The organism is Miniphocaeibacter massiliensis (genome assembly GCF_900232905.1).
Lineage (GTDB): Bacteria > Bacillota > Clostridia > Tissierellales > Peptoniphilaceae > Miniphocaeibacter > Miniphocaeibacter massiliensis.
Genome location: NZ_OCTQ01000003.1, coordinates 115,343 through 173,013 on the forward strand (window position 1 = coordinate 115,343; position 57,671 = coordinate 173,013).

Annotated in this window: 55 protein-coding genes and 1 pseudogene (2 of these 56 running past the window's edge); 44 read left to right on the forward strand and 12 right to left on the reverse strand. The window is 28.3% G+C overall.

Features of this window, described 5'->3' with window-relative positions; all coding sequences use genetic code 11:
- On the reverse strand, nt 1–459 hold the 5' portion of the coding sequence (gene rlmH / locus CS899_RS06790; protein ID WP_100065431.1) for a 23S rRNA (pseudouridine(1915)-N(3))-methyltransferase RlmH. 18 nt of this gene lie to the left of the window's left edge; the window shows 459 of its 477 coding nt (coding positions 1–459); its start codon is at nt 457–459; its stop codon lies off the left edge, out of view.
- Nucleotides 460–1,260, reverse strand: coding sequence for an MBL fold metallo-hydrolase (locus tag CS899_RS06795; RefSeq protein WP_100065432.1), 801 nt, complete (start codon nt 1,258–1,260; stop codon nt 460–462). It lies immediately after the preceding gene.
- 177 nt (nt 1,261–1,437) lie between these two features.
- Between CS899_RS06795 and CS899_RS06800 the strand changes: the two genes are divergently transcribed.
- From CS899_RS06800 to CS899_RS06845, 10 genes are all read left to right on the forward strand, one after another.
- Complete coding sequence (locus CS899_RS06800) at nt 1,438–1,956, forward strand: CinA family protein (RefSeq protein ID WP_100065433.1); 519 nt, start codon at nt 1,438–1,440, stop codon at nt 1,954–1,956.
- Nucleotides 1,957–2,129: 173 nt separating this feature from the next.
- Complete coding sequence (locus CS899_RS06805) at nt 2,130–3,794, forward strand: peptide ABC transporter substrate-binding protein (RefSeq protein WP_100065434.1); 1,665 nt, start codon at nt 2,130–2,132, stop codon at nt 3,792–3,794.
- A gap of 105 nt (nt 3,795–3,899) precedes the next feature.
- Nucleotides 3,900–4,829, forward strand: a complete 930-nt coding sequence (locus CS899_RS06810; RefSeq protein WP_100065435.1) for an ABC transporter permease — start codon at nt 3,900–3,902, stop codon at nt 4,827–4,829.
- Nucleotides 4,829–5,761, forward strand: coding sequence for an ABC transporter permease (locus tag CS899_RS06815; RefSeq protein ID WP_100065436.1), 933 nt, complete (start codon nt 4,829–4,831; stop codon nt 5,759–5,761). Before CS899_RS06810 ends, CS899_RS06815 begins: the two co-directional genes overlap by 1 nt.
- Nucleotides 5,762–5,769: 8 nt before the next feature.
- Complete coding sequence (locus tag CS899_RS06820; RefSeq protein WP_100065437.1) at nt 5,770–6,768, forward strand: ABC transporter ATP-binding protein; 999 nt, start codon at nt 5,770–5,772, stop codon at nt 6,766–6,768.
- Nucleotides 6,768–7,736 (forward strand): ABC transporter ATP-binding protein, encoded by a 969-nt coding sequence (locus CS899_RS06825; protein ID WP_100065438.1) that lies wholly within the window; start codon nt 6,768–6,770, stop codon nt 7,734–7,736. Before CS899_RS06820 ends, CS899_RS06825 begins: the two co-directional genes overlap by 1 nt.
- A gap of 129 nt (nt 7,737–7,865) precedes the next feature.
- On the forward strand, nt 7,866–8,540 hold the full coding sequence (locus tag CS899_RS06830; protein WP_100065439.1) for a response regulator transcription factor: 675 nt from the start codon (nt 7,866–7,868) through the stop codon (nt 8,538–8,540).
- Nucleotides 8,541–8,544: 4 nt separating this feature from the next.
- Complete coding sequence (locus CS899_RS06835) at nt 8,545–9,507, forward strand: sensor histidine kinase (protein WP_100065440.1); 963 nt, start codon at nt 8,545–8,547, stop codon at nt 9,505–9,507.
- Nucleotides 9,508–9,611: 104 nt separating this feature from the next.
- Entirely contained in the window at nt 9,612–10,376 is a 765-nt protein-coding gene (locus CS899_RS06840; protein ID WP_100065441.1) for an ABC transporter ATP-binding protein, read from the forward strand.
- The gene (locus CS899_RS06845; protein ID WP_100065442.1) at nt 10,373–12,433 is read left to right on the forward strand and encodes an FtsX-like permease family protein; all 2,061 of its coding nucleotides are present in this window, start codon (nt 10,373–10,375) and stop codon (nt 12,431–12,433) included. The genes CS899_RS06840 and CS899_RS06845 overlap by 4 nt, the downstream gene beginning before the upstream one ends.
- Nucleotides 12,434–12,456: 23 nt before the next feature.
- Here CS899_RS06845 and CS899_RS06850 read toward each other — a convergent pair whose 3' ends face one another.
- Nucleotides 12,457–13,899: a hypothetical protein gene (locus CS899_RS06850; protein WP_100065443.1), complete on the reverse strand. Its 1,443-nt coding sequence runs from the start codon at nt 13,897–13,899 to the stop codon at nt 12,457–12,459.
- A 231-nt stretch (nt 13,900–14,130) separates the two neighbouring features.
- Here CS899_RS06850 and CS899_RS06855 point away from each other — a divergent pair, with 231 nt between their 5' ends.
- From CS899_RS06855 to CS899_RS06880, 6 genes are all read left to right on the forward strand, one after another.
- A complete protein-coding gene (locus CS899_RS06855) occupies nt 14,131–14,640 on the forward strand; it encodes an NADH-quinone oxidoreductase subunit NuoE family protein (RefSeq protein WP_100065444.1) in 510 nt (169 codons plus the stop codon).
- A 9-nt stretch (nt 14,641–14,649) separates the two neighbouring features.
- Nucleotides 14,650–15,930, forward strand: coding sequence for a complex I 51 kDa subunit family protein (locus CS899_RS06860; protein ID WP_100065445.1), 1,281 nt, complete (start codon nt 14,650–14,652; stop codon nt 15,928–15,930).
- A gap of 10 nt (nt 15,931–15,940) precedes the next feature.
- Nucleotides 15,941–17,683 carry an NADH-dependent [FeFe] hydrogenase, group A6 gene (locus CS899_RS06865; protein WP_100065446.1) on the forward strand — a complete coding sequence of 581 codons (1,743 nt, stop codon included), beginning with the start codon at nt 15,941–15,943 and terminating at the stop codon, nt 17,681–17,683.
- Nucleotides 17,684–17,825: 142 nt separating this feature from the next.
- The gene (locus CS899_RS06870; RefSeq protein WP_100065447.1) at nt 17,826–18,599 is read left to right on the forward strand and encodes a tyrosine-protein phosphatase; all 774 of its coding nucleotides are present in this window, start codon (nt 17,826–17,828) and stop codon (nt 18,597–18,599) included.
- A 104-nt stretch (nt 18,600–18,703) separates the two neighbouring features.
- Entirely contained in the window at nt 18,704–18,904 is a 201-nt protein-coding gene (locus CS899_RS06875) for a helix-turn-helix transcriptional regulator (RefSeq protein WP_100065448.1), read from the forward strand.
- A complete protein-coding gene (locus CS899_RS06880; protein ID WP_100065449.1) occupies nt 18,904–19,383 on the forward strand; it encodes a hypothetical protein in 480 nt (159 codons plus the stop codon). Before CS899_RS06875 ends, CS899_RS06880 begins: the two co-directional genes overlap by 1 nt.
- A 6-nt stretch (nt 19,384–19,389) precedes the next feature.
- Here CS899_RS06880 and CS899_RS06885 read toward each other — a convergent pair whose 3' ends face one another.
- Nucleotides 19,390–19,737 (reverse strand): C-GCAxxG-C-C family protein, encoded by a 348-nt coding sequence (locus CS899_RS06885; protein ID WP_100065450.1) that lies wholly within the window; start codon nt 19,735–19,737, stop codon nt 19,390–19,392.
- 279 nt (nt 19,738–20,016) lie between these two features.
- On the opposite strand from CS899_RS06885, the gene CS899_RS06890 reads away from it, so the two are divergent.
- The 5 genes and pseudogenes from CS899_RS06890 to CS899_RS06905 all read left to right on the forward strand — a co-directional run bounded on the left by CS899_RS06890 (nt 20,017) and on the right by CS899_RS06905 (nt 21,773).
- Nucleotides 20,017–20,217 (forward strand): hypothetical protein, encoded by a 201-nt coding sequence (locus tag CS899_RS06890; protein WP_100065451.1) that lies wholly within the window; start codon nt 20,017–20,019, stop codon nt 20,215–20,217.
- A pseudogene (locus CS899_RS11150) lies at nt 20,210–20,266 on the forward strand (hypothetical protein); the annotation flags it as partial. The gene CS899_RS06890 and the pseudogene CS899_RS11150, both read left to right, overlap by 8 nt.
- A 120-nt stretch (nt 20,267–20,386) precedes the next feature.
- Nucleotides 20,387–20,902: a hypothetical protein gene (locus CS899_RS06895; protein WP_100065452.1), complete on the forward strand. Its 516-nt coding sequence runs from the start codon at nt 20,387–20,389 to the stop codon at nt 20,900–20,902.
- Complete coding sequence (locus CS899_RS06900; RefSeq protein ID WP_100065453.1) at nt 20,902–21,174, forward strand: hypothetical protein; 273 nt, start codon at nt 20,902–20,904, stop codon at nt 21,172–21,174. Before CS899_RS06895 ends, CS899_RS06900 begins: the two co-directional genes overlap by 1 nt.
- Before the next feature lie 89 nt (nt 21,175–21,263).
- Nucleotides 21,264–21,773: a D-glycero-alpha-D-manno-heptose-1,7-bisphosphate 7-phosphatase gene (locus CS899_RS06905; RefSeq protein ID WP_100065454.1), complete on the forward strand. Its 510-nt coding sequence runs from the start codon at nt 21,264–21,266 to the stop codon at nt 21,771–21,773.
- Between the two features lie 11 nt (nt 21,774–21,784).
- Here the strand turns inward: CS899_RS06905 and CS899_RS06910 are convergent, their stop codons facing one another.
- Nucleotides 21,785–23,068: an L-cysteine desulfidase family protein gene (locus CS899_RS06910; protein ID WP_100065455.1), complete on the reverse strand. Its 1,284-nt coding sequence runs from the start codon at nt 23,066–23,068 to the stop codon at nt 21,785–21,787.
- Between the two features lie 103 nt (nt 23,069–23,171).
- Here CS899_RS06910 and CS899_RS06915 point away from each other — a divergent pair, with 103 nt between their 5' ends.
- Nucleotides 23,172–23,804, forward strand: coding sequence for a GntR family transcriptional regulator (locus CS899_RS06915; protein WP_164995881.1), 633 nt, complete (start codon nt 23,172–23,174; stop codon nt 23,802–23,804).
- Nucleotides 23,805–23,823: 19 nt separating this feature from the next.
- Nucleotides 23,824–24,258 carry a VOC family protein gene (locus tag CS899_RS06920; protein ID WP_100065457.1) on the forward strand — a complete coding sequence of 145 codons (435 nt, stop codon included), beginning with the start codon at nt 23,824–23,826 and terminating at the stop codon, nt 24,256–24,258.
- Between the two features lie 50 nt (nt 24,259–24,308).
- On the opposite strand, the gene CS899_RS06925 is transcribed toward CS899_RS06920, so the two are convergent.
- Nucleotides 24,309–25,667 carry a CCA tRNA nucleotidyltransferase gene (locus CS899_RS06925; RefSeq protein ID WP_100065458.1) on the reverse strand — a complete coding sequence of 453 codons (1,359 nt, stop codon included), beginning with the start codon at nt 25,665–25,667 and terminating at the stop codon, nt 24,309–24,311.
- A 170-nt stretch (nt 25,668–25,837) separates the two neighbouring features.
- On the opposite strand from CS899_RS06925, the gene arcA reads away from it, so the two are divergent.
- Both arcA and argF read left to right on the forward strand, forming a co-directional pair.
- Nucleotides 25,838–27,052, forward strand: coding sequence for an arginine deiminase (gene arcA, locus CS899_RS06930; RefSeq protein ID WP_100065459.1), 1,215 nt, complete (start codon nt 25,838–25,840; stop codon nt 27,050–27,052).
- Nucleotides 27,053–27,062: 10 nt separating this feature from the next.
- Nucleotides 27,063–28,058 (forward strand): ornithine carbamoyltransferase, encoded by a 996-nt coding sequence (gene argF, locus CS899_RS06935; RefSeq protein WP_100065460.1) that lies wholly within the window; start codon nt 27,063–27,065, stop codon nt 28,056–28,058.
- A 23-nt stretch (nt 28,059–28,081) separates the two neighbouring features.
- Here the strand turns inward: argF and CS899_RS06940 are convergent, their stop codons facing one another.
- The 3 genes from CS899_RS06940 to CS899_RS06950 form a co-directional block, all read right to left on the reverse strand.
- A complete protein-coding gene (locus CS899_RS06940) occupies nt 28,082–28,789 on the reverse strand; it encodes a hypothetical protein (protein ID WP_100065461.1) in 708 nt (235 codons plus the stop codon).
- A complete protein-coding gene (locus tag CS899_RS06945) occupies nt 28,789–29,124 on the reverse strand; it encodes a PadR family transcriptional regulator (RefSeq protein WP_100065462.1) in 336 nt (111 codons plus the stop codon). The genes CS899_RS06940 and CS899_RS06945 overlap by 1 nt, the downstream gene beginning before the upstream one ends.
- 125 nt (nt 29,125–29,249) lie before the next feature.
- Nucleotides 29,250–30,485, reverse strand: a complete 1,236-nt coding sequence (locus CS899_RS06950) for an aminopeptidase (protein ID WP_100065463.1) — start codon at nt 30,483–30,485, stop codon at nt 29,250–29,252.
- Between the two features lie 198 nt (nt 30,486–30,683).
- Between CS899_RS06950 and CS899_RS06955 the strand changes: the two genes are divergently transcribed.
- The 6 genes from CS899_RS06955 to CS899_RS06980 all read left to right on the forward strand — a co-directional run bounded on the left by CS899_RS06955 (nt 30,684) and on the right by CS899_RS06980 (nt 38,386).
- The gene (locus tag CS899_RS06955; protein WP_100065464.1) at nt 30,684–30,968 is read left to right on the forward strand and encodes an NAD(P)H-dependent oxidoreductase subunit E; all 285 of its coding nucleotides are present in this window, start codon (nt 30,684–30,686) and stop codon (nt 30,966–30,968) included.
- A 6-nt stretch (nt 30,969–30,974) separates the two neighbouring features.
- Nucleotides 30,975–32,498: a 4Fe-4S dicluster domain-containing protein gene (locus CS899_RS06960; RefSeq protein WP_100065465.1), complete on the forward strand. Its 1,524-nt coding sequence runs from the start codon at nt 30,975–30,977 to the stop codon at nt 32,496–32,498.
- A gap of 1 nt (nt 32,499) precedes the next feature.
- Complete coding sequence (gene proC / locus CS899_RS06965) at nt 32,500–33,324, forward strand: pyrroline-5-carboxylate reductase (protein WP_100065466.1); 825 nt, start codon at nt 32,500–32,502, stop codon at nt 33,322–33,324.
- A gap of 230 nt (nt 33,325–33,554) precedes the next feature.
- Nucleotides 33,555–35,894: a lectin-like domain-containing protein gene (locus tag CS899_RS06970; protein ID WP_100065467.1), complete on the forward strand. Its 2,340-nt coding sequence runs from the start codon at nt 33,555–33,557 to the stop codon at nt 35,892–35,894.
- Nucleotides 35,895–35,904: 10 nt separating this feature from the next.
- The gene (locus CS899_RS06975) at nt 35,905–37,482 is read left to right on the forward strand and encodes a SpaH/EbpB family LPXTG-anchored major pilin (protein ID WP_100065468.1); all 1,578 of its coding nucleotides are present in this window, start codon (nt 35,905–35,907) and stop codon (nt 37,480–37,482) included.
- A gap of 70 nt (nt 37,483–37,552) precedes the next feature.
- On the forward strand, nt 37,553–38,386 hold the full coding sequence (locus CS899_RS06980) for a class C sortase (protein ID WP_100065469.1): 834 nt from the start codon (nt 37,553–37,555) through the stop codon (nt 38,384–38,386).
- 73 nt (nt 38,387–38,459) lie between these two features.
- On the opposite strand, the gene CS899_RS06985 is transcribed toward CS899_RS06980, so the two are convergent.
- A complete protein-coding gene (locus CS899_RS06985; protein ID WP_100065470.1) occupies nt 38,460–39,032 on the reverse strand; it encodes an ECF transporter S component in 573 nt (190 codons plus the stop codon).
- Nucleotides 39,033–39,156: 124 nt separating this feature from the next.
- Between CS899_RS06985 and murA the strand changes: the two genes are divergently transcribed.
- The 4 genes from murA to CS899_RS07005 are packed head-to-tail and all read left to right on the forward strand — an operon-like array spanning nt 39,157 to nt 44,898.
- The gene (gene murA, locus CS899_RS06990) at nt 39,157–40,422 is read left to right on the forward strand and encodes a UDP-N-acetylglucosamine 1-carboxyvinyltransferase (RefSeq protein WP_100065471.1); all 1,266 of its coding nucleotides are present in this window, start codon (nt 39,157–39,159) and stop codon (nt 40,420–40,422) included.
- Nucleotides 40,423–40,467: 45 nt separating this feature from the next.
- Nucleotides 40,468–42,696, forward strand: coding sequence for an SF1B family DNA helicase RecD2 (gene recD2, locus CS899_RS06995; RefSeq protein ID WP_242491886.1), 2,229 nt, complete (start codon nt 40,468–40,470; stop codon nt 42,694–42,696).
- Nucleotides 42,686–43,357: a ComF family protein gene (locus CS899_RS07000; protein WP_100065473.1), complete on the forward strand. Its 672-nt coding sequence runs from the start codon at nt 42,686–42,688 to the stop codon at nt 43,355–43,357. Before recD2 ends, CS899_RS07000 begins: the two co-directional genes overlap by 11 nt.
- Nucleotides 43,358–43,416: 59 nt before the next feature.
- The gene (locus CS899_RS07005) at nt 43,417–44,898 is read left to right on the forward strand and encodes a S1C family serine protease (RefSeq protein WP_242491887.1); all 1,482 of its coding nucleotides are present in this window, start codon (nt 43,417–43,419) and stop codon (nt 44,896–44,898) included.
- Nucleotides 44,899–44,927: 29 nt separating this feature from the next.
- On the opposite strand, the gene CS899_RS07010 is transcribed toward CS899_RS07005, so the two are convergent.
- Nucleotides 44,928–47,834, reverse strand: a complete 2,907-nt coding sequence (locus CS899_RS07010; protein ID WP_100065474.1) for an insulinase family protein — start codon at nt 47,832–47,834, stop codon at nt 44,928–44,930.
- Between the two features lie 9 nt (nt 47,835–47,843).
- Nucleotides 47,844–48,428, reverse strand: coding sequence for a hypothetical protein (locus CS899_RS07015; protein WP_100065475.1), 585 nt, complete (start codon nt 48,426–48,428; stop codon nt 47,844–47,846).
- 132 nt (nt 48,429–48,560) lie between these two features.
- On the opposite strand from CS899_RS07015, the gene CS899_RS07020 reads away from it, so the two are divergent.
- The 9 genes from CS899_RS07020 to CS899_RS07060 form a co-directional block, all read left to right on the forward strand.
- Nucleotides 48,561–49,319 (forward strand): exodeoxyribonuclease III, encoded by a 759-nt coding sequence (locus tag CS899_RS07020; RefSeq protein ID WP_100065476.1) that lies wholly within the window; start codon nt 48,561–48,563, stop codon nt 49,317–49,319.
- Between the two features lie 131 nt (nt 49,320–49,450).
- Nucleotides 49,451–50,401, forward strand: a complete 951-nt coding sequence (gene moaA / locus CS899_RS07025) for a GTP 3',8-cyclase MoaA (protein WP_100065477.1) — start codon at nt 49,451–49,453, stop codon at nt 50,399–50,401.
- Nucleotides 50,402–51,310: a cyclic pyranopterin monophosphate synthase MoaC gene (moaC, locus tag CS899_RS11115; protein WP_100065478.1), complete on the forward strand. Its 909-nt coding sequence runs from the start codon at nt 50,402–50,404 to the stop codon at nt 51,308–51,310.
- A gap of 160 nt (nt 51,311–51,470) precedes the next feature.
- Nucleotides 51,471–52,796, forward strand: a complete 1,326-nt coding sequence (locus CS899_RS07035; RefSeq protein WP_100065479.1) for a cytosine permease — start codon at nt 51,471–51,473, stop codon at nt 52,794–52,796.
- Nucleotides 52,753–53,799: a 2,5-dihydroxypyridine 5,6-dioxygenase NicX family protein gene (locus CS899_RS07040; RefSeq protein ID WP_100065480.1), complete on the forward strand. Its 1,047-nt coding sequence runs from the start codon at nt 52,753–52,755 to the stop codon at nt 53,797–53,799. The genes CS899_RS07035 and CS899_RS07040 overlap by 44 nt, the downstream gene beginning before the upstream one ends.
- Nucleotide 53,800: 1 nt before the next feature.
- Nucleotides 53,801–54,415, forward strand: a complete 615-nt coding sequence (locus tag CS899_RS07045; protein ID WP_100065481.1) for a substrate-binding periplasmic protein — start codon at nt 53,801–53,803, stop codon at nt 54,413–54,415.
- Between the two features lie 134 nt (nt 54,416–54,549).
- Nucleotides 54,550–56,142 (forward strand): PucR family transcriptional regulator, encoded by a 1,593-nt coding sequence (locus CS899_RS07050; protein WP_100065482.1) that lies wholly within the window; start codon nt 54,550–54,552, stop codon nt 56,140–56,142.
- Nucleotides 56,143–56,339: 197 nt separating this feature from the next.
- Nucleotides 56,340–57,656: an SPFH domain-containing protein gene (locus CS899_RS07055; protein ID WP_100065483.1), complete on the forward strand. Its 1,317-nt coding sequence runs from the start codon at nt 56,340–56,342 to the stop codon at nt 57,654–57,656.
- Nucleotide 57,657: 1 nt separating this feature from the next.
- Nucleotides 57,658–57,671 carry the 5' portion of a hypothetical protein gene (locus CS899_RS07060; protein WP_100065484.1) on the forward strand. It continues 685 nt past the right edge of the window, so 14 of the gene's 699 nt are visible here — the first part of the coding sequence; the start codon lies at nt 57,658–57,660; the stop codon falls past the right edge of the window.

Sequence of the window (57,671 nt, forward strand, 5' to 3'; positions counted from 1 at the left end):
GTTATTAATTATTTTAAATGTACGATAAATTTGTTCTAATAGTATTAACCTCATTAACTGATGAGGAAAAGTTAATTTAGAAAAAGATAATTTTAGATTAGATTTTTCTTTAATATTATCAGATAGTCCATGAGAAGATCCTATTATGAATGAAAAATCATTTGTACCAGATAGTTTTTCTTCTTCAAATACTTTTGAAAGCTGAATATTATCTAGTTGTTTACCTTTTATGTCTAAAGTAATAATGAAATCTTTGCTAGTTAGTTTTCCAAGTATATTCTTAGCTTCTTTATCCAATGCATATTGTATAGACTTGTTAGAATTATCTTTAGGAGAAATTTCGGGCAATTCTATTATATTAATATTTGAATACTTTGTTATTCTTTTAATATATTCATTTATACCTTCTTTTAAAAATTTTTCTTTAATATTTCCTATAGCTATTATATCTATATTCATTTATGGCTCCAATATTATTTGATTGCTTATATTGCTTCTATTTGCCAAAGATAAAAAGATATCTCTATTTGTGTCTAATCCTAAATTGGTAAGGTAGTTATTTACAGTATCATATGCCATTTGTTCAGTATTATTTTCTTGGCTTAAATGACCTAAAATTACATTTTCCTGATTTCCTGTAAGAACTTCACCTAAAGTAAAAGCACAATCTTCATTGGAAAGGTGCCCTTTTACAGATAATATACGTTTTTTTAAATTATAAGAATAACTACCATTTTTCAACATTTCAATATCGTGATTTGCTTCAATTAGATAAACATCTGATCCAGAAATTAAATTTTTCATTCGCTGGTTTATAATGCCTGTGTCAGTTAAAATAGATATTTTTTTATTATTTTTATTAATAATATAGCCACAGCTATTTGCACTATCATGATATGTGCTTATAGGATGTATATCTAAATCTCTTAATGTAAAATCTATATCATTTTTAAACACAATAATATTTTTTTCCTCTATTTTGCCTATCTTATTGAGCATAGCAAGCCAAGTTTCTTCATTTGCAAGTATTGGTATATTATATCTTCTACTTAATACTCCAGCACCTTTAATATGGTCTATATGTTCATGGGTAATCAAAATAGCATCTAAGGACTCAGGTAATACATTTGCTTTAAGTAATAAATTTTCTATTACTTTACCACTAAAGCCAGCGTCAACTAATATTTTTGTTTTATTACTTTCTATATATAAGGCATTGCCAGATGAACCACTGGCTAATGAACAAAATTTAAGACTCATAACACTCTCCATTTCACTAGTCTTTTATTATAACATAACTTTACTGAATCTTAACTAAATTAATCAGTTATTTAATTACATTTGGAAGTAATATATAATCTTAGGTATAAACAAAAAATGTTTCACGTGAAACACTTTTGTTTGTTTCACATGAAACATTAAAATAAAGGAGGCAGTATGTATAAATTTATAGAAAACATTGAAAGTTTAAATATTGATAAATCTGAATTTAATGAAATAGAGTATAGATTAGTAGAAAAATTGAGAAAAGAAAAGATAACATTAGCAACTGCTGAATCTATCACAGGAGGTTTGATAGCTAGTAAAATAGTAAATGTAGCAGGAGCTAGCGATATATATAGTGAAGGCTATATAACTTATAGTGATGAGGCAAAGAATAGAGTTTTAGGTATAGATAAGAATATAATAGAAGAGTTTTCTGCAGTAAGCAAAGAAGTATGTTGTGAAATGTTGAAAAATACAAAAAAAATTTCTAAATCAAATACTGTTATTGTTTCAACAGGATATGCAGGACCAGGAGAAAATGCAGGAGAAATTTTTATAGGTATAAATATATATGAAAGTTACTTTATAATAAAGCTAAAACTAAAAGGAGATAGAAATATTATTAGAGAAACAACAGCAAATATATCCTTATCATGTTTAAAGGAATTATTGAGCAAAACTAATAGTTAAAAAATAAACGAAAAAATGCATATAAAAAACACAGGAAAGTGTCAAATAATTAACATCAAATAGAACATTTTTATTTACTAATTTAACTCAATATAGTATAATGATATCATCATATGGAAATTAATGTTAAAAAATAGACGTTATTCCAAAAAATAAGAAGGAGGAGATATAAGATGAAGAGCAAAAAAATTAGTATTTTAGCAATAATGCTTGCTTTAATGCTGACTATTACTGCATGTGGAGGAAAAGGAACAGACTCAACAGGCAAAGATGGAAAAAAAGCTAACAAAACTACAGGAGAGCAAATTGTAAAAGTAAACAATAATAGTGAACCTGTATCATTGGATCCAGCACTAGGAGAAGGTACTCACCAATCATGGATATTACAACATACATTTGAAGGATTAATGGGTTATGATGAGAAGGGTGAAATCGTTCCTGCAGCAGCGGAAGATTTTCCTAAAATATCTGAAGATGGCTTAGTTTATACATTTAAACTTAAAGAAGGTTCTAAATGGTCTAATGGAGATCCATTAACAGCTAAAGATTTTGAATATTCTTGGAAAAGAGCGCTAGATCCTAAGTTAGCAGCTTATTATGCTTATCAATTCTACTACATAAAAGGTGGAAAAGCTTATAATGAAGGTAAAGGATCCGTTGAAGATGTTGGAGTAAAAGCAATTGACGATTTAACATTAGAGGTTACATTAGAGCATCCGACAACTTACTTTACTGAATTAACAGGATTTTATCCTTTCTATCCAGTAAACGAAAAAGTAGCATCAGGAAATGCTGACTGGGCAAATGGAAAAGACATTAATACTTACGTTTCAAATGGTCCTTTCAAAATGACAAAATGGGCTCATAACGATATAGTATCTGTTAGAAAAAATGAAAACTACAGAGATGCAGACAAAGTTAAAATCGATGGTATAGATTTTGACATTATGGAAGATAAAAATACAGAATGGCAAAACTATGATTCAGGTTTATATGATTTAATAGTTTCACCAACTCCAGATGTTATAAGTTCATTAAAAAGCGAAGGAAGTAAAGAACTTATTATAGGAGAAGATGTAGGTTTATACTATTATAATTTTAACAACAAGATAAAACCTTTTAACAATGTAAAAGTTAGAGAAGCTCTTTCAATGGCTATAGATAGAAAATCTATAGTTGACAATGTAGCACAAGGTGAACAAATTCCAGCAGAAGGATTTGTGCCTTTAGGATTAAAAGATGACAAAGGAAAAGAATATAGAGACGGAATGGATAATTTAATAGTTGAAGATGTTAAAGAAGCTAAAAAATTATTAGAAGAAGGTCTTAAAGAAGAAGGAATGACTGTAGCTGATTTTAACAAAGCTAAATTCTCTATACTTTACAATACAAATGAAGGTCATAAAAAAATAGCTGAAGCTATTCAAGGTATGTGGAAAGAAAATTTAGGAATAGACATAGCATTAAATAATAAAGAATTCCAAGTTAAATTAAATGATGAAAAAGAAGGAAATTTCAATGTGTCTAGAGCAGGTTGGATGGCAGATTTTGATGATCCTTTGACTTTCTTAGAACTATGGGAAACAAGTTCATCATTTAACGATGCAAAATATTCAAACAAAGAATATGATAGTCTTATTGCTTCTATAAAAACATCAGGAGATAAGGCAAAAAGAGTTGAAGATATGAGAGTAGCTGAAAAGATATTAGGAAAAGATTTACCAGTTATGCCTATATACTTCTATACTCAACCTCGTGTTCAAAAAACTAACCTTAAGGGAGTTTATAAAACACCATTAAATTACCCTACAATGACATATGCAGAATTTACTGAATAGTAAACCAGCATTTGTAATATAAAAAAAATGGGGAATATATATATTCCCCATTTTTTTTATTTCATAGTATAATATTTAGGTATGTAATTTTAAGAAGGGGATAATATGATAAAATTTGTTTTAAAAAGAATAGGTATGGGTGTAGCTACAATTTTTGTAGTAATAACCCTGACATTTTTTCTGATGCATCAAATTCCAGGGAATCCTTTTGCTAAAGAAGGTAAAATGCCACCTGAAATTTATGAAAATTTACAGGAAAAATATGGTCTAAATAAACCATTATCAGAGCAATATGTGGTATATTTAAAAAATCTTGCTCAAGGAGATTTTGGAGAGTCAATGGTTTCAAAAACAGAAACTGTTAATGAAATGATAGGAAGAGGATTACCAGTTTCTGGAAGATTGGGAATTCAAGCATTTGTCGTTGCAATGTTTTTTGGTGTAATACTTGGCTCTATAGCAGCTCTTTACCAAAACAAGTTTCCAGATTACATAATGATGATAATTGCATTAATAGGTATATCTGTACCGAGTTTTGTTATGGGTAGTGTATTCATTCAATTTATTGCTAAAAATTCGTCAATTTTTCCAACATCAGGCTGGGGTACATTTGCTGAAACGGTTTTACCTACAATAGCATTATCTTTAATGCCACTTGCTTCAACAGCTAGGCTTATGAGATCGTCTATGCTTGAAGTATTGGGACAAGATTATATTAAAACAGCAAAATCTAAAGGAATAAAGAAATTTGCAGTAATTATGAATCATGCTATTAGAAATGCAATACTTCCAATAGTTTCTCAAATGGGGACTACTTTATCAACTTTACTAACAGGTTCTTTCGTTATAGAGAAGTTATTTGGTATACCAGGAATAGGAAGCTTCTTTGTTACGTCTATATATAATAGGGACTACACATTAATAATGGGAACGACAGTTTTTTATGCAATATTACTGGTAGCAATGCTTGTAGTAGTTGATATTTTATATGTGGTTATTGATCCACGAATTAAATTAGCAGGAGGGGACAAATAATGGATAATAAAATATACCCTAGTGAACTGTTTGAACCTGCAATTAAAGACAGCAACAAAGACAGAATAAAGAGACCTACAATATCTTATTGGAAAGATGTTATAAGAAGATTTAGGAAAAACAAATTAGCTATGTTGGGCGTTATAATTTTAACAGTAATTTTGTTAATAGCAGTAATAGGACCAATTATAAGTAAATTTGATATGGAAAAAACCGTGTTAACTGGTAGGAATATAAGACCAGGCCAAAAGGGACATTTATTTGGAACAGACACTTTAGGTAGAGATTTGTTTACAAGAGTTTGTTTTGGAATAAAATATTCGCTTTTAATAGGTATTTTAGCCGCTGGATTTGATTTTATAATAGGTGTAGTTTACGGTGGAGTTGCTGGGATGGTAGGAGGAAAAGTAGATACAGTATTAATGCGTATTGCTGAAATTCTTTACTCTATTCCGTATTTATTAATTGTAATATTAATTTCAGTAACATTTGGTGGTAATGAAGGTGTTGGACTAGGTATTATTATAATAGCTATGTGTCTTACTGGTTGGATTCCTATGGCAATATTAGTAAGGGGACAGGTATTGCAGTTAAAGGAAAACGAGTATACATTAGCTTCAACTTCTATGGGAGCAGGATCTAGTTATATTTTGAAAAAGCATGTAATCCCAAATGCACTAGGACCAATAATAGTTAATGTAACATTAACTATACCGAGAGCAATATTCTCAGAAGCTACACTTAGTTTTATGGGACTTGGTGTTCAACAACCGAGTTTGGGAGTATTGGTAAGTGAAGGATTAGGTTTGATGGGAATTAATGTGTTCTATCAAATAGGTATTCCTGCAATTTTCATTTCACTGGTAATGTTTAGTTTTAATGTTATAGGTGATGGGCTAAGAGATGCTTTAGACCCTAGGTTAAGGAAGTAGGTAAGAAGATGGATAATATTTTAGAAGTAAAAGATTTAGCGGTATCTTTCCAAACTTTTTTTGGAGAAGTAGAAGCTGTTAGAAATATATCTTTTAATGTTGAGAGAGGAAAAACAATAGCAATAGTAGGAGAATCTGGATGTGGAAAATCTGTTACAGCTAATTCAATAATGCAGCTATTGCCAAAACCTCCAGCAGTATATAAAAATGGAGAAATCGTCTTTAATGGAGAAAATCTTTTAAATAAGTCAGAATCTGAAATGACTAAAATTAGAGGAAATAAAATATCTATGGTTTTTCAAGATCCTATGACATCTTTAAACCCTACAATGAAAGTTGGTAAGCAAATAGTTGAAGGTGTAAGAAAACATAGAAAAATTTCTAATTCAGAAGGAAAGAAATTGGCAATAGATATGTTAAAGTTGGTTTCTGTACCACAACCAGAAAAAAGGATAAACCAATATCCACATGAGTTTTCTGGTGGAATGAGACAGAGAGTTATGATAGCTATTGCAATGGCATCTAAACCAGAGCTATTGATAGCCGATGAACCAACAACAGCATTAGATGTTACAGTTCAAGCACAAATCTTAGATTTGATGAAAAAATTAAAAGATGAAATGAATACATCAATTATTATAATTACACACGATTTAGGTGTAGTAGCTGATATAGCAGATGAATTGGCAGTAATGTATGCAGGGCAAATAATAGAAAAGGGTAAATTAAATGAAATTTACTACAATACAAAGCACCCATATACTAAGAAACTTCTGGCTTCAGTTCCAAAAATAAATATGGATAGAAATGAAGAATTACATTCGATAGAAGGTTCGCCTCCAGATTTGTATATACCACCAAAAGGATGTTCATTCTATGATAGATGCGACAAAGCAATGAGAATATGTGAAGAGCATATGCCAGAATTTATAGATCATGGAAATGGACACTGTAGTGCTTGCTGGTTAAACCATCCTCAACGTGTAAGTAAAGGGGGGGTTGAATAATGAAAGAAAAACTAGTTGAAGTTAAAAATTTAAGTAAATATTTTAATGTTTCTGGCGGAAAACTAAAAGCAGTTGATAATATAAGCTTTGACATATATAAAGGAGAGACTTTTGGACTTGTAGGAGAGTCAGGTTGTGGAAAATCTACTGCTGGTAGAACAATGTTAAGACTTTATGAACCTACAACTGGAGAAGTTAATTTTGAGGGCAAGGATATTTGTAAGCTTTCATCTAAAGAAATGAAAGAAGTTAGAAAAAAAATGCAAATGATTTTCCAAGATCCTTATGCCTCTTTAGACCCTAGAATGACAGTAGAAGATATTGTTGGAGAGCCATTTGAAATATATGGATCTTTAAAAGGCGAGGAAAGATATAATAGAGTAATTGAACTCTTAGATATTGTAGGTCTAAGTGAGGAACACGCTCAAAGATTTCCACATGAGTTTTCGGGTGGACAAAGACAAAGGGTAGGTATAGCTAGAGCTTTAGCATTAAATCCAGAATTTATTATTTGTGATGAACCCATATCTGCACTAGATGTTTCCATACAAGCTCAAGTTGTAAATTTATTAAAAGAACTTCAAGAAGAGTTAGGACTTACTTTACTTTTTATAGCACATGATTTGTCAATGGTAAGGTATATATCAGATAGAGTTGGAGTTATGTATTTAGGAAATCTAGTAGAACTTACTGAAAGTGAAAAACTTTATGAAAAACCTCTACATCCTTATACAAAAGCATTGCTATCGGCTATTCCAGTAGCTGATCCAGACTTACAAAAATCTAGAAATAGAATAAAATTAGAAGGAGAAGTTCCGAGTCCAATCAATCCAAAACCAGGATGTAGATTTGTTGATAGATGTCAATATGCCACAGATATATGTAGAAATACAAATCCTGTATTAGAGGAAATAGAAGATGGACATTATGTTGCTTGCCTTAGAGTAAAAGAAATAAATAATTTATAAACTTATAAACAAACCTGTAATTTACAGGTTTGTTTTTTATATTAAATAATAAAAACTATAAAACTAATATTGTATTAAAAGTTGTTGTTAAAAATAGTTACAATTGCTATGATTATATAGAGGTATATTATGAATATTTTAATTATAGAAGATGACGAAATAACATTAAGGGAAACTAGAAAAAACTTAGAGAAATGGAATTATAATACTTTTGAGATTTCAGACTTTGGAAATATTGTTAAGGAAGTAAAAGAGATTAATCCTAATTTGATTTTATTAGATATTACCCTACCATATTTTGATGGGTTTTATTTTTGTGAGAAAATCAGAGAATTTACCAATGTCCCAATAATATTTGTGTCATCTAAAAATGAAAAGATGGATATGATTATGGCTATGAATTTAGGTGGAGATGACTACATAACAAAACCATTTGACATGGATTTACTTATTACAAAAATTAGAGCACTACTTAGAAGAACATATTCATTTAATGATGAGCTAGAAATTTTAAGCTTTAAAAATATAAACTTAGATATAAATAAAAGGGAATTAATATTTGAGAATAAATCAATAAACCTAACTCAAACAGAATTTATAATTTTAGAATTACTATTCCAAAAAATAGGCTCATATGTATCTAAGGATGAAATAATAACAAAATTATGGGATGAAGATGCTTTTGTAGACGATAATGTTATAGCAGTAAATATAAATAGAATTAGAAAGAAATTGAAAAGCAGTGGACTAGAGGATATTATTAAAACCAAGAAAGGTATAGGCTATGGCTTAGTAGAGGATTAAAATAGTGAATTTATCAAGAGAATTTTTAAAGACTAAAATTAGTGAAATTACTATTATATTGTCAATATTCTTGTTAAATGCTGTAATAATGTATTTAACAAATGTAAAATTCAAAGATTACTATTATGTAATAGCACTTTTCTTATTCTTTTATTGCATATATCTAGGATTTAGTTATTCAAATTATGTAAGAAAATATAAAGAGATTAAAAGCATTAACAGCAGTAATATAGATGAAATAAGAACAAAAAATCTTATAGAAAAAGAATACTTAGAAAAGATAAAAGAATTATATGATAAAAACGAGGAATTAAAAAATGAAAAAATAAAAGACTTTGAACAATTAGAAGAAGATTATTCAATATGGATACATCAAGCAAAAACACCAATAGCAGCTCTCTCATTAATAGTAGATAGTATAGAGTTAAAAGAAAAAGATGATATAAAACAAGAACTTTTTAAAATAAACCAATATACAGAGATGGCTTTGGCTAATATTAGATTACAAGATATTAATACAGATATAGAAATAAGAGAACATGATTTATATAATCTTGTAAGAAATACTGTAAAAAAATATGCATTATATTTTAACTATCAAGGTGATACTTTAGAGTTAAATAGATTTTGTAAAAAAATAGTAACTGATGAAAAATGGTTTAGTTATGTCTTAGATCAAATAATATCTAATGCTGTAAAATACACTAAAAATGGAAAGATTAAAATTTATACTACAAATGACTATTTAGTAATAGAAGACAGTGGTATAGGCATAAAGGAAGAAGATATTCCAAAATTATTTACAAGAGGATTTACAGGCTATACTGGTAGAGTAGATAAAAAAGCAACAGGCTTGGGACTGTATATGTCAAAAAAAATTCTATCAACATTAGGTTCTCATATTTATTTAGAATCAAGTAAAAATAAGGGAACTAAAGTTTATATAAAAATAACGGAGAACAGATAGTTCTCCTTTTTTATTACAAAATTGTTAGATTAGGTTCAATATTTGTTAGAGAGAACTAATATATTCCTATAAAAAAGGCTATATAATTAAGGTGGAGGTGCTAAATGAGCTTATTAACATTAAAAAATATATCAAGAATTTATTCATCAAAATTTTCATCAATAACAGTAGAGGCTATTAAAAGTATATCTTTTGACATAGAAAGAGGAGAGTTCGTAGCTATAATGGGAGAATCTGGTTCAGGAAAATCTACGCTTTTAAATATGATAGCAACACTTGATAGACCAACAACTGGAGAAATACTTATAACAAATAAAAACATATCCAATATTTCAGATTCAAGTATATCTAAATTCAGAAGAGAAAATATAGGATATATTTTTCAAGACTTTAATCTTTTGGATACTTTGACAGTTGAAGAAAATATTGAGCTTCCACTAGTTCTTTCAGATGTGAATATAAAAGAAATTAGTATTAGAAGCAAAAAAGTAATGAAAACTTTAGGGATTTTAGAATTAAGGGAGAAATATCCTTATCAAATATCTGGAGGAGAACAACAAAGGGTAGCCATAGCAAGAGCCATGATAATAAACCCTAAAATACTACTTGCAGACGAGCCGACAGGAGCACTTGACTCAAAGTCCTCATCTATGGTTTTAAACAGCCTAAAAGGGCTAAATGAGGCAGGACAAACGGTTATTATGGTAACACATAGCATAGTTGCAGCAAGTAAAGCAAACAGAGTACTTTTTATAAAAGATGGTATAATATTTAATCAATTATTTAGAGGAAGTAGGTCAAATGAGGAATTTTATGAATTAATTTCAGATACTTTAACAGTAATGAACGAAAAGGAAGAGCTAATATGAAATTAATATTTAAACTTGCCAAAGATAACTTAAAAAAAAATAAAGAAATTTACCTACCTTATGCAATATCTTTAACATTATCAGTAATTTTTTTCTTTGTAATAATAAATTTGTATTTTAATAAAGACTTAGATGTTGGTTATAAGTATGAAAATATAAAAGATGTATTGAGTTTTGTAGCTATAATTATTTTAGCTATCAGTTTGATATTTAACCTATATGCAAATAGTTTTTTAAACAAACAAAGAGCTAAAGATTATGGGATATATAAAGTTTTAGGACTTGAAAAAAAGCATATTAGGAAATTAATATTTTTTGAAAATTTTATATTGAATATTTCAAGTATTGTTGTAGGGCTTATATTCGCTTTAATTTTGGATAAGTTAAATTTCATGATTTTGGGAAAAGCACTTAATTTTGAAGAGACATTAAAATCTAAGATAGATATAAAAGCAATAGGATTAACATTAATAGCATTTTTATTAATAAGCTTTTTATCCTATATAGTTATTGGGTTTAAAAATATTAACAAGAACTCCCTAGAATTATTAAAAGGAAAAACTATAAAAAGAAGGAATCCAATAATAAATATAATATTTGGAATTTTGGGAATAATTTTAATTGCTGTAGGATATTTTATGGCAATGTCTGTTGGAGAAGAAAATGTAGAAGGTGCAAATACTTCTTTAAGGGCAGTAGTTTTTGTAATTGTAGGAACATATTTTTTATTTATAGGTTCAATTATTTTAATTGTAGATTTACTTAAAAAAAATAAAAAACTTTACAAAAAAAACAATAACTTTATAGCTATTTCGAATTTATCTTTTAGACTTAAAGAGAATGCTTTTGGACTTGCCACAATATGTATTTTGAGCTGTATGATAATAGTAACTTTATGTGCAAGTATTATTATGTATAAATCAACAGAAGGACTTGAAGAAGATTATGACATAAAATTTTTTACGAAAAACACAGAAGAATCTAAAAAAGTAAGCGAAAAATTTATCAGTATAGTAGAAGAAAATAATTTAAAGATAAAAGAAAAAAATGAATATGAATATATGCATACTGTTGGTAACTTTAAAAAAGAAAATATAAATATTTTAAAAAATGACAAAGGATATGAACCATATGTGTGTGCAATGAAAATAGGAGATTACAATAAATTATTTGGCTATGATAAAACAATTAATGAAAATGAGGTATTAATAAAGCTAAATAGTCTAGGTAATGAAAAGAATGCTATAAATAACATAGCAAAAAAAATATCTGTATTTGGAGAAGAATTTAATGTAAAGGAAATAATAGACGAGGCAGAAGATAATAGTAATTCTAGAGTAATTAGCAATGAATATACATTAATAATGCCTGAAAAACAATATGATAAATTGAAAGATACTTATGCTTACGAACTAAAAGAAATAGAATTAAATGGGGAGCTTATATATAAATACGAAGATAAAGAAGGAAAATTGCAAGATGAAAGTCCTATAGGGGGAGCAGAGATAAATATAGAATTTTTTCTAGACGGAGATAGGGGAGAAATTCACAATTTTTTTATAAATAATTTCCATGATGAAGAAGACTGGACAAAAATAGGATTTAAGGATATAAGCTTTGGTTTAAGTGATAAATATTGGTCAGAAGATACAGTAGGAGTATTCATTTTTGTAATCATAGGTGTATATTTAATAATAATATTTTTTATAAACTTTTTACTTGTAATATATTACAAGCAATTAGTAGAAGGTTATGAAGATGCTGAGCAATTCAAAAAACTTAGAAAAGTAGGGTTATCGGAAAAAGAAATAAAAAACACAGTAAACAAACAAGTTACTATATTTTTCTTTTTGCCAATGGTAATAGCAATAATTCATTTTATAGTGGCTACTAATATTATAAATGAATTTAGTCAGGGATTAACAACACGAAAAACTACACAAACTATAGAGTTAATAACAATATTAATTTATATAATAATATATTTTATTGCGTATTTACTGACTTCTAAAAAATACCAGTCTATAATTATATCCAGAAATGAAAATAAATATTAAAAAAAGAGCCTATTGGCTCTTTTTTATATTATAGTTATAAAATTTCCATATTCATACATAAATAAATCATAAAGCAGTATACAATCTTCATTGGCAAATTCACAATTTTCCTCAATTATTAAAGGTTTAATAGAATAAGAAAAATTACCATCAGAAGAAGCAATCTTCAATTTGATATCCTCTTTAGCACTAGTATAAAGAGGGTTAGTCATTTTTATTTCTTTAATGTCTTCTTCAGAAATAACCAAATCACCTATATAGATATTATGATCTACTTTAAATTCAGTTTCGATATATTTATTTTTAATAGCAAAAACGACCGCTAGTATTATTAAAATTATAGCAATTGCAAGATAACTAAAAAGTGCTATTATAAAAAATGTTTTGGCAAACTTGTATAGTAAAAACAATATAACTACTGCAATAACAGTTATAATTAAAAAACTAATTAAGGTGATATCTAAAAATTTGCTTCTTGGTTTTACTAAAAGCTTTATAGATTCTTCACTATAATATTTTCCATTGTTAAACATAGAGTCATAGAAAGACTTGTTTTTTAACTTATCTTTTAATTCTTTAAAACTCTCTTCATCAAAATTATATAATTTTACTAATACTATAGGATCTCTTGAATCATAAGGTATTAATTGTAAGTAATATTTTTCTCTAGTTTTCGAACCTAAACCTTTAATTTTATCTATAGATGTGTAAAATTTGAAGTTTTCATATTTTTCATTAAAAATAATTTTTCTGTTTCTTTTGACCATTAGAGTTTCGTCTTCAAATTTAAAACTATAATATTTTCTAACTTTAAAACTATAATAAAGTATAAAATAAACTATTACAGGAATAATACACAAACCAATTAAATAGAAAATATCTGGTAGTTCATATATGTTAGCTTTTTTTATTAAGAAAAATACAAAACCAAAAAATAAAGCAGTTATTATAATGAAACTATGGTATATTCTTGTATAAATTAAGTATTTGTCAGAATTAACAGAGTTATTTTTATACCTCTTTTTAAGCGATAAGTTAAATAACTGAGAAATTAAATTTATAGTTGAAAAAACTATAACTATCATAGCCATTACACTAAAAGTATTAAATCCCATTAAGTGAGAAAAATCTCTGTAAGGGAATAATTCACCTTTACTGTCAAAATTTAAGAAAAAGCTCTTGTTTTTATAGGTGTTATTCAATTCTAATTCAGCAAATTGAGAAGTATCTTTAGAGTCTTTTAATTCAACAACATATTTTTTATTAGTATCAAGTCTAGCAGGACTTCCATTTATATTTTCACCATCAATGGAAGTTATTTTTAAACCTCTAGAATAAAAGTCAGCATATTTGATAGCTTTGCTATCTAGTTTAAAAGATTCCTTTATATTAATATTAAACAATAAAAAGATAGCTAAACCTAAAATTAATATTGGAGAAATAATTTTATATCTTTTATTTTTCACTTTGTACCTCCATCTTCATACTTAATATTATACATAAATTAAATCAATAAACATATATGTTAAGAGAAATTTCTAGCACAAACAATAAAAAAACGATTTCCCTAAAAATATAACAATTATTTTGATTAAAAGATAGAACTAGATTTTTTAAATAACAAATACTATTATGAATTGATGAAAGTAAGTAAATAGTTTATAATAGGAATGAATAAAATATAAAGGGGAAAAGATATGAGTTACAAATTAATTTCTAAGCCTTTGGACAGCTATCAAATCCAAATGGTAAACGATATCATTGACAAAAATGGTAGTACAAAAAAAGATATATTAAATACGCTAATAGAGCTTCAAGATTCATTAGATGAAAAATATATCGGGGAAGAAGTAGCGACAATAGTATCTAATAAAATAGGTATTCCTTTAGTAGATCTATATGACATACTTACTTTTTACGACATGCTTAGTGTAGAGCCTAGAGCAAAGTATAAGGTAGAAGTTTGTACTTGTGCATCATGCTATTTAAATGAGAGTGATACATTAATAGACATGGTTGAGAAAAATTTAGGTGTTAAACTTGGGGAGCATACAGAAGATTGGTTGTTTGAGTTTGAAAAATGTTCATGTGTGGGGGCATGTGACATAGGACCAGTTATCAAAATTGGAAATGATATTTATGGAAACTTAGATGAAAAAGTAGTAGAGAGTATTTTTGCTGATTTAAGAGCTAAAAAAGATTTATAGGGGGATAGAATGAGTAAGACAATTAAATTAATTACAGGTACAGTTGATAAGTCATATAAGCATTCTGTTGAGGATTATAAATCAAATAGAGGCTTCAATGCACTACATAGAGCTATAAATATGGATAAAGAAGATATTATTCAAGAAGTTATAGACTCAAAATTACTTGGTAGGGGCGGAGCGGCGTTTCCTACAGGTTTAAAATGGAAGTATTTAAACAATATAGAAGGAGAACCTAAATATATCGTTTGTAATGCTGATGAAGGTGAACCTGGAACATTTAAAGACAGACTATTTATGAAAAGAGATCCTTTAATAGTAATAGAAGGAATGCTTATAGCAGGATATGTTTTTAATTCAAAAGAAGGTTATATATACATAAGAGGAGAATATAGGGGATTATTTGAAGGATTTAAACTTGCACTTAAAAATGCAAAACAAGCAGGTTATTTAGGTAAAAATATACTTGGGATAGAAGAGTTTGATTTTGATATAAAAATAATATCAGGAGCAGGAGCTTATGTTTGTGGAGAGAATTCAACGTTATTAAATTCTATAGAAGGCCAAGCTGGAAGACCAAGGGTTAAACCACCAAGACTTGCTGAAGTAGGACTATTTGGCCAACCGACATTGGTAAATAATGTTGAGACTTTTGCAAATATCCCAATTATTTTAGATAGAGGACCAGAATATTACAGATCTGTAGGAACTGAAGAAAGTGGTGGTTCACTTATTATTTGTATGTCAGGACACGCTAAAAACAAACATTACGCTGAAATTCCAGTTGGAACAAATTTAAAAGATATTATATATGATGAGGAATTAGCAGGAGGAACTTCAACAGGAAGACCAGTAAAATTTGTTCATATTGGTGGACAGTCAGGCCCACTAGCTTTCCCAGAACAATTTGATATTTCGTTTGATCATATAACATTGAAAAAAGAAGGACTTGCAATAGGAACAGGAGCAATAGTTATAGCTGATGATTCTGTTTGCTTGGTTGACTACTTAAAGAAAGTATTTGAGTTTTTTATTCATGAATCTTGTGGTAAATGTAATCCATGTAGAGAGGGAAACCAACAAATGTATGCTATTTTGGACAAGTTTAGCAAGGGAGAAGGTTCAGAAAAAGATTTAGAAATACTTAAAAACTTAGCCTATGCAATGGAGCAAGCATCTTTCTGTGGCTTAGGTCAAGCAGCACCAACTGCTTTAATGTCAGCACTAAAACATAGAGAAGAAGAATTTTTAGCTCATATAGACAAAAATTGTAGTAAATGTTTCAAATAGGGGGAGCAAGATGAGTAACGAAAGTATAAAAAATGTAACAGTTAAAATAGATGAGATAGATGTTACAGTACCTTCAGGGACAACTATACTAGAAGCAGCTAAGCAAGTTGGAGTTCATATTCCAACACTTTGCAATCATCCAGATTTAGTTGCAAAATCTACTTGTAGAATATGTGTAGTAGAAGATACTGGTAGCAGAAGATTAAAAACAGCGTGTAACCAACCGGTAGATGGTTGTAAGGAAATTTTTACAAACAGTAAGAGAGTAAGAGAAGTTAGAAAGACAATACTTCAATTAATTCTTGCAAATCATCCACAAGATTGTTTAAACTGCGTTAGAAATCAAAAATGTGAATTACAAGAATTGACTCAACAAGAAAATATTTTAGACAATCCATTTGCGAGAATATATGAACCAGTACCAATAAAAGATGATAATCCATCATTAGTTAGGGATAACAGCAAATGTATAAAATGTGGTAGATGTGTTCAAGCATGTGATGAAATACAGGCAAGTAAAGCAATAGGTTTTAGTAATAGAAGTAATAACTATACTATAGGACAAGCGTTTGATAAGGCAACAGATGAATCAACTTGTGTACTTTGTGGAAAATGTATAACGGTCTGTCCAGTTGGAGCATTAAGGGAAAAAGATGATACAGATAAAGTGTGGGATGCGTTAAACGATAGCGAAAAATTTGTAGTATTTCAGACAGCGCCTTCAGTTAGAGTAGGACTAGGAGATGAATTTGGATATAAGTCTGGAGATATAGTTACAGGTCAAATGGTAGCAGGAATAAGAAGACTAGGAGCAGATAAAGTTATAGATACAAACTTTAGTGCAGACTTAACAATAATGGAAGAAGGAACAGAGTTTTTGGGAAGGCTTACAAATTCAGGTACTTTACCAATGATAACTTCTTGTAGTCCTGGTTGGATAAATTTTGTTGAAAAAAATTATCCAGACCTATTAGACCATCTTTCAACTTGTAAATCTCCTCAACAAATGTTTGGAGCAGTTACAAAAACATATTATGCAGAAAAATTAGGAGTAGACCCTAAGGATATGTTTGTTGTTTCTGTAATGCCTTGTATAGCTAAGAAATATGAGAGTCAAAGACCAGAAATGAATGATTCTGGTTATAGAGATATAGACGTTGTACTTACTACTAGAGAATTAGCAAGAATGCTAAAAACAGGTGGACTTGATATAAGTGAACTTCAAGAAGAAGATTATGATTCAATAATTGGACATGGTACTGGAGCTGGAACAATATTTGGTACTTCAGGAGGAGTTATGGAAGCAGCACTTAGAACAGTATATGAAGTAGTAACTGGTGAAGAATTAGCTTCTGTTGACTTTGAAGGTATAAGAGGGCACCAAGGAATTAAAGAGGCAGAAGTTCAAGTAGGAGATACCTTAGTAAAAGTTGCAATTACAAATGGACTTGCAAATGCAAAAGTTATTTTAGATAAAATAAGAGCTGGAGAAGCAGACTATCACTTTATAGAAGTTATGGCATGCCCTGGCGGTTGTATTGGTGGAGGTGGACAACCTTACACTATAAAACACGATGCTAGAAAAGATAGAATGGAAGGATTATACAGAGATGACAGAGAACATAAACTTAGAAAATCTCATGAAAATCCAGAAATAAAAGAAATATATAAAGAGTTTTTGGTAGAACCAAATTCACATAAAGCTCATGAATTACTTCATACACATTATACAAGAAGAGCAACAAAAGCATAATAAAAGACACTGTAAAGGTGTCTTTTTTATTTATAACAATTAATATTTTAAATACTTAAATTAATATGGTAACATTTAAAGAAAGTATATAAAATTATTTATTAAATATTAGTTAAAATAAATATCAAGGAGAGATATAGTAATGGATAGATTAAAAAGACCGGTAAATTTAAGAGATTTAGGTGGATATATAGGGATTGAAGAGAAAAAAGTTAAAAAATTTACATTACTTCGTTCGGGAGAGGTTACAGAGTTAGATAAAAAAGATAAAGAAATATTAACAAAAGATTATAGATTAAAAACTATAGTGGATTTTAGAAGTGAAAAAGAAAAAGAAGAATCTCCAGATACTAAAATAGATGGAACAAGTTATTATCATATAGATATACTTAAAAATAACTTAGGAGATGTTACTTCTTTGGAAAACTTTAAGAAAAACTTAACTCCAGAAATAATTATAGAATTTATGGAGAACACATACAAAGATTTTATTACAGATGATGGAGCAATTTTAGGATATAGAGAATTTATAGATTTATTGTTAAAGCAAAAAGATGGTTCGTTGGTTTTTCACTGTTTTGCAGGCAAAGATAGAACAGGATTTGCAGCAGCAGTAATATTAACGATATTAGGAGTATCAAAAAAAGATATATTTAATGACTATCTTTTGACTAATATTATGAGAAGAGAAGAAAATAGTAGAATGCTAGCTAAATTAAAAGAGTATGGTTCTTCCAAAGCGGAGTTAGAGGCAATGGATATAGCTCTAAATGTAAGAAAAGAATATTTAGAAGCTTCTTTTGAGAAAGCTAACGAAGTGTATGGTTCACTAGATGGATATGTAAGAGAAGCGTTAAAAGTTGATAAAGAAGAGAGAAAATATTTAATAGAAAAATATATGAATTATGACTCGTAAGAGTCTTTTTTTATATAGAAAAAGGAAAGTTAACTTTATATAATGATATAAAAATAGTATACTTTAAATATGGAAAGTTAACTTTACATAGCAGGAGAGGAAACATGAAAAATCGATTAAAAGAACTTAGAAAAGAAAGAGGTATAAACCAAGAAGAATTAGCTAATATATTAGAAGTAACAAGGCAGACTATAGGCTCTTTAGAAAATGGTAGGTATGACCCGTCTATTAATTTGGCATTTAAAATAGCTAAATATTTTAATATGGCTATAGAAGATATATTTATTTATGAGGAGGAAGTTTAATGAAAAGCTTATTTGTTGATGAAAAAATCAAGACTGATGAAGATTATAAGAAACATTTGAAAGGTAAGATATTATTATTTTATGTGTTAATATTTTTGGGGTTAGGAGCAATATTAGTAAGTTTAATGGCAAAAAGCATATTTAATATTAGTTTAGAAACAGAAATCTTATGTTTTTATAATGGAATGGGTATAGGATTGATAATTCCTGGTATAATAGGGATAATAAAATTTAAGTCTTTATTAAAAAACAAAGATAAGTTAAGGGAAGATAGAATAAAATACACAGATGAAAGAAATCAAAAAATAAGTTTACAAGCTGGAAAAATATCTTTAATGGCATTAATAATAGCAATATACGGAATAATGGTAGTAGGAGGACTATTTAATAAAGAAATAATAAAATTAATGATGATTATTATTGGTGTATTTTTTATAACCTATGGTGTATCTTATAAAGTATTAGAGAAAAAACTATAGAAATTGCTATAGTTTTTTTAATATATTAATAGAAGTAGAGACTGCTCTTGGACAAACTTTGTCCTTTATTCCATTTTCAACAAGTTTTTCTCTGATTCCAGGGAGAGTAACATCTTCTCCAAGTAGTTCTTTGCATTCTTTTGAAGAATTTAAATAAAGAAACTCTTCATTGAATTCTTTCATTTTCTCTTTGACAATTTTTTTGTTACTACCATATTTAACTCCTAGTATTAAATAAGCAGCAGAAACTGCACCACAAATATTTGCTGAATTTAACCCTGCACCTAAAAGAGAACCCATATTAGTAAATAATTCTTTAGATATACCTATATCTTCTGCATAATAGTCTAGCACTACTTGAGCTCAATTAAAGCCACTAGACATTTTTTCTCTTACATAGTTATTATTTATATTAGACATAATATCTCCTCAACTTATTAAATGTAAGAATATTATATCAGATATTGAAAATTCAAGATTAAATATATTAATAAATTTGATGATATAATGTATGAAATCAACAAAAGCTGATTTAAAATTAGGAGGTGTTCATTATGATTAAAAATAGAGAATTTAATATAGAAAAAATGAAGTTAGGTAGTGTGGTAATAATAATATAAAAAGGAGAAATATTTGAACGAAGAAAGAATATTAAATGAAACTTTAAAAATACTTAATAAAGGTGAAGTTTTAAAAGCTTATGAATATATCTTAAATAACAAAGAAAAGATAAACGTTTTATCTAGTCAAGCCTACAATTTTTTATATTGTTTAGGATCTTTATCAGGTAAGAGAGAAGAAGCCTTAAAATTTTTTAAAAGAAGCAATATTTGAGAAAGAGTTTTGGTATAGACCAGAAGTTTTTGAAGATGAAGATTTAGATTTAATAAAAAATGAAGATATATTTAAAATCTGTAAAAAAATATCTACTAAAAGATACTTAAAAGAAAATAAAAATACAAAAATTATTTGCACATGGGAAAAGAAGACAAAAAATAAATTAATGATAGCTTTTCATGGGAATCAACAAAATATTAGCATAGCTAGAAGTAATTGGAAGTATATAGAAAATTATAATTATCAAGTTGAATATATCCAATCCAAAATTTTAGACTCTTATAATTTGTTTAGGTGGGAAGATGAAGAAAATACAGAAGTTCATAAAGTATTGAAAGAAATACCTTGGAATTTGTATGAAGAAAAAATATTATCTGGATTTTCTTCTGGATGCAATGAAATTTTCAAGTTATTATTAGAAAAATCTACTTTGGCAGATAAGATAATTTTAATTTCACCTTGGATACCAATAATAGATAGTAAATTAGATAATATTTTGAATATAATAAATGATAATAATATAAATGTTCAAATTATTTGTGGAAAAGAAGACAAAGATTGTTATCCTTTTGTGAAATTGATAAAAAGTAAAGTATATGGAAACAAAAATTTTGATATAAATATTATAGAGAGACTAAAACATGAATTTCCAGAAAACATAGAAAAGTTGGTGATAGTTTAATGAAGTTGGAAGATAAAATAAAGCTTTGGAAAAATGAAGAAAACCATGCTTTTAAAGGCTGGGATTTTTCACATATAAATGGTAGATGGGATAGTGAAAAACTAACATGGAATTATAAAAATATTGTAGAAAAATATTTAAAGGAAAAAGATAATTTATTAGATATGGGAACAGGAGGAGAATTTTTGCTTTCTTTAAATCATAATCCCAAAATAACTTCTGCTACTGAAGGATACATTCAAAATTTTTCAGTAGAAAAATGTTTAAATTAGCTTGTAAATATTGAAAAAGAAATAGAGGAAAAAGGATATTTTGATGGAAAAGAACATAGGTATATAGTAGTCGTAAAGAAAGGTTAAATATGAGAGTGGCATTTTTGGATAGAGATGGAACTATTAACAAAGATTATTCAGACGAAAAGTGGAGAGTAATCAAAGAGCCAGAAATTTTGGAAGGATCAATAGAAGGATTAAAATATTTAAAGAGGCAAGGTTTTGAATTTATTATAGTGACAAACCAATATATAATAGGAGATGGTTATATAACATTAGAAAGCTATAATAAATTTAATAATAAATTAATTGAAATTTTAAAAAATAATTCTATAGAAATTATTGATGTTTTTTATTGTCCTCATAGCAAAAGAGAAAAATGTAACTGCAATAAACCAAAACCTGGTCTAATACAACAAGCTTTAGAAAAATATAAAAGTATAGATATGAAGAATTCGATATTAATTGGGGACTCAAAATGTGATGAAGAACTGGCTAATCTTTTTAAATTAGATTTTTATGGATTAGGAGTAGATTGTGAAAATAGAATAGATAGCATAATTGAAATAAGTAAATATATAAAAGAACCTAGTTTATAGACTAGGTTCTTTTATTTTCCAATCATTATATTAAGTATTTCATCATCTGTATTTTTCATTCCAAGAGAAGCCATTCTACCTATGTTTTCAATAGTTTTTTCGATGCTTCCACCAACAATTCCATCTCCAGATTCAAAAACTATATTGTTTTTAGCCATATCAATAGCTAGAAATGCATTATCTAAAGCTATAGCTATTTTTGCAGCACAAGAAGGTTTTGCTCCATCACAGACTATTCCTCCAGAAGTAGCTAGCGTATTAACTAGAACTTTACCTATTTGCTCAGTATTAAGGCCCATTAAATAAGCTATTCCACATCCAGCACCCGCACCTGCACTAACCGCACCACAAAAGGCTGACAGTTTGCCAATAAATCTTTTTTGATGTATTCCTATTAAGTTTGAAACTATAAGAGCACGGTAAAGTTTGTCTTTACTAGCATTAATGTGTTTTGCATAAGTTATTACAGGAAGGGAAGTAGTTATACCTTGGTTTCCAGATCCTGAATTAATAACAACAGGTAGTCCACAACCACCCATTCTAGCATCAGATGCTGCTGTAGTAGCAGCTTTAATTTTAGATTTTAAATCTGAATCAAATGAATTTTCTGATATTACATGACCTATTCCAGCACCATATCTGCCAGATAAGCCCTCATCAGAAATACTAGAGTTGCAATTTATTTGTAGATCAAGTCTATCAGTTAGTTTTTTTCTTTCTTTTAAATTCACATTATTTGCAAATTCAATTATATTTTCAACACTTAGAAAAGATGTATCACATTCTTGCTCATTTGAACTTTCATCTGAAGAATTATCATAAATAAGTTCTCCATTTTTAGAAATTTTAGAAATATTACTGTGCCTATCTGATAATTCTACAGAAACTAAATTATCTTCAAAAAACAAGTCTGTCCTTACATAAAGCAAATTAGGGACTTGAGCTATTTCCAAAGTAAAAATTTTATTATTTATTAATTTTTTTGCTTCACAAATATCATTATCAGTAATATCTTCTAGAACTTTTAAGTTTTTATCAGCATTTCCTCCAACGATTCCAAGTGCGGCAGCAACCTCTATTCCTTTCAATCCATTTGAATTAGGTACTGTTACAGAATTAGCATTTTTGATAATATTCTTACTACAGTATAAAATAACTTTAGAGGGAATATTTCCAAGGATGGATTTTGCCTTTGCAGCACAAAGGGCAATAGCTATTGGTTCTGTACAACCTAGAGCTTGTTGTAAATCGTTTAACAAGATTTCTTCATATTTACAGTGTTTTGAATCTTCCATTTTTGGCTCCTTTAAAATAAAATATATAAATAAACATATAAACCTTACTGGTATTATTACTAATCATATCAGCAAAATGTGTATATGTCAATGGAGAGGTGTTATGAATAAATTATTAAGTTTAAGAGAGCAAGTTTATAGCAGTATAAAATTAGATGTAATTTCAGGAAAGTATAACTTAGAGGATATTTTGAATGAAAAAACTCTTATGAATCAATACAATATAAGCAAAGCTCCAGTTAGAGATGCATTAATTGAATTATGTAATGATGGAATTTTACAAAGTATTCCAAGGCTGGGATATAAAATAGTAAATTACACTAATGAATATTTAGATGGTATTTTAAAGTTTAGGTTAATGGTAGAACCCAAGTATTTGGAAGAATATTGGGATAGGTTGACAGAGGATGATATAAAGGAATTAGAAAAGCTACACGAAGAGCAAATGGAAAATGCCCATAAAGATGATCCTGTTACGTATTGGAAAACTAATCAAGACTTTCATTTGAAATTGGCTTCACTATATCATGATGAATATTTTTGTGAAATTTTAAAAAGTGCTTTAAATAGACAAATGTTAGTATTCTCACAGTTTTATTGGAGAAGTTGGGATAAACAAGTATTTAGCATATATACTCATCAGCATGATGAATTTATAGAATTTTTAAAAAATGGAGATAAGGAAGGAGCTATAAAGGATTTAATTAAAGATATAGATTCTTTTATGAAAAAATAATTATTAAAAGGGGAGTTATATGAACAGAATAAATTTAATCTGTCTTGGTGTTAAAGATTTAGCTAGATCGTTAGCATTTTATAAAAATATTGGATTTAATACTTACGAAAAAGATGATTCACCACCAATTGTATTTTTTGATAATCAAGGTAGTAAGTTAGAGTTATATCCAATAGAAGAATTAGCAAAAGATATTAATGAAAAAAATCCACCGAAATTAATTACAGGAGGATTTTACGGTATTACTTTGGCATGCAATATGAAATCAGAAGTAGAAGTAGATTTGTTAATAAAATTAGTAGAAAAACATGGTGGAATAATTACAAAAAGACCAGAAAAAGTTTTTTGGGGAGGATATAGTGGCTATTTTCAAGATCTTGATGGATATTATTGGGAAGTAGCATATAGTTCAGGTTGGAAATTTGATGAAAATGATATGTTAATAATTGAATAGAGCAAATAAAAAAGGCATGCTATAAATTTAGTATGCCTTTTATTTTAAATTTAATTATTTTGAAATCTAATGCCTTCAATATTTTTAAGCATTTTTTGAGCGATTTTTATTAAGGTTTCTTTTTTGTTTAAGTCATTACTTCCTATTACTTGTTTAACTAAAAAAATTAAAATAGTATTAATATTTTCGCTTGTATAGCCAATTTCAATCATATCTTTTCCATTAACAGCTAAATCTTTAATTTTGTGTGGACCATTGTATATTTTTTCATAAGATTCTAAAATAGTATCAAATTTGTCTAATCTATCTAAACACATTGGATTTTGAGCTAATGTATCAGCAATTTCTACTCTTATTAAATCTTCCATGTCTTCAAAAGTAAATTGTCTATCTACTACAAATTTATTCATATTTTTGAGGTTAGGAGAAAGAATAGTATCGTGATACTTTATTAATTTTAATATATGTTCTTTATCTTTTTTTGAAAATTTAAGTCTTTTTAAAATATTACTTGCAACTTCAACGGAAGATAAAGCATGATCATAAAAATGATCTTTTCCCTTAGTATTCGTTTTAACAACTGATTTGCCAATATCATGAAGTAACATAACGTACTTTAAATTCAAGTTATCAAAAACATTTATAGTAGCCATAAGACAGTGATCTCCAACGTTGTAAACATGGAAACGATTGTTTTGAGTAGTTTTAAACATCGAATCTATTTCTGGGAATAGGTGTTTGAAAATACTTGTATTATACAAGGTTCTTAAGGCAGGATAATTATTAGCCATAAGAATTTTATCGAGTTCCACTTTTATTCTTTCCATTGCGACATTTTTCAAAAGGTATGAATATTTTGCAATATTATATAATGTTTTATAATCTATTCTAAAATCAAGTTGAGCCGAAAAACGAATAGCTCTAAGTATTCTTAAAGCATCTTCATTAAATCTGTCTTTAGGACTACCAACAGTACGAATTATTTTCTTCTTTAAATCCAATTGACCATAAAAAGGATCTATTAATGTATTAGAAGAAATATCATAAGCCATGGCATTTATAGTAAGGTCTCTACGTTTCAAATCTTCATAAATATCATCAAAGAATATTATAGACTCAGGATGTCTGCTATCTTTATAATCTGACTCTTTTCTCATGGTTGTAATTTCTACAAAATGATCTTCAACTTCTACAGCAATAGTGCCAAATCTTCTACCTACATCTAAAGTTCTATAATTTTCAAAAACTGTTAATATTTCTTCAGGAGTAGCATTTGTTGTAATATCCCAGTCAGAAGGTATTTTCCCAAGCAAAGAATCCCTAATACATCCACCAACAGGGTAAGCTTTAAAATTAGATTTATTTAATTCTTGAACGACAATCTTTGCTAGTCTAGAAATTTTAATCATAATATTCTCCTAAATTAAATGTTACTTAATTTATATATACCTATTTATAATAATTTCAATAAATTTTATAAAATAAGTGACAGTAATAAATTTATAAAAGAATTTAAATCTAATGGACATAATCTTTTGCTTTATTTATAATTATACTAATTGAAAGAAAAGAGGTTAGTATGAATGATGTAAATGTTTTTTCTGAAATAGGAAAACTAAAAAAGGTTATTGTACACAGGCCTGGAGAAGAATTAAATAATTTAACACCTGATGTTATGGAAGAATTGTTATTTGACGAAATTCCATATCTAAAGATAGCACAAGAAGAACACGATTGTTTTGTAAAAGTGTTAAGAGATAATAATGTAGAAGTACTTTATTTAGAAGATTTAGTAACAGATGTAATAGCAGATAGAAAAATTAAAGAACAATTAATAGAAGAGTATATTTTAGAAAACACTATTGATATAGATAAAGAGAAAAAGATATTAAAGACTAAGCTTTTAGAAATTGAAGACAGCAAAAGTTTAGTTTTAAAAATGATGGAAGGAACGAGAAGAGTAGAGATAGATAACTATAGAAAAGAAAGTTTGTACGAAATGGTTTCAAGCTGGATGAAATTTACGGCATTACCAATGCCAAACTTGTATTTTACAAGGGATCCTTTTTCATTTGTGGGAAATTCAGTAAGTTTAAATAGAATGTGGAGCAAGACTAGAAATAGAGAGACTTTGTTTGGAAAATATATTTTTAAATATCATAGAGATTTTAAGGATATACAATTCTTATATAATAGAGATAATCAATATGCAATAGAAGGGGGAGATATTTTAGTTCTATCTAAAGAAATATTAGCAATAGGAATATCCCAAAGAACAAAAGCAAAAGCAGTAGAAGAATTTTGTAGAAATTTATTTGAAAAGCAACCTAATTTCAAGAAAGTTTTGGCGTTTGCTATTCCTAAAAAGAGAAAATTCATGCATTTAGATACTGTATTTACTATGGTAGACAAAGATTTGTTTACTATACACCCTTGTATAGAAGATCCTTTAGTTGTATATTCCATAGAAAAAAATGGAAACAAACTAAAAATAGAACAAGAAAATTGCACTTTAAAATATACATTGGAGAAAAACTTAGAAATAGAGAATATAAAATTAATACCTTGCGGTGGAGAAAGTAAGGTTGATTCTGAAAGAGAGCAATGGAATGACGGATCAAACACATTAGCTATAGCGCCAAGGGAAATAATAGTTTATGATAGAAATACAGTAACTAATAAGATACTGGAAGAAAATGGGACAAAGTTACATAAAATAAAATCGGGAGAGCTTTCTAGAGGCAGAGGTGGTCCTAGATGCATGTCTATGCCAATAATAAGAGAAGAAATTTAAGGAGGAATTTATGCCAGTTAATTTAAAAGGAAGAGATTTTTTAACTCTAAAAGATTTTACAACAGAAGAAATAGAGTATTTACTGAACTTATCAGAAGATTTAAAAAATAAAAAGAGAGCAGGAATAAAAGGAGATTTATTAGAAGGTAAAAATATAGTCCTTTTATTTGAGAAAACTTCAACTAGAACAAGATGTGCTTTTGAAGTTGCGTGTGTAGACGAAGGTGGTTACCCAACATTTTTAGGAATGGGAGATAGCCAGTTTGGGAAAAAAGAATCTGTAGAAGATACTGCAAAAGTCCTATCAAGATTTTACGATGGAATTGAATTTAGAGGATTTGACCATAAGACAGTTCAAGATTTAGCAAAATACTCTTGTGTACCTGTTTGGAATGGCTTAACAGACCTTTACCATCCTACACAAATACTAGCAGATTTTCTTACTATAAAAGAACATGTAAATAAGCCACTTAACAAAATTAAATTTGTTTATGTTGGAGATGCAAGAAATAACATGGGCAATTCTTTGATGATTGGTGCTTCTAAAATGGGAATGGAATTTGTAGCACTTGCTCCTAAAGAATTGTGGCCTTCTGAAGAGTTAGTAGAAGAAATGAGAGAAGTTTGTAAAGTTACAGGAGGTAAAATAACCTTAACTGATAATATAGATGATGTTGAAAAAGCGGATGTTATTTATACAGATGTTTGGGTTTCAATGGGAGAAGAGGATATGTTTGAAGAAAGAATTAATCAACTTAAAGCATATCAAGTTAATATGAAAATGATAGGAAAAACAAATAATGATGATGTAATATTTTTGCATTGTTTACCAAGCTTCCACGATTTAAACACAGTTGTAGCAAGAGAAGTAAAAGAAAAGTTTGGATTAGATGAAATGGAAGTTACAGATGAAGTGTTTAGAAGCAAGTACTCAAAAGTATTTGATGAAGCAGAGAATAGAATGCACACTATAAAAGCTATAATGGTTGCAACAATTGGAAAATAAAAGACAGGATAACCTGTCTTTTTTTATTTAGCATTTAAAAAATTAAAAATTATTTCTATAATACCAGAAAGTAATCCACCTATAACAAAAATTATCCATCCAGGGTGCCACAATTCCCTTGTGAAACCTAAGAATAGGTAAACTCCTGTAATAACAAGCCACAAAACTCCCATTATAGAATCAAGTAGTAGTTTATTTTTTCTGTAATTAGGGTTGCCAGTAGGGAGTCCATGTTCATCGACATCGTAGTATTGAGTTAAACCTTTGGACTTAAAATATTCAATATAAAATGATTTTTTAATTCCAGCTATTATAAAGAGAACAACTCCAACAGCAACAAAGGAAAAGAAAATCGCAGGAAGTAAGACTCCTTTAGTTATATGAGAGAATGCTCCAGTAACAGCCACTGCCATTATACAAAAACCTACTCCAGCAGCTATGAGTATAGGAAAAACTGAAGAAAACTTTATATATTCTGACACCATTTCTAAGTCTTCATTAGAGAGTTCTTCTTTTTTGTTTTCTAGCTTAAGTTCTGATAATAAATCTTCAAAAGAACCAAATTTAGAGATTATTATACCAATTGCTTCTTCGTTTGAAATATTATTATTTTTTAATTCATAATATTCATCTTCCATATGAGATAAGATATCATTTTTTAATCTTAAAGAATTTTCGTTTTTTTCATAAGGTAAAAAGATGTTTTCTACATAATTTTTTAAAACTTCCATTAAACTTCCTCCAAATATTTAACAAATAAATTTATTACGGTTTCTATTTCATTCCACTCTTCTAATTTTGACGATAAATAAATTTTTCCACTTTTGCTAATTTTATAATAAGTTCTTTTTCTTCCAAAAGTTTTATCGGATTCATATCCTAAAATATAACCATTTTTTTCAAGCCTAGAGAATGCTGAATAAAGAGTAGTTTCTTTTAAAGAATATTTAGTATTAGAAATTTCAGTTATTTTTTTAGAAATTTCGTATCCATAAGAATCACCTTTATTTATAATGGAGAGAATAAGTAAGTCATTAAAACCGCGCATTACATCACTTGATATCATTTTTCCTCCAAGTACTATGTCTGTCGTAGTAATAATATAGCATTTTTACTACGACAGGTCAAGTAAAATTTATTTAAAATCAATTATGTATAAAATAAAAAAACATAGCTAATATTAGCTATGTTTTAAATTACCCAATTGCCATTTTCAAATATTTTAATTTCTTCACCAGTTGAAGTTATACCAGTAATAGATAAATCACTTGATCCAACCATGAAGTCCTCATGTATTAAAGCATCGTTAACACCATTTGATAATAACTCTTCTTCTGTCATTTCTGTACCACCTTTTAAGCAAGTAGGATAGGCTTTACCAAAAGCAAAATGACAAGATGCATTTTCGTCAAATAAAGTATTATAAAATAATATATTTGAATTAGAAATAGGACTATCGTAAGGTACAAGTGCTACTTCTCCAAGATATTTTCCATTTTCGTCAACTGCAAACATATCGTCTAAATATTGTTTTCCAACTTTAGCATCATATTCTACAACCTTACCATCTTTAAAAGTAAATTCCATTTCATCTATTATGTTTCCACCGTAATTTAAAGGTTTTGTAGAGAATAACTTGCCGTTAACAGCATCTTTTTTAGGAAGAGTAAAAACTTCTTCAGTTGGCATATTAGCAATAAAGATTGTACCATTTACATTTTTACTACCAGCAGATAACCAAACATGTCCTTCAGGTAATTCAACTACTAAATCTGTACCTTTAGAATTTTTGTAGTGCAATTTTGTAAAACTTTTTTCATTTAAAAATTCAGCGTGTTTGTCCATTTCAGAAACATGGTTATTCCATTCTTCAATAGGATTTTCAACATCTACTCTAGTAGTATAAAAAATTGCTTCCCAAAGTTTTTCAACAGCTTCTTCTTCTGATATATTTGGGAAAACTCTTTTTGCCCAACCTGTTGTAGGAACTGAAACCACACACCAAGAGTTAATATCATTCATTGTGTATTTCATATTATCTTTATTAGCTATAGAAGCAACTTTATTTGCAGTAGCTATTTTTTTAGGGTCAGCATTTTTTAAAAGTTCAGGGTCTGTAGCATGTACAGAAATAAGAGCTGCCCCTTTTTCATAATAATACTTACTTTTATCTACTGCCCATTTAGGATACTCTTCAAAAATCTCCATTGGAGCATTTTCATATTTTAGCAAAGTTAATTCGTCATCAGACCAGTTAAGAATTACTTCACTAGCTCCTTTTTCATATGATTTTCTAGCTAGGGTTCTAGCAAAGTCAGCTCTTTCTATAGGACAACTTATAACTACTGGCTGATTTTTTTGTACATTGATACCTTTAGTAACTACTAAATCTGCAAACTTTAATAAATTGTTATCGAAATTTTTCATAATTCACCTCAAAAAGATTATAACATTAAATATAATAAAAATTTAATGTTTGATAATTAGAAAATTAAAGTAGATAAATTAGTATAGCAAACATCAAATGATAAAATTATATCCTTTTACTTTTTGTAAACAATATATCTATTATGATATACTATAATAAATTTATAAACTAAATAATTAACTAGTAGGGGTGTAGTTATGAAAATAGAAATATGTGTAGGTTCGGCATGTACTATGATGAGCGCAATGAATATATTAGATTATTTTGAAGATTGGGCAGAAGAAATAGGAAAAAAAGCAATTGAAGAAGAAATTGATCTAGAGGAAATAGAAGTAACTCCAGTAAAATGCAGAAGAGACTGTAGTGGAAACTACGATGCGTCGCCAGTTGTTTACATAAATGATAAAGTAATAGAAAATGCTAATAAAGATAAAATAATGGAGGAGATCTTTAAAGTATTTGATTTTAAAGGTTTAATGTAGATAAAGATGAAAGAAACTTATTTTGATATAAACAATATAAGGCTTAAAGTATTTTCGGAAATTGCAAAAATAGCTTATGAAGAAACTCCTTTAGAAGGTTTAGGAAAATCAGTATATAGGATATTACCTGGAGAAGTAGCTAACTATAGAGATAGTATTTTTTTAGAAAGGGCTATAGTTAGTGAAAGATTAAGGCTTGGACTAGGCTTAAAATTAAGGAAAGCATCTGACTTAGAAGCAATAACAAAAGGTGTTGAAGATATAGATGTGGACCATAGGATTTTTGAGGAGCCACTTGTTAATGTAATTCCTTTTGCATGTGAGTCATGTCCAACAAAAAGTTATGTGGTTACAAATAATTGTAGAAAATGTTTAGCACATCCATGTTCACATGTTTGTCCTAAAAATGCTATAACTATTGAGAAAACTCAAGCAGTAATAGACCAAGAAAAGTGTATTAAATGTGGAAAATGTAAGGAAGCATGTCCATATAGCGCAATAATAATGTATGATAGACCGTGTGCTTCTGTTTGTGGTGTAAAAGCAATAGAATCAGATTACTTAGGAAGAGCTAGCATAAACCAAGACAAATGTGTTGCTTGTGGAAGATGTATGACAGAATGTCCATTTGGAGCAATTGCAGATAAATCACAAATTTATCAATTGATAAAAGCTATAAAATCTGGAAAAAAAGTATATGCAGAAATTGCACCATCATTTATAGGACAATTTGGTGCATTAGCATCTCCAATACAAATAAAAGAGGGAATCAAACAGTTAGGATTTAAAGACGTTACAGAAGTAGGACTTGGTGCAGATTTTACAACTTTAGAAGAAGCCTTAGAATTTGTAGAAAGGGTTCCAGAAGAAATTAGTTTTATGGGAACAAGTTGCTGCCATTCTTGGTATTTAATGGTAAAGAAAAACTTCCCAGAACTTTCAGAGCAAATTTCAGATTCATCCACTCCAATGACTTATACAGGTAGGTATTTAAAAGAACTAGATCCAGAAGGATTAGTAGTGTTTATAGGACCTTGTACTTCAAAAAAACTAGAAGGATTAGATCCTAAAGTTAAAAAATATGTTGACTTTGTTATTACGTTTGAAGAGTTATTAGGTATGTTTGTAGGAAAAGGAATAGAACTTTCAGAAATAGAAGTAGATGGAGATTTGTCTGATGCATCATCTTCAGGAAGAGGTTATGCAATAGCTGGAGGAGTTGCACAAGCAGTTAAAGATACAATATTAGAAATAAATCCTGACAAAAAAGTTGATATAGTTAATGCACAGACTTTAGATGAATGTATAAAGATGCTAAAAGTGGCAAAAGCTGGTAAACACAAAGATTGTTTATTAGAAGGAATGGCTTGTCCAAATGGATGTGTAGGAGGAGCTGGAACAATAGCGTCGCCTCAAAGGGTTAAGAGAGAATTGGCAAAGTTTATGAAAGACTCAAAATCTAAATTGCCTTTTGAGAATGAGAAGCTAGAATTTAAAAATAAAGATATTGAAAGTAAGAGAGAATCTTAAAATGGATAAAGAAAATAAAATATATAAATTAGGATTTATAGGCTGTGGAAATATGGGAAAAGCTATGTTGTCTGGAGCTTTAGAAAATGGTTATGTAAAAAGAGATGAAGTAATAATATACACCCAAAATAAGGAGAATTTGAATAAATTAGAAACAGAATTTGGAATTGTTAAAGCTAATAATAACAAGGAAGTAGCTAAAAGTGCAAATATAATTATTCTAGGAGTTAAGCCTAACATTTATAAAGAAATTATTGAAGAAATTAAGAATGAAGTAGATGTAGATACAATAATTACGTCTATCACTCCTAGTTTTAAAATAGAAGAATTACAAAGTTTTTTTGAAAAAGATGTAAAAATAGCAAGAGCTATGCCAAATACTCCAGCAATGGTAGGTGCAGGAATTTCAGGACTTTGTTTTTCTGGCAATTTAAATAAAGAAGAAATAGAAAAAGTATATGAATTTTTCAAAAGCTTTGGTGAAGTTGTAGTTGTAAAAGAAGAATTAATGAAAGCAGTTGTATCAGTAAGTGGATCAGGACCAGCGTATATATATTTACTCATAGAAGCTATGGCAGATGCAGGAGTTGCAGAGGGACTTTCAAGAAAAGATGCCTATATTTTTGTAGCTAAAACTGTAGAAGGAGCAGCAAAAATGGTATTACAAACAGGAAAACATCCAGGAGAATTAAAAGATGATGTATGTTCACCAGCAGGAACAACAATAGCAGGAGTAAATGAACTTGAAAAAAATGGTTTTAGGGGTACTATTATTAAAGGAATAGAGAAAACAGCTGAAAAATTTGAAGATATGAATAAAATTTAACAAACAGAGTACTTGCAAAAGTACTCTGTTTTAAATTATAAAAAGAGGAAATAAGTATACTAAATAGATAAATAATTAATATATATTTTAAATGTGACATATAAATATTGATTAATCATTATATCCATGGTATCTTTTATTTGTTAAATATAAAAATATAGTGAAGTTTTATTTTATAATTACACAAATAAAAAATATTTATAAAATTGAAGAACAAAGGGGGTGACAGAATGAAAAGAAAATCAAAAAGTATAATTTATATATTGTTTATAATTTTATTGTGCGTAGGATTTAATAAAACTTCTTTTGCAGAAAATGAAAAAATTTGGATTTATAATAATGAATTTACAGAAACAATATCTATAGATAAAGAGAAGAATTTCAAAGTAGATATTGATTTATCAAATGGTTTTATAGATGAAGAAATAATAATTAAATTACCAGAGGAAATAAAGTATATACCTAATAAAAACAATGAACAATTTATAGAAACAGAAGACAATACGAATAATATTAGAGTAGTTAGGAAAAATAGTGATATTGAATTGATAACCTTGGAATTAGAGGTAACATCAATAGGTGAATATAATATATTAGCTGAGTCAACAAATGAACAACGAAAAATACCTTCGTTAAAAATTTCTGTTAAAGCTGAAGCGGAAGATGAAGATAATAGATTGCTAAATTATAGTATTCTAAGATCAAATTTAAGAGCGACAGCTCCTCCAACATCAGATTTTAATGTTTTAGATTACTTTGTAGTTCCTAACTTAGGTTCCGCAACTAATGCTGCATATCCTGACAATACTTACAAAAATATGGTTACTTTAACAAATGATGAAAAAGAGAAATTTGGAGTAATGTGGGGAAAGCCAGTTATTAGTCTGGAAGAAGATTTTGAAATAGAGGGACATGTATATTTATATAGTGAAAATGATTCTCAACATCCAGCAGACGGACTTACTTTTACAATACATGGTGACCCTAAACAGCATAAGGCATATGGTACTAAGGGATGGGGACTAGGTGTTTATGGTTATACAGACTCAGGGAGTCCAGCATATGGACCAACGCCATTAATTTCTAATGCATTAACATTTGAAATGGACTCTTATTGGAACAGCTCTTATTCTGAGAGAGAGTTGCCAATTGGAGGTAATGGAACTCAAGAAGGCGGAGATTACCCAGGACATATTGCAGTAGTAGAAACTAATTTACATGCAAAAAAACCTATATCAATTCTAGCAAGAGGATATGGTGAGATTTTACATCAAAAAGCTCAGGTGGCTAATGTATTAGATCCTTTAGCCAGAGATAGTTGGAGAAAGTTTGAATTTCAATGGATTGCAGCTACTAAAACAGCTGTATATAAATTAGAAGGATTTAATGAGATTCATTATACCATTGAAGATTTAAATAAAACATTTGGTGGGAGTGATGTAATCTTTGGATTTACGGCATCCACAGGAGATAAAAGAGCATACCATAAAGTAGCATTTACTAAATTACCAGGTGCTCCTGTTAATATTTATTATAAAGATATTAATACAAAGGAAGATATAGAACCGTATTTAGAAAAAATAGGAGACATTAATGAACCATGGACAAGTGAAAAAAAAGATATAGAAGGTTATAAATTTGTTGAAGTAGAAGGAGAGACAGAAGGGGTTTTCACAAGTAAAGAGCAAATTGTAACTTATTATTATACAAAAGTAAGTGAGATAGACATATTAAAAAAAGATATGGAAAATAACTTGTTAAAAGGTGCTAAATTTAATCTATCAGGAAATGAATATAATGTAACGTTGCCATTAGACGGAGAACCAATAGATACTTTTGTATTTAAAGATTTACTTCCAGGGGAATATATTTTAACAGAAGTAGAAGAGCCAGATGGTTATAGAAAAATAGAAAATTCAATTTCAATTGTTATATCTAGTAACGGAGATATAACAGTAAACAATAGTGAAGAAAACATAACAATAACTGAAAATATAAAGCATAAGCTTAGTTTAGATATAAAAAACGAAAAAAAAATGGAGCCGTTTTCATTTTATAAAATAGATGAAAAAGGAAATTCAATGGAAGGAGTAGAGTTTACGTTATACGAATGTTTGAATCAAGATAGTAGTCACACCCATTTAGAGTTTAAAGGAGAAGCTGTTACAGGATGCTGGCAAAAAAAATTAGATACAATTAGTGAAAGTGATGGATTAGTATCTTTTGGAAATTTAAAAGATGGAAAATATTTATTAGTAGAGACAAGCACTTTAAATGGTTATGAACTACCTACAGGTTATTGGGAAATTAATATTGATTCTTCTAAGGAAAATATAGAAGAACGTATTAAAATAATAGCAAGAGGTTCAAAACTTCCACCTGCATTTAAAATCAATCATGAAACTAATGAACTAAGTTTACCAAATTATCCAGTTATTATTTTACCAAAATCTGGAAACTTAGAACTGATAATAACTACAATATTAGGTATAGTTACTATAGGTAGTGGATTTTTATACTTTATAGCAAGTGAGAAACAGAAAAAACAAATAAAAAATTATAAAAAATAAGGAGAATATCATGAAAAAAAGAATATTTAAGATTAGTCCGATAATCCTAACGATAATGTTATTGTTTGGATCGCTGTTATCTTTTAGAGTAGACTCAAAAGCTGACTCTTTACCACCAGAAAAAGGTAATTTATATATTCACAAATATTATTTAGAGGATTTAGATTTGGCAGGAGAACCTAATAAAGGGGAAGAATTAGACAAATCCAAAATTCCTAGTTCAGCAATACCTTTACCAGGAATAACTTTTAAACTTTACAAAGTATCGCCAGATGCAAATGGAGATTATCCTAGAGGAAAGAATATTGTATTAAATGGAGAAACTTCAATAACGGATGAAGGAAAAACTTATAATATAACTCCAGCAGGTTCAATAACAAGTGGAAATGATGGAATAGCATTATCTGGTGAACTGGATAGAGGGGTTTATTTGGTTGTGGAACAAAAGTCAGCTACAATTTCAATTCAAGGAAAAGATGTAGATGTAAATCCAGTGGATCCTTTTGTAGTTAGTGTTCCAATGACTAATCCAACAGGAACAGGATGGATGGAAAATGTTCATGTTTATCCTAAGAACGAAGGATTAGTAACAGAAAAAATAGTAGAAACAACTTTATCTAATAATATTGGAGACACTGTTTCATATAGAATAAATGCTAAGGTTCCAAATGGAATATATGATGAAGATGCTACAATTGATGGGAAAATCAAGTATTCTATTAAAGATACATTAGACGAAGCATTAACGTTAAATACAAATTCTATAAAGGTTTATTTAACAGATTCAGAAAAAGCAGATGTAACCAATGGAAATTTATTAATTAAAGATACAGATTATACTGTTAGTGAAAACTTCATAGTAGACTTCACTAGAGCAGGACGTAATAAATTATCAAATAGTAAATATTTAGCAGTTACTTTTGATACAGTTATAAATAATAAAATTCTTGACAAAGAAGTAACTAGAGTTGGAAACAAAGCGACTACTAATTTTACTAACAAAAATGGGGATGAGTTTGAGAAAGAAACTCCAACTGTAAATGTACACACTTCAACAATTAAGATAAAGAAAATTTCATCTAGAGATAGTGGTCAACTATTAGATGGTGTAGAATTTAAGATTGCAAGTAGTGAAGACAATGCTAAGAACAGCAAGTTTTTAAGAAAAGATAGTAATGGTAACATACTAGATGTAGGTGATGTTGGATATGATACAGCAACAGATTGGGTAGAAACTACAACAGCAAATGGAATTGCAAAGTTTGCTGGTATTAAAGGGTATACTTCTACAGTTACAGATGGTGTAGAATCTGACATAAAATATTTAAGTTATTGGTTGGTAGAAACTAAGGCAAAAGAAGGATTTAACTTGCTTGATACTCCAGTCAAAGCTACATTTGACGAAAGTAGTTCTACTGGAGAAGGAGCAACATATACCATAGAATCCACTATTAAAAACAGTCCTAAAGGATTATTACCAAGGACAGGTAGTAATATAGCTATAATACTTACTGTTTTAGGTATTGTATTTTTAGGATTTGGAGTTATAGTACAAATTTTTTCTAAAAAGAAACACAATGTTAAATAGATATTAGATATAGTAAAATAGAGGTTGAGCTATTAGTGGATCAATCTCTATTTTACTTAAGGAGTTCATTATGAGGCGTATATTACTTACATTATCATTTATAATACTTGGGCTTGGGTTAATAGCATATCCTCAAATTAGTAAACACATATACGATAAGAATATGGACAGTGAAATATTAAGCTATGAAAAAGAAGTTACTAATGCTGAAAAAAAGAAAATAGAAGAAGAATGGGAAAAAGCCATTATCTATAATCAAAACTTAAAAGGAAACCCAGTAAGAGATCCATTTATAGAAGGAAGTGGAAGAGCATTACCTGAAAATTATCTAAATGTTTTAAATTTCCCAAATAATTCAATGGGATATATAGAGATACCAAAGATAAATATTAAATTACCTATTTATCATGGTACTAGTGAGGAAACATTACAAAAAGGCATAGGACATATGGAAGGTACTACTTTACCTATTGGAGGGAAAGAAAATCACAGTGTATTGACTGGACACTCAGGGCTGGCTCATTCTAAGATGTTTACAGATTTAACGGAATTGAAATATGGGGATTTGTTTTTTATAAAAGTATTAGATGAAACATTTGCATATAAAGTAGATCAAATAAAAACTGTTTTACCTGATAATCTAAAATATATTGAATTAGAAAAAGAAGATTTTGTAACATTAATAACTTGTACACCATATGGGGTAAATTCTCATAGACTACTAGTTAGAGGAGTACGTACTGAATATAACCAAAAAGAGAAAGATAGTATTAAGTCTTACAATAATGAATCTGAAGCTGATAGAAAATTAAAAAAAGTTATTATTATAACTAGTATTATAATGACTATCTTAATTATTATTGCATTAATACTAAAAAGATTTAAATATAATAAGCTGAAATAGAGATAAGAATCTTTAATAATTTTAAATAAATTAAGAAATGACTATGTAATAATTAATAGTAAAAAAGCAGGTGTTACCTGCTTTTTTTTGATTTTATTATAGCTAAACAAATAATACTTACAAGTATAGTAGTCACTATTATCTCAAAAGGTGCATTAGTTGCGGCTATTCCAATTAAAACAGTAGCAGCACTTACTCCTTCTTTCAAGTTACTTATTTTGTCAGCGAAAAATATGTATGCTATGCCAAGTACTCCGACAGTATTTACAATAGCTCCAACAGCCCCGCAAATAGATAGGGAGATTAGATTTTTTATTTTAGTATCCTTAAGAAATTTATATAAATATCCTGAAACAATACCTATTAAAATTCTAGGTAATACTGATACTAACGGATTATGAAACATAAATGAAAGCAATGTAGGAGCAGTTAGATTTTGAAACAAAGAAAATAGTCCAAAAACAAGACCTACAAATCCACCAACTAAAGGACCTCCAATTATAGCTCCAATTATAGTAGGAATAGGAAGAGTGGTTACTTTTACAATTCCAAGAGGTATATATCCAAGAGGTGTTAAACCGAGTAATATGGTAAGGCCTGAAAGTAATCCAATTATAGACATTTTCTGTGTTGTAAGTTTTTTCATAATTAATCCTTCCTCATTAAAATAAATGTAGATTTTTTGTAGTATTCTAATTATACCAATAAATTTATCTTTATGATATAATATTTTCTGGAATACAAGGAAATAATAACATTTGGAGGAAGATTTGGAAAAAATTGTAGTAAGTAATAGTGGGCAATTAAAAGGCTCAGTTTATATAGATGGTGCAAAAAATGCAGCGCTACCAATTATAGCTGCTTCTTTACTAGGAACAGAACCTATAATATTAAATAATGTTCCAAAGTTAAGTGATATAGAAGTAATATTAGAAGTGTTACAGTCTTTAGGTGCAAAAATAGAACATTTAGATAAGAATTCTGTAAAAATAGATTCTTCAAATTTAAATGGATATGAGGCTCCAAGAGATCTTATGAATAGAATGAGAGCATCTTTTTTAGTTATGGGACCACTACTAGCTAGATTTGGCAAGACTATGACATATTTACCAGGAGGATGTGCTATAGGAAAGAGACCTATAGACTTACATTTAAAAGGATTTAAAGCTTTAGGTGCAGAAATCCATGAAGGTATAGACAAAGTTGAAGCTATATCTAAAGATGGATTAAAGGGAGATATTATTTATATAGACTTTCCGTCAGTAGGAGCTACTCAAAATATAATTATGGCAGCTACACTTGCAGAAGGTGAAACTATAATTGAAAATGCAGCAAAAGAACCTGAAATAATAGATTTGGTTAACTTTTTAAACAAATTAGGAGCTAATATAAAAGGTGCTGGTACATCTGCTATTAGAATAAAAGGTGTAGAAAAACTATATGGTGGAGAACATACAATAATACCAGATAGAATTGAGGCAGCAACATTTATGATAGCTTCAGCAATCACTAATGGAGATATTGTTGTTGAAAATTGTATAGCAAATCACGTAATGCCAATAATAGCTAAGTTAAAAGAAGTTGGATGTAAGGTAATAATAAACGAAGATAAAGATGAGCTTAGAGTTATTGGAACAGATAAAATAGTTGGAACAGATATAAAGACTTTGCCTTATCCAGGATTTCCAACAGATGCTCAAGCCCAATTTATGGCACTGTTAACTATTGCAGATGGGCAATCTAAAGTAACAGAAACAGTTTTTGAAAATAGATTTATGCATGTAGATGAACTTTTAAGAATGGGAGCAATTATAGCAACAGATGCTAGAGAAGCCAGAATTGCTGGAGTTCCTAAATTAAAAGGAGCAGAAGTTAAGGCTACGGACTTAAGGGCTGGTGCAGCGTTAATATTAGCAGGATTAGTTGCAGAAGGAAAAACTTATATATCTGACATATACCATATTGACAGAGGGTATGACGATATTGTTGGAAAAATGAGAAGCTTAGGAGCTAAAATAGATAGAATAAATGACTAAATGGAAAACTAGCGTTTCCATTTTTTTGTTATATGGAGAATTATCATGGAAATAGAAGGAATAATAGAAAATATAATTTTTTCAAATGATGAAAATGGATATAAAGTTATGAAATTAGAAACAACAGATGGAGATATTACAGCTGTTGGGATATTACCTAATGTTGTGGTTGGAGATAGTTTGAAAATTGAAGGGGACTTTATATTTCATGACAAGTATGGAGAACAAATTAAAATTGAATCTTTTGAAATAATTACAGGTACTTCTATAATTTCCATTGAAAAATATTTGTCTTCAAGAGTTCTTCCACATATTGGTAAAAAAATGGCAAAAAGAATAGTGTCTAAATTTGGTACAGATACATTAGATATTTTAAAGCATAATCCAGCAAGATTAATGGAAGTTGAAGGAATAGGAAAGAAAAAATACGAAGATATTTATGAAGCATTAGAAGAGGAATTAAAGACACAAGATATTTTAATATTTCTTCAAGGTCTTGGAATATCAATAGGACAATCACAAAAAATTATAAAAGAGTATGGGGAAGAAACAATTGCTAAAGTAGAGAGTAACCCATATCAACTGATAAATGATATTTGGGGCATAGGATTTAAAACGGCAGATGAAATTGCATTTAAAAATAATATAGATAAAAATTCGCCATTTAGAATAAAGGCAGCTTTTAATTACTTTTTACAAAACGAAGCAAATCAAAACGGAAATTGTTATATGCCATATGAAGAATCGTTAAATAAGGTTTCAAATCTTCTAAATTTAGAAGCATCAATGGTTGAAGATTTAGTTACAGAAATGGTAATAGAAAATATTATTATAGTTGATGAAATAAATAATGAAAAAATAATTTATGAACCTTATTATTATAATAGTGAACTAAAAGTAGCAGGAATGTTTTCTAAGATTTTAGTTAATGATAAAATTGAAACAAATATAGATTGTGAAAAAGAGATAGAAAAATTAAAAAATAATGAGAAATTTGTATTTGCAGAAGAACAAATAAAAGCTATAGAGTCAGCCATTAATGAAAATATACTGGTAATTACAGGTGGACCAGGAACAGGAAAAACTACAATAGTAAAAAATATAGTAGATATTTACTTGCTAAATGGTTTAAAAGTTATACTTACAGCACCAACTGGTAGAGCTGCAAAAAGGTTAGAGCAAAGTTGTAATTATCCAGCAAAAACAATACATCGACTTTTAGGATACATGCCTGTAGATAGTGGTAGAGGGATGATTTTTGACCATAATGAAGATAATCCCTTGGATACAGATATCCTTATTATAGATGAATCTTCTATGATAGATTTAATACTCTTAGAAAATTTACTAAAGGGTATAGGAGAGGGAACAAAAATTATTTTTGTAGGCGATATTGATCAACTTCCTTCAGTAGGTGCAGGAAATATATTAAAAGATATTATTAAGTCGAAATTAGTAACAACTATAAAACTTAATAAAATTTTTAGACAAGGTGAAAATAGTAATATAGTTGTAAATGCCCATAAAATTAACAAGGGAGAATTTCCAATATTAAATGAAAAAGATAAAGATTTCTTTTTTATTAATGGAAATAATAATATTTTAACCCAAAAAACTCTAATAAATTTAGTAGCTAAAAGATTACCAGAATATTATGGATTTAAAAATTTAGAAGATATTCAAGTTCTAACTCCAATGAAAAAGGGAGAGATTGGAACAGTTGAACTAAATACAAAATTACAAGAAGTATTAAATCCGAAGACTCCCTTAGTAGAAGAAATAAAATATGGAGATAAGTTATTTAGGGAAAATGACAAGGTAATGCAAATTAAAAATAACTATAACAAGGAATTTAAAAGCCAAAATGGACAAGATGGTTTAGGAGTTTTTAATGGAGATTTTGGGATTATAAAAAAAATAGATAATTATGATAATAAAGTAGAAGTATTATTTGATAACGAAAGAATAGTTGGATATACAGTAAAAGAATTAGAAGAATTGTCATTATCATATGCTATTACAATTCATAAATCTCAAGGAAGTGAATTTCCTGTAGTAGTTATTCCTTTAGGAGCTGGACCTTATATGTTAATGACAAGAAATTTAATATATACAGCTATAACCAGAGCTAAAAATTTGGTTGTTTTAGTTGGAGAAGTTAAATATTTAAAAAATATGATAAATAATACACATATAGCAAAAAGAAACTCTACGTTAGCTAGTAGAATAAGAGAGTATTATAATTTATATAAAGGTGTAATAGATGGGGATTAATATAAATGATTTATTATTCTTATCAGATGGATATTGTTATTGTTGTAAAGAAGAACTATATAATAAAAAATATTTTTGTAGAACTTGTTTAGGACTTTTTGAATATGTAGATACTGTCAAAAGTATAGGAGAATACAAGTGTTACTCTCCATATTTATATACAGGAAGGATTTCTGAATTAATACAAGAATTTAAGTTTAATAATTCAGTTTATTTGTATAAAGCATTTGGTGAACTCTTAGTAAATTATATAATAAATAAAGATATGAAATTTGACTCGTTGATTTCGGTACCTTTAACTAAGAAAAAGTTATCTAAAAGAGGATACAATCAATCTCAATTATTGGCAGAGTATATAGGGGATAGATTAGGGATAGAAATTTTAAATAATATATTAATAAAAAACAAAAACACTAAAGATCAACATTTACTGAAAGTATCAGATAGAGCAAAAAATCTTAAGAATTCTTTTAGAGTAGTAAATGGAGATAAATTAAGGAACAAAAATATTCTTTTGATTGACGATATTATAACATCAGGCTATACAATAAAAACAATTTTAGATGTATTAGATAAATTTGAACCAGAAAGTATTAAAGCACTTACAATAGCTAGTTCAAAAATAGAAAGCAAATATAAATTTGATTTTAAGAATATTTAAAGATAACTATCATAGAATAAAACTGTAATAACAAATAAGTTGTTTTAGGAGGGAATTTTATGAATGATGATAGAAAAAATTACAATGAAGATTCAAATGAAAATGAATTTTTAAAAGATAATATATATAATTCTGAAGAAGAAATTGAAGATATAGATAACGAAAATACAACATTAAATGATTTTTCGAAAAATCGAGAAATATATAATCCAAGAGGAACTGAAGACGAAGGACAAGTGTTAATTAATTCTGGAACTACTAAAAATTATAGAAAAAATTACAACGAAAACTATGATGATATAAGATATGTAGTTAAAGAAGAGATGAAGAAATCAAAACCAAAGAACTTATGGTTTAAATTTGTAGCTGTTGCATTGCTGTTCTCATTAATAGGCTCAGGAATTACTGGACTTATAATGGGAAAAATGATGGATAGCAGATCTTCATCAGGATTAAATACTGGAAAAACTTCAGGGCAAGTTATAAATGTTAAAGAAGATAGTAATGTAGAAAATGCTGTTGCGGCAAAAGCGATACCTTCAGTAGTTGGAATAACAACTTCAACAGCACAGACAATACCTTATTTAAATCAACAAGCTTATGCAGAAGGCGTAGGTAGTGGTGTCATAATAACAGATGATGGCTATATTTTAACAAATTCTCATGTTGTTAGTGATGGAGAAGCTGAAGTAATCAATGTGGTTTTTTCAAATGGTGAGAAAATAGCAGCAGAGTTAGTATGGCAAGACTCCAGTTTAGATTTAGCGGTAGTAAAAGTAGACAAAAACGGCTTAACACCTATAGAAATAGGAAACTCTGACGAAGTAGCTGTTGGAGATAAAGCAATAGCAATAGGTAATCCTCTAGGATTAGATTTGCAATCTACATTAACTTCAGGTGTTATTTCAGGATTAAATAGAACAATAACTTTAGAGAATAATACTTCTATGGATGGATTAATGCAGACAGATGCATCAATTAATGGTGGTAATAGCGGTGGTGCATTGTTAAACTCTAAAGGACAGTTAATAGGAATAAATACAGCTAAAGCTAGTAAGGGAGAAGGAATAGGATTTGCTATTCCAATAAATACAGCAAAATCTATAGTTGATAAAATAATAGAAACAGGGACTTTTGAAGCAGTTACTTTGGGAATTCAGGGAACAAACTTAGAAGTATATGAGAATTATTTAAATATAGATACTGGTGCAGAACAAGGGGCAGTTATAATGCAAGTAGATGAAAAATCTCCAGCTGGAAAAGCAGGACTAGAGCAAAATGATATAGTTATTAAAGTAGACGATAAAGATATAAAAGATATGAATAGTTTAAGATCTTCATTAATAGGATATTCATATGGAGATAAAGCTAAACTTACAATAATTAGAAATAAAAAAGAAGTTGAAATTGAAGTAACTTTTGAAAAATACAAAGCTGAAGAAAGTTCAAAAAATAATAAAGAAAATAAAAATAGCAAGGAAAACAATAATATAAATCCTTTTGGAGAAAATGAAGAAGAATATTTTAATCCATTTAGATAAAATTAAAAACAAAAAAGATGTAGATTAATCTACATCTTTTTTAATTGCCTAATTTCTCCAAATAAATCTTTATTTTCTTTTATTTGCTCACTATTTCCAACGGTAACCATAAAGTTTTCTTTCATTGCAAAATTTATACTATTTGCAAATTTTTTCAAGTCTTCTAAATTTGTAGATAAAGCTTCTTCTAAGTTTTGTCTGATATTTTCTGTAGTTTGTCCAGAAATATACATAGTTAAAGCAACTTTTCCTTTAGTTGGGTTTGTCATAGGAGGATCAAATTTTGATAAAGATCCTATTATAAATTGAGATAATTCATCCTTAGATAATTCTAAATTTTCTAAGAAAGAATTAGTATTATCGTATATATCAATAGTGTTTTTTATATTTGGATCTCTGTATGAATAAAATTGTACATTTCCAGATTGTGAAATTCCCATCCCAGTTCCATAAGCTCCACCTTGAGCTCTAATATTATTATAAAGGTAAGTATTTGATAAAATATTAGAAAGAACTTGGTAACTTCCATTGTATTTAAATCCATAATCTTTCAAATTACAAGATTTAATTACATAATTTACATTTGATGATGTCATAATTCCTTCATTTTTCTTATCTAAATCAAATACTAAATTATAACTTTCTAGTTTTTCAGTATATAATTTTGAAATATACTTGTTGCTTAACTCCATTAAATTTTCTTTTTCATCTTCATCAGTAGTAATATTAAAAATCATATTATTTTTATTAAAGATTTTTTTAGATAGAGATTTTAATTTATCTGTTACTTTGTCAAAATCATTCTCTAAGTTTTCTTCTAATTCAACGATAAAATCATAATATGAAATACCGTTTAACTTTTCATTAAACATACCTTGTTGAGAAAAATAACTTGAAGATTTTAAAATAGAATATTGATGTCCACTTTCCAATACATCACTTTCAAATTTTAATTTAATTATTTGAATAATTTCTTTTATTCTTTTTAAATTATCAAATTTACTATTTAAGGTAATTTCTTCAATTAAATTAAACATCTTTTCAGTTTTTTCTACAGTAGATTTACTACTAACCATTAATTTCTTAAAGTAATGATTGTCTTTTCTAAAGTCTACAATAGTTGATGCAGATACATTAAAACCACCAGTATCTAAATATATTCTAGTGTCTAAATCGGTATAAGCATATTTTTTAGTATCTACCATTCCAAGTAAATCACATAATAAAGAAACATAGTATATTTCATCTTCATTTATAAAATCTAAATCAAAAGCAAAATCAACATAATTTATTTTTCCTGTAAATAGAGGATGGAACAAAATTTTGTAATCATCTTTATTTTCTTCAATAGTAGGAATCTCTGTAACATTTGTATCAACATCAGATAATTTTAGCTGAGGGATAGTATCTTTTTCTTCCTGCGTATCTTCTCTATTTTGAAAGTCATTCAAAATATTATTTTCTTTTATTAAATTATTTAGATCTTCTTTGGATAAAGAGTTTTTATAATTTTGTAATTTTTCTGATATTTCTTTATCTTTTTGAGCATTAAGTCCTGGAGTTGCTTCTAAAGAAATAATTACTTTATGAGTATTATTTAATATTTTTTCTTTTATAAAATCTTCATAGTATGAAGTATTTATTTTATCTCTTAAATTTTTGAGAATATTTTCATATTTAAAAGACAAAGTTGGGTCTTCATCATATAACCAAGTATCTAACGAGTTAATGAAGTAGATAATTCCTTTAGTAGGAAAGTTCCCGTTTTCTCTTAAACTATATTCTATTTTATTTAGAGAGGCTTCTAACTGTTCTTTATTCACGCCTTTTTCAACTACATTAGCTAATTCGGTTTCAATAATATTTGCAAATTCGTCTATTTTTTCTTTAGAACTGTTAATTGCAGTAATTCCAAGTCCTAACTCTAACCCATCAGTTGATAAATCATCAATGTCTTCACCAATTTCTTTTTCTAAAAGTGCTAATTTTATTGGAGAACCATCATTTGAGAAAAGGACAGAACGAAGAATTTCATTTGTAGTAGCTTCAATTATGTCAGATTTTTTTCCTGATTTAACTCCATAAATTAAAATATCTTTATTTTCAGGATTTTCATCTGAAGATATAGAATATTTATTTTCTATTATCCTAACTTTATCAAAACCAGGTTGTAATTTAATAGAAGAATCCAAATCTATTTTTTCAAAGTTAGCTAAATATTCATCGTTTATAAATTTTAAATTTTCTTCTAAATCCATATTCCCATATAAAAATATATAAGAGTTTATTGGATGATAATAATTGTTATAAAAATCTAAAAAGTTATCATATGTTAAATTAGGGATACTATAAGGTTCTCCACCAGACTCATTTCCATAAATAGAATTAGGGAAAAGTCCTTTAGCAAAAGCATGGTACATAATAGTGTCAGGAGAAGAATAAGCTCCTTTCATTTCGTTATATACAACACCTTTATAAGTTATATCATCATCTTCATTATTTAACTCATAATGCCATCCTTCTTGAAGGAAAATTTCTTTCTTAGTTTTTACGGCAGGATAGAAAACTGCATCTAAATAAACATCCATAAGATTATGAAAATCTTTGTCATTTCTACTAGCGATAGGATAAATTGTCTTATCTGAAAAAGTCATAGCATTTAAGAAAGTTTGTAGTGAACTTTTAATAAGATCCATAAAAGGCTCTCTAGTTTTAAACTTTCTAGAACCATTTAAAACACAATGTTCAAGTATATGAGCAACTCCAGTAGAATTATTTGGAGGAGTTCTAAAGCCTATACCAAAAACCTTGTTATTATCATCATTTTGAAGAGCCATTAATTTTGCTCCTGATCTTGTGTGTTTAAAGATTTTAACATTAGAGTCAATATCCTTTATATATTCTTCTTTTATTAAATCAAATCCATGTAAATTCATATAATCTCCTTATTTTATATTTGTAATATTTTTTATTAATTTACTATATTTAAATCTTGTAACAGTACAATAATTATAATGTTTTAAAATTTCATTCACTTTATGTGAAGTAATAATAACATCACCATTTTCAAATTTTAAAACATTACTCTGAAAACTACCAGACTTAATAGTGGGAACTCTATAATAACCGCTACTTACAATAGTTTGTTTTGATGTTATATCTAAAATTAAAATAATGGTATAAGCGATGCAAACTATCAAAAAAATAGATAGTATTATTAAAAATAGTATCTTAGAAGAACTAGTGCTATTGTCTATTATGCTTCTAAGAGTACTAAAAGACAAAAGAGTTAGTATTACAGATGCAATTGTCATAGTTATAAGAATAATTACTAAATTTTTATACCCTATAATAATGTCTTTAGGTTTTTTTAGATTAATGTTATTTTCATTTATATATTTATGAAGAAAGTTAATAGCTTCATCAGTTGAAAAATTTTCAGTAATAACCAAATATTCTTTAGCAGCTTTTAAATTATTATTAGCTAAGTATTCTCTTAATATTGTGTCATCATAATTATAATTATTCATAATACCATTCCTTGATTATTATTCGTTAATATTAATTATAACATTGTTACCATTTAAAGTGATAATAGTTATAAATTTATTAAATGGGTATTAATAGACTTGAAGACAAAATAACTAAATTAGAGGTGAAAAATGAAATTAATATCGTGGAATGTTAATGGACTTAGGGCAGCTATAAAAAAAGGATTTATGGATTTTTTTAATGATATAGATGCAGATATAGTAAATTTACAAGAAATAAAGATAAAACCAGAACAGTGGGAATTTGAATTTCCAGGATATCACGTTTTTATAAATTCAGCAGTAAAGCCAGGGTATTCAGGAACGGCAACTTTAACAAAAACAGAGCCGTTGAATGTAACTTATGGAATAGGAATTGAGGAACATGATCAAGAAGGAAGAGTTATAACTTTAGAATATGATGATTTTTATTTAGTAAATTGTTATACACCTAATTCAAAACAAAAACTTGAAAGATTAGAATATAGAACAGAAGTTTGGGAGAATTTATTTAGAGAATATCTTTTAGAGTTAGATAAAATAAAGCCTGTGATACTTTGTGGAGATTTGAACGTGGCACATAAAGAAATAGACTTAAAAAATCCTAAAACAAATAGAAAAAATGCAGGTTTTACAGATGAAGAAAGACAAAAAATGACAGAACTTTTAGAAAGTGGATTTATAGACACATTTAGATACTTTTATCCAGACGAAGTTGACGAATACTCTTGGTGGAGTTACTTTAGACAATCTAGAGATAGGAATATAGGTTGGAGAATTGACTATTTCCTAGCTTCTGAAAAATTAAAGAATAATTTAGTAGATGCTAAAATTTTGCAAGAAGTAATGGGAAGTGACCACTGTCCAGTACAATTAGATATAAAGTTTTAAATTAAGAAATAATTTTATAAAACAAAAAAGCAAACTACTTAAGTAGTTTGCTTTTTTGTAATTATTACAAATTGTTCTGAATAATAGATGAAAGGATAGATCGTTATGTTATAATAAACATAGGTGATTTAATGAAAGATAATTTTGGTAGAGATATTAGTTATTTACGAATCTCTATTACAGATAAATGCAATTTAAGATGTAAATACTGTATGCCAGAAAAAGGTGTATCTTTAGTTGAGCATAAAGATGTTATGACAATAGAAGAATACATACAAGTGGCAAAGGTTTTTAAAAATTTGGGAATCTCTAAAATTAGAATTACAGGAGGAGAACCACTTGTAAAAAAAGGAGTGGTTGATTTAATTTCTGGATTTAAAAATATAGGAATTAAAGAAATAGCAATGACTACTAATGGTATTTTACTAGGAGATATGGCAAAAAATTTAAAAGAAGCTGGACTTACTAGAGTTAACATTAGTTTAGACAGTTTACAAGAAGATAAATATAGAGGAATAACTAGAGGTGGAGAGTTACAAAAAGTGTTAGATGGTATTGAATCTTGTAAAAAATATGGTATAACACCTGTAAAGTTAAATACTGTAGTTATGAAAGATGTAAATATAGATGAATTTAGGAATTTTGTTGATTTAACTAAAGAAGATGATATATCGGTAAGGTTTATTGAATTAATGCCTATAGGTGAAGCGGTTAGGTACAAAGATAGGTTTGTTTCTAACGATGAATTATTATCGTTGTATCCTGAATTAAAACCAATAGATTCAATGGATATTTCAAGTCCAGCAAAATACTATAAATTACCCAAAGCAAAAGGAAACGTAGGCTTTATAAATCCTATGTCATGTAAATTTTGTGGTACATGTAATAGAGTGAGACTTACAAGTAAAGGACAGTTACTAATGTGTCTTCATTCAAATATTCACATAGAATTACTAAAACCATTAAGAGAAGGTAAGGATATAGGAAAAATAATAAAAGATGCAATTTATAATAAACCTGAAGCACATCATTTGCTTGAAGGAGAATATAATTCAACAGATATGAATGAAATTGGAGGATAAATGGACTTAACACATTTTAATGAATCAGGTAGAGCTAAAATGGTAAATGTTGGAGAAAAAGAAGATACTAAAAGAGTAGCAACAGCAACATGTACAGTAATAATGAAAAAAGAAACACTAGATAGAATAAAAATTGGGCAAATAAAAAAGGGCGATGTTTTAGCAGTTGCACAAGTAGCAGGTATAATGGGAGCTAAAAACACATCACAGACTATTCCAATGTGCCATAATATATTTATAACTGGTGTAGATATAGAATTTGAACTTGGAGAAAATACTGTAGATATATTTGCAACAGTGAAAACTACAGGGAAAACTGGTGTAGAGATGGAGGCGTTAAACGCTTGTTCTACAACAGCATTAACGATATATGATATGTGTAAAGCAATAGACAGGGGAATGGAAGTGAGTAATTTGAGACTTTTGGAAAAAGAAGGTGGAAAGTCAGGACGTTTTGTAGCTGAAAATAAACAAGGAACAGTTATAGACGTAAATATAAGTGAAACCAAAGGAGTAATAAAAACTCCTATAGGAATAGGAACTTTAAAAGTAGATCACGGTCTTGTTGGAGATGCTCATGCAGGAGATTGGCACAGACAAATTAGTTTGTTGGCAGAAGAGAGCATAGAAAAAATGAAAGCTATGGGACTTCCAGATTTAAAGGATGGAGATTTTGCTGAAAATATAACAACTAGGGGATTAGTTTTACATGAAATTCCAGTAGGGACAGTTTTTACAATGGGGACAGCGGTGCTAGAAGTAACACAAATAGGTAAAAAATGTCATAAAGGTTGTGCAATAAAACAACAAGTTGGAAACTGTATAATGCCTACAGAAGGGATATTTGCAAAAGTTTTAAAAGATGGGGAAGTAAAAAAAGGCGACAAAATAAGATTAATAGAAATTTAAATGACTTAAACAATTGGCTTAAAGACATGGAATTTATTCTATGTCTTTTTATATTGAAATTTAAATTGTGCAAAATTACAAAAAAATTGAAAATGATTTATTTATTTTCCGATGATTAATTAAATAAATTTTTATATACTTCAATTGGGAGGTGGAGATAATGTCTAAAAAATATGATATGCAGACTACCGTAAATGATTTTGCAACAGAAAGGGTTCCTTTAGACCAAAGAAAAAGCATGATAAATGTAGCAATTATTGCATCAGGATTTTGTATTTCAATGTCTGGGTTATTTACAGGAGCAGCAATGGCAGAAAGTTTGAATATTAAAGAAGCATTTATATCAGCAATTGTGGGGAATTTAATATTGACAGTAATAGGAGGATTTGGAGGAATTATAGGAACGAGAGAAGGATTGACAAGTTCACGATTGGCAATGTTTAGTTTTGGGAAACAAGGATTTAAATTAGTATCGTTAGTTTTAGCACTAACAATGGGAGGATGGTTTTCAGTACAAGCAGGACTTTTTGGAAATACGATTAATGCTATGTTACCTAATGCAGGAATTATATCAAGACCAGCAATTGCAAGTTTTTGGGGAGCAATACTTATGATGCTAACAGCAATTGTGGGAATAAAGGGATTGAGTATACTAAGTAAGATAGCTGTACCAGCAATTGCAATATGTGCAACAATAGGTGTTTTTGCGGCAGTAAATTCAGTAGGAGGATGGAGCGAAATGTTAAAAGTATCTCCAAGTAAATCATTTGGAATATCTACAGGAATAGTGTTAGTTGTAGGTTCATTTGCAGCAGGAGCATCTGCTCAGGCAGATATTTCAAGATATTCTACGACATCAAAAGCATCACTATTAGCGACAACTATAGGATATATAATAGCCAATACATTTATTATTTTAGCAGGATATTTAACAACTTTGGCAACTGGAATAGGAGATTTGCCTAAGGCAATGATAATGCTGGGTTTAGGAGTACCAGCTTTGTTAGTTTTAGTTTTAGCTCAGTGGACAACAAATGATAACAATTTATATACATCTTCACTAGGATTGGCTAATATTATTCCAGTGAATAGATCATACATAGCAATAGCAATAGGTGTTATAGGAGCTATACTTGGAGCTGTAGGAGTAGCAAATAATTTTACAAATTGGCTTGAATTATTAGGTATAGGAATTCCTCCTATGGCAGGGGTTATAATATGTGATTACTATTTTATCAACAGTATGAACTATAGTGATAAAAAACTTTCTGAATTGAAGAATTGGAATTGGAAAGCAATAGTAGCTTGGATACTAGGGATAGTTGTAGGTTTTGGAGTAAAACTTGGGATAGCATCATTGAATTCACTTGCTACAGCATTAATATCATATTTTATTTTAATGAAAATAAAAGGTGAAAAACAAGTAGAAAAGGAGGAAGAAAATGGCAAAAAAAATGGGAATGGAATTGACAAAAACAGTTTATAAGTTATTAAAAGATATGGCAAAAGTTAAGCCAGGGGAAAGTGTTTTGGTAACACAGGATTCTATTGGCGACGTTTCAGTTGGTGAAGAAATAGTAAAAGTTGCAGATGCTCTGGGTTGTAAAGCTATGCTTGCATGGCATTCAACACCTAAAGGATATGGTGCTCTTACAATGGATTATTTACCAGATCCATTAAAGGCATGTGTAATTGAAACAGATGTTTGGATAGAACTTAATGATCAATGGTTATTATATTCACCAATATGGGATAAAGCTGTAACGAATGGAAGAACTAGGCAGATAATGTTAGGAGGACTGGGAATAGAAAGAATTTATAGAAATATTGGAGCTGTAGATATAAAAATTCAAGAAGAATTTCAAACACTTCTAACAAATCTAACTAAAGAAGCAAAGAATATGAGAATTACTAATGAAGCTGGTACTGACATATCTTTTGAAAATGATCCAAGTAGACCAATTAATAGTGAAATAGATTATTCAAAACCAGGAGCACATTTTCTACTTGGACAAATTGGATGGGCACCTAAAGAAGAAACTATAAATGGGAAAATAGTTGTTGATGGAGCGCTTAGTGGAGGAGGAGATTTAGACTTAGGCGTATTATCGGAATCTATTACCTATATAGTTGAAAAAGGAAGAATAGTAGAATTTAAAGGTGGCAAATTAGCTAAAAAAGTAAAAGAATATTTTGAATCTTTAGATGATCCAAATATGTATTTGGCAGCACATGTATGCTACGGATGTAGTCCAAATGCTAAACTTGAAGGATGTACTACAGAAGATGAGAGAGTTTGGGGCAGTACTGAATGGGGATTTGGACACCAAGGACCTAATTATACAGGAGGAGAACCAAGAATTGCTAAAAGCCATGTAGATGGGATAAGTTTGGAGTGTAGTGTTTGGTTAGATGATGTGCAAATATTAGATAAAGGTAAATTTATTCACACAGAATTAAAAGAACTAGCAAAAAAATTAGGAAAATAAAATGAAAGAATTAATAATAGGTGCAGATTATTTTCCGCCATACCAATATATTGATAAAGATGGAGAAGTAAAAGGTAGTGACTATGAATTTGTAAAATCTATTTTTGATAAATTAGATTATAATATAAAGTTTATTATTGACGATTGGTCTATAATTGAAAAAAAATTTATTAATGGAGAGATAGATGTAGCATTCCAAGTTCAAAAAACTAAAGAAAGAGAAAAAATAGCATTTTTTTCCAAAAAATTTAGAGATGCTAAAACAGGAATAGTCACTAATAACGAAATATTATACAAAACTATAAAAAAGATAGAAGATATTTTTAACTTGGAATATTTTCTAGGAATAATAGAAGGATATAAATATGGAGATGTGATTGATAAAATAGATAAAAATTACAAAAAATATTATAGCGATAGCGATGAACTATTAAAATATTTGAACTCTGCAGAAGCTAGGTTAGCTGTATTTGATATAGGAGTATTAAATAATATTAAAGATAATATTGATAGAGATATATTTGTAATAGATGGACTAACATTTAAAAGAGAATTATTTGTAATGTTTAAAGAAGAAGAAGTTAGAGATGAATTTAATAAGTTAATAGACAAGTAAAAAAATATAAAATTCCACTAATTTGATTAGTGGAATTTTATATTTGAAAATTAAGGAAAGTGTATAATTAATTGTAATAATAGCTTAGTATTTAAAATAGCTGATAAAATATTAGTACGACATGGAGGTGTATTGTGAAAATATCTGATATATTTGATTTTGAATGTTTAGAAAATGCAAAAATTATAGCAGGTTATGAAGGTATAAACAAAGAGATAACGAGTATAAGTGTTTTAGAAGTATCGAATGAAAAAATAAAAAACTGGGTTTTGGAAGGACAGCTATATATAACATCGTTTTATGCAATATCGACTAATGTAGAAATGCAAAAAACTGTTATCAAATCGCTCGTTGAAAAAAAGTCATCGGGGCTAATACTATGTCATTTTAATATAGTTATGAGAATCTTAGATTCTGAAATAATCAAGCTATGTAACGAGTTAAAATTCCCTTTAATTATAGCTGATAGCAATGTTAGTTATATTGAAATGATGGAACCAATAATAAAAAAATTAGATATATCAAAGAAGTTTCCTAATAGTATGGAAAAAGTTATTTCTACTTTTGCAGATGCTGTTGGACAATTTAATGATTATTCAACTATATTTAACTATATTGAAATAGCTTTGAATTATATATTTATTGTTGTAGATAATAATAATGAAATAATATATCCTAAAAAAGAAAAGCATATTGAAAATATAGTTGATAAATTTGATTTGATAGTTAAATCTAACTATGAAAAAGAATATAAATTAAATATAGAAGGAGAGGTTTGGCAGAGAAATTATATACTTTCAAATAATAAAATTTATGGAGCAATTATAGGAAAATGTAATTTGGAAGAAGAATTTTTAATGATTAAATTGCTATCTAAATTATCTTCTATAGTTTTAGAAAAAAAATTAAAATATCAAGATCTGAGAAGAGTTCAGTATAAAACTTATATTAGTGATTTGTTAACATGGAATTTTAGAAGTAGACAAAATGCTATAAATAGAGGGGAAAATATAGGATGGAATATAGAAAATACTAACAAATTTATAATTATAAATATTAATGAATTTCAAAATAATCATAAAAAATATATACGTGATATTGAAAAAATAATAGACGAAATAATAATGCCTAAAATAATGGCTAAATTTAGTAAAAATATTTATTTTAAGAATATATATTTTTACAATGATATGATAATATGTTTAGTTTCCAAAGAATTAAATGAAAATAAAAGTATATTATTTGAATTTTTAGAAAATATAAAGAGAATTTTTGAAAATAATTCTAGATTGGATATTTCAATAGGAATAAGTGATATTTTTTATAACATAGAGGATATTCCTAAGAGTTATAAAGAGGCAACACTATCATATAAAATAGCTAGAAAATTTAATGTTCCAGAAAAATACATAATGTATGAGGACATAGAAAGTTATGAAAAGTTAATGAAAAACAAATTTTCTAAAAATAAAATAGAAAAAGCGTTAAGTAAATTAGATGATAATTTACAAGAAGAATATTATTCTACTTTAGAAGCTTTAGTAATGAATGATTTAAATATAGATAAAGCATCAAAGCAGTTATATTTACATAGGAATACAGTTTTATATAGAAAAAATAAAATAATAGAATTAATGGAATATGATATATTCAAGATGCCATATTTATTTAGCACAATGTGCTTTGTATTGGAAAATATTGTAAAAAAAGAAATAATGGTAAATTAAGAAATATTAATAATTAATTTTTACAAAAATAAATAGTTATTTGATATATCTTTTTTATTGGCAAGAGCAAGATTATTGTTATTTTACAGGTATTAAACTATAATTATATTGTAAATCTAAAACTATTTTTAGTTAAATTTGATATTTAAATATTAAGATATTTTAATATAGATAAGAAAGTATAGTAGGAGGAAAACATGGCAATAGTAGACGTCGTTAAATATAATGGAGGTCCAGATATTTTTGCTTGGAAATATCCTAGTGAAGAATTGGGAACATGGACTCAATTAATAGTAAATGAATCACAAGAAGCAATATTATTTAAAGGTGGAAAGGCACTAGACATTTTCCAGAGCGGAAGGCACACTCTTGAAACAAAGAACATTCCATTTTTAAATAAAATAATTAATCTACCATTTGGAGGTCGCTCACCATTTACAGCTGAAGTATGGTTTATTAATAAAGCATTTAATTTAGATATAAAATGGGGAACCCCTTCACCAATTCAAATACAAGATCCTAAGTATGGTATTTTTGCACCAGTACGCTCACATGGAGCATTCGGGATACAGATAGAAGATTCTAAAAAGTTTATTGTCAAATTAGTAGGAACAGTTTCCGTTTTTGATAAAAATAGCATTACAAAATATTTTAAAAGTTTATACATAACTAAGGTTAAGGACTCAATATCAGAATATTTAGTAAAGAATAAAATTAGTATCTTAGAGATAAATGCTTATATAGATGAATTATCATCTTATATGAAAGAAAGAATAGAACCTATAATGTCAGATTACGGAGTTTCATTAGTTAATTTTTATGTAAATGACATTAGTGTGCCAGAAGAGGATCCTGCAATTAAAAAGTTGAAGGATGCATTAGCAAGGAAAGCAGAGATGGATATTATAGGTTATAATTATCAACAAGAGAGATCATTTGACACTCTAGAAGGAGCTGCTAAAAATACAGGTTCTACAGCAGCACCTTTAATGGGAGCAGGACTTGGACTAGGTATGGGACTAGGTATGGGAAGAACTGTTGGAGATGAGTTTGGAGGAATATCTCAAGAAATAACTACTTCTGGTAATTCGACTGCAACAAAAAAATGTTCTAATTGTCATGCTACAATGCCAAGTACACAGAAGTTTTGTGGAGTTTGCGGATTTGATACTAGCAAAGATAGTGCAGTGGAAGAGACAATATTAAATCCTATTTGTTCAAAATGTAATGCTAAAATATCAAGCAAGGATAAATTTTGCCCAGAGTGTGGAAACAAATTAAACTTATGTCCAAAATGTGGTACAGATATAATAGAAGGAAGTAGTTCTTGTTCAAAATGCGGTTATGAAATACCTAAAAAATGCCCAAATTGTGCTAGTGAAATACCATCTAATGTTAAGTTTTGCCCAGAATGTGGAACTTCATTGGTAAAGCATTGTGACAATTGTAATGCCGTAATAGATGAAACCGATAAATTTTGTCCTGAATGTGGAAATAAATTAGGAGGAAATTAATATGAATAGCAGAGT

Coding starts and splice junctions, on each gene's coding strand:
- CS899_RS06795 (WP_100065432.1), bottom strand. CDS start 1,260: ATGAGTCTTAAATTTTGTTCATTAGCCAGTGGTTCATCTGGCAATGCC.
- CS899_RS06800 (WP_100065433.1), top strand. CDS start 1,438: ATGTATAAATTTATAGAAAACATTGAAAGTTTAAATATTGATAAATCT.
- CS899_RS06805 (WP_100065434.1), top strand. CDS start 2,130: ATGAAGAGCAAAAAAATTAGTATTTTAGCAATAATGCTTGCTTTAATG.
- CS899_RS06810 (WP_100065435.1), top strand. CDS start 3,900: ATGATAAAATTTGTTTTAAAAAGAATAGGTATGGGTGTAGCTACAATT.
- CS899_RS06815 (WP_100065436.1), top strand. CDS start 4,829: ATGGATAATAAAATATACCCTAGTGAACTGTTTGAACCTGCAATTAAA.
- CS899_RS06820 (WP_100065437.1), top strand. CDS start 5,770: ATGGATAATATTTTAGAAGTAAAAGATTTAGCGGTATCTTTCCAAACT.
- CS899_RS06825 (WP_100065438.1), top strand. CDS start 6,768: ATGAAAGAAAAACTAGTTGAAGTTAAAAATTTAAGTAAATATTTTAAT.
- CS899_RS06830 (WP_100065439.1), top strand. CDS start 7,866: ATGAATATTTTAATTATAGAAGATGACGAAATAACATTAAGGGAAACT.
- CS899_RS06840 (WP_100065441.1), top strand. CDS start 9,612: ATGAGCTTATTAACATTAAAAAATATATCAAGAATTTATTCATCAAAA.
- CS899_RS06845 (WP_100065442.1), top strand. CDS start 10,373: ATGAAATTAATATTTAAACTTGCCAAAGATAACTTAAAAAAAAATAAA.
- CS899_RS06855 (WP_100065444.1), top strand. CDS start 14,131: ATGAGTTACAAATTAATTTCTAAGCCTTTGGACAGCTATCAAATCCAA.
- CS899_RS06860 (WP_100065445.1), top strand. CDS start 14,650: ATGAGTAAGACAATTAAATTAATTACAGGTACAGTTGATAAGTCATAT.
- CS899_RS06865 (WP_100065446.1), top strand. CDS start 15,941: ATGAGTAACGAAAGTATAAAAAATGTAACAGTTAAAATAGATGAGATA.
- CS899_RS06870 (WP_100065447.1), top strand. CDS start 17,826: ATGGATAGATTAAAAAGACCGGTAAATTTAAGAGATTTAGGTGGATAT.
- CS899_RS06875 (WP_100065448.1), top strand. CDS start 18,704: ATGAAAAATCGATTAAAAGAACTTAGAAAAGAAAGAGGTATAAACCAA.
- CS899_RS06880 (WP_100065449.1), top strand. CDS start 18,904: ATGAAAAGCTTATTTGTTGATGAAAAAATCAAGACTGATGAAGATTAT.
- CS899_RS06895 (WP_100065452.1), top strand. CDS start 20,387: ATGATAGCTTTTCATGGGAATCAACAAAATATTAGCATAGCTAGAAGT.
- CS899_RS06900 (WP_100065453.1), top strand. CDS start 20,902: ATGAAGTTGGAAGATAAAATAAAGCTTTGGAAAAATGAAGAAAACCAT.
- CS899_RS06905 (WP_100065454.1), top strand. CDS start 21,264: ATGAGAGTGGCATTTTTGGATAGAGATGGAACTATTAACAAAGATTAT.
- CS899_RS06910 (WP_100065455.1), bottom strand. CDS start 23,068: ATGGAAGATTCAAAACACTGTAAATATGAAGAAATCTTGTTAAACGAT.
- CS899_RS06915 (WP_164995881.1), top strand. CDS start 23,172: ATGAATAAATTATTAAGTTTAAGAGAGCAAGTTTATAGCAGTATAAAA.
- CS899_RS06920 (WP_100065457.1), top strand. CDS start 23,824: ATGAACAGAATAAATTTAATCTGTCTTGGTGTTAAAGATTTAGCTAGA.
- CS899_RS06925 (WP_100065458.1), bottom strand. CDS start 25,667: ATGATTAAAATTTCTAGACTAGCAAAGATTGTCGTTCAAGAATTAAAT.
- arcA (WP_100065459.1), top strand. CDS start 25,838: ATGAATGATGTAAATGTTTTTTCTGAAATAGGAAAACTAAAAAAGGTT.
- argF (WP_100065460.1), top strand. CDS start 27,063: ATGCCAGTTAATTTAAAAGGAAGAGATTTTTTAACTCTAAAAGATTTT.
- CS899_RS06940 (WP_100065461.1), bottom strand. CDS start 28,789: ATGGAAGTTTTAAAAAATTATGTAGAAAACATCTTTTTACCTTATGAA.
- CS899_RS06945 (WP_100065462.1), bottom strand. CDS start 29,124: ATGATATCAAGTGATGTAATGCGCGGTTTTAATGACTTACTTATTCTC.
- CS899_RS06950 (WP_100065463.1), bottom strand. CDS start 30,485: ATGAAAAATTTCGATAACAATTTATTAAAGTTTGCAGATTTAGTAGTT.
- CS899_RS06955 (WP_100065464.1), top strand. CDS start 30,684: ATGAAAATAGAAATATGTGTAGGTTCGGCATGTACTATGATGAGCGCA.
- CS899_RS06960 (WP_100065465.1), top strand. CDS start 30,975: ATGAAAGAAACTTATTTTGATATAAACAATATAAGGCTTAAAGTATTT.
- proC (WP_100065466.1), top strand. CDS start 32,500: ATGGATAAAGAAAATAAAATATATAAATTAGGATTTATAGGCTGTGGA.
- CS899_RS06970 (WP_100065467.1), top strand. CDS start 33,555: ATGAAAAGAAAATCAAAAAGTATAATTTATATATTGTTTATAATTTTA.
- CS899_RS06975 (WP_100065468.1), top strand. CDS start 35,905: ATGAAAAAAAGAATATTTAAGATTAGTCCGATAATCCTAACGATAATG.
- CS899_RS06980 (WP_100065469.1), top strand. CDS start 37,553: ATGAGGCGTATATTACTTACATTATCATTTATAATACTTGGGCTTGGG.
- CS899_RS06985 (WP_100065470.1), bottom strand. CDS start 39,032: ATGAAAAAACTTACAACACAGAAAATGTCTATAATTGGATTACTTTCA.
- recD2 (WP_242491886.1), top strand. CDS start 40,468: ATGGAAATAGAAGGAATAATAGAAAATATAATTTTTTCAAATGATGAA.
- CS899_RS07000 (WP_100065473.1), top strand. CDS start 42,686: ATGGGGATTAATATAAATGATTTATTATTCTTATCAGATGGATATTGT.
- CS899_RS07005 (WP_242491887.1), top strand. CDS start 43,417: ATGAATGATGATAGAAAAAATTACAATGAAGATTCAAATGAAAATGAA.
- CS899_RS07010 (WP_100065474.1), bottom strand. CDS start 47,834: ATGAATTTACATGGATTTGATTTAATAAAAGAAGAATATATAAAGGAT.
- CS899_RS07015 (WP_100065475.1), bottom strand. CDS start 48,428: ATGAATAATTATAATTATGATGACACAATATTAAGAGAATACTTAGCT.
- CS899_RS07020 (WP_100065476.1), top strand. CDS start 48,561: ATGAAATTAATATCGTGGAATGTTAATGGACTTAGGGCAGCTATAAAA.
- moaA (WP_100065477.1), top strand. CDS start 49,451: ATGAAAGATAATTTTGGTAGAGATATTAGTTATTTACGAATCTCTATT.
- moaC (WP_100065478.1), top strand. CDS start 50,402: ATGGACTTAACACATTTTAATGAATCAGGTAGAGCTAAAATGGTAAAT.
- CS899_RS07035 (WP_100065479.1), top strand. CDS start 51,471: ATGTCTAAAAAATATGATATGCAGACTACCGTAAATGATTTTGCAACA.
- CS899_RS07040 (WP_100065480.1), top strand. CDS start 52,753: ATGGCAAAAAAAATGGGAATGGAATTGACAAAAACAGTTTATAAGTTA.
- CS899_RS07045 (WP_100065481.1), top strand. CDS start 53,801: ATGAAAGAATTAATAATAGGTGCAGATTATTTTCCGCCATACCAATAT.
- CS899_RS07055 (WP_100065483.1), top strand. CDS start 56,340: ATGGCAATAGTAGACGTCGTTAAATATAATGGAGGTCCAGATATTTTT.